Genomic DNA, 40975 nt, shown 5'->3' with positions numbered 1-40975 from the left:
GTTTCGGTGGTCATAGCGTTAGGGAAACGCCCGGTTACATTCCGAACCCGGAAGCTAAGCCTTTCAGCGCCGATGGTACTGCAGGGGGGACCCTGTGGGAGAGTAGGACACCGCCGAACAATCTTTCAGGGACCCGTGGTCCAGCGTTCACGCTGGACCACGGGTCCTTTTTGTTTTTCATGCACCGGAGCGCGACCGATCGTCGGCTGCGCGAGAATGACTTGTGGTACCCCCAAGACAGGAGTCACACCGATGACCGCCAACTCACCCGACGACCGCCCGGATCGCGAACCGCGACGCAGGGACGGTGGTGACAGGGGCGGCTTCCGCGGCGGTCGTGACGACCGCGACCGTGGTCCGCGTCGCGACGGAGACCGCGGCGGTTTCCGTGGCCCGCGTCGTGAGGACGACCGTGGCGGGTACCGCGGCCCCCGCGACCGTGACCGTGACGACCGGCCGCAGCGCGACGACCGCGCCGCCTACGGCCGTCGTGACGACCGCCCCTCCGGTGGCGGCTTCCGCCGCGACGACCGGGACCAGGACCGAAACCGTGGTCCGCGTCGCGACGACGACCGCGGCGGTTTCCGTGGCCCGCGCGACCGTGACGACCGCGGTGGTCGCCCCGGTGGCGGTGGCGGCTACGGACGCCGCGACGACGACCGCGGCGGCTACCGGGGTTCGCGTGACCGTGACGACCGGCCGCAGCGTGACGACCGTGGTGGCTTCGGCCGTCGTGACGACCGTCCCGCCGGTGGCGGCTTCCGCCGTGACGACCGAGGCGGGCGCCCCGGTGGCGGCTACGGCAGCCGGCGCGAAGACCGCCCGTCCGGTGGCGGCTACGGCCGGGACGACCGGGACCGGCGTGACGACCGTGACCGTGGTCCGCGTCGCGACGACGACCGCGGCGGTTTCCGCGGCCCGCGTCGTGAGGACGACCGTGGTGGGTACCGCGGCCCCCGTGACCGCGACGACCGCGGCGGCTACCGCGCCCCCCGGCGTGAGGACGACCGGGGCGGGTACCGTCCCGCCCCCCGGCGCGACGACGACCGCGGTGGCTACGGCGGCCGTCGTGACGACCGCCCGTCGGGCGGTGGCTTCCGCCGTGACGACCGCGACCGCGACCGTGACCGGCGTGACGACCGTGACCGCGGCCCGCGTCGCGAGGACGACCGCGGCGGTTTCCGCGGCCCGCGTCGCGAGGACGACCGCGGTGGGTACCGGGGTCCCCGGCGCGACGACGACCGTGGTGGCTACGGCCGCCGCGAGGACCGCCCCTCCGGTGGCGGCTTCCGCCGTGACGACCGCGACCGTGACCGCGACCGGGACCGGCGCGATGACCGTGACCGCGGCTTCCGCCGTGACGACCGCCCCTCCGGCGGCGGTTACGGGCGCCGCGACGACCGTGACCGTGACCGCGGCCCCCGCCGCGACGACGACCGCGGCGGCTACCGTGGCCGTGGCCGGGACGACCGCCAGGGCGGCGGTGGGTACGGCCGGCGCGACGACCGTCGTGACGACCGGCGGGACCGCTCCGACCGGGAGCCCGTCAAGCGGCTGCCGATCCCGGACGACGTCACCGGCGACGAGATCGACAAGGACGTGCGCCAGGAGCTCCAGAGCCTGCCCAAGGGCCTCGCTGAGGACGTCGCGCGGAATCTCGTCATGGTCGCCAACCTGATCGACGAGGACCCCGAGCGCGCGTACGAGTACTCCCGTGTCGCCCTCCGGCTGGCGTCCCGCGTCGCCGCCGTGCGCGAGGCCGCCGGATTCGCCGCGTACGCCACGCAGAAGTACTCCGAGGCCCTGGCCGAGTTCCGGGCCGCGCGGCGGATGACCGGGAGCGTCGAGCTGTGGCCCGTGATGGCCGACTGCGAGCGCGGTCTCGGCCGTCCGGAGAAGGCACTGGCGATGGCTGGTGAGCCCGAGGTGCAGAAGCTGGACAAGGCCGGCCAGGTCGAGATGCGGCTCGTCGCCGCCGGTGCGCGCCGGGACATGGACCAGCTCGACGCCGCCATCGTCACCCTGCAGAGCCCCGAGCTGGCCTCGAACTCCGTGCAGCCCTGGACGGCCCGACTGCGGTACGCCTACGCCGACGCCCTCCTCGCCGCGGGCCGTGAGGACGAGGCGCGTGAGTGGTTCGCCAAGGCGCTGGAGGCGGACAAGGACGGTACGACCGACGCGTCCGACCGGCTCGCCGAGATGGACGGCGTCGAGTTCGTGGACGTGATGGGCGACGAGCACGAGCACGCGGCGGAGGATGAGGACGCGGACGAGTACGCGACCGAGCCCTCGGCTCCCGCCCCGGCGAGCACCGTCGAACAGCCCGCCGGTGAGCAGCCCGCCGTCGAGCAGGCCCCCGCCGAGGAACCCGACGCGGAGCAGGAGCCCGACGCGGACCGCAAGGCCGCGGAGTAGCACCAGCCGGCACGCGCAGAGCGGCACGCGCAGAGCGGCACGCGCAGACCGGCACGCGCAGAGCGGCACACACGCAGAGGGCGGGACCCCGGTACTGAGGTCCCGCCCTCTGCGTGTCCGAGCCCACCGCCCCCGACCGGGGCCGTGGGCCCCTCAGCCCAGCGTCAGGCTCCGCAGCACCAGCCCCGTCGCCGGCTTCGGCCCGAACGACGTCGACTTGCGCGGCATCGTGACCCCCGCCCGGGCCAGGTCGCGGACGACGTCCTCGCGGACCGGGTGCATCAGCACCGCCGTGCCGTCGCCGCGTTCCGCCTTGGCCACGGCCGAGGGGGCGTCGTGGATGTACGCGATGTCCGCCGGGCCGTCCGGGATGCGCCACACCTGGTCCAGCAGTGTCGCGTGCAGGACCGTCGCGTCCAGGGAGCGCCAGGCGTCCGGCGGCCCCGAGGGGACCGTGCGGGCGAGGAGGCCCGGGTCGGGCCGGTCCACCAGGTGGAAGCGGCCGTCGCCGGTGAGCAGGAAGGCGTTCCCCTCGGCCGCCGCGTGCCCGAGGGCGGTGAGGGCACCGGGCAGGGGCGTGCCCTCGTCGAGGGTGCGGACGCGCCAGGAGCCGGCCAGGGCGCCGAGGGCGGCGGGCACCGGGAGGCGGTGCAGGACCCGGTGGATGGCCCGGACCTGGAGCGGGTGGCGGACGGTGTCGATGAGGAGGACCAGGCCCAGGTTCCAGGGGCCCGGGTCGCCGTCGGTGTGCTCCGCGCGCAGGCGGAGGTAGGTCGCCCAGCGGTGGTGGCCGTCGGCGATCAGGGCCTGGTGGCGGCTGAGTTCCTGCTGGACGCGGGCGATGCCGGCCCGGTCGGTGACCGCCCAGAGGCGGTGCTCGAAGCCGTCCTCCGTGGTGGTGGCGAGGAGCGGGGGCCGCTCCGTGGCCTCGTCGATCGCCGCCGCCGCGGCCGAACGGCCCTCGTCGCCGCGGTAGGTGAGGAGCAGGGGCTCCAGGTTGGCGGCGGTGCTGCGCATCAGGGCGGCCCGGTCGGCGACCACGTCCGCCATCACGTCCTCGTGCGGCAGGACGATGCCCTCGGACGGTTCGGAGAGGGCGAGCGCCCCGATGATGCCCCGCTGGAGCAGTTCGCCCCGGCGCTGCTCGTATACGTACAGGGCGGGTTCCGGGTCGGCGGCGAGGACGCCCTCGGCGATCCAGCGGGCCAGGGTCTCGGCCGCCTGGTGGTTGCGTTCCGCGGCGGAGCCGGCCTGCGGCAGGATGAGCCGGACGATGTTGTGCGGGTCGGCCGACTCCAGGTGGTGCAGCCCGTCCGGCCGGACGACGACGTCGTACGGGGGCGAGGTCACCGCGGCAAGGCTGCCCACCCGCTCGTGGACGTAGCGCAGTCCGCGGAACGGGAAGAGGTGCAGGCCGCCGTTGGCCGCAGGACCTTCGTTGTTCATCAGGGCATCGTATGCGGGGCGGGCGATGCGGGATGATCGGGGGGAGCGGTCCCGGCCAGGGTCCGCAGCGGACGAAGGAGCGGTTAACCGATGAGTCAGCAGGGCATCCACCGGCCGGCCGGCAGCGCCACCGCGCTGCACCAGGCGTACGACACCGCCCTGCTGGACCTCGACGGAGTGGTGTACGCGGGCGGCGCGGCCATCGCGCACGCCGTGGCGTCCCTGGAGACCGCCCGCGCCCAGGGCATGCACCTCGCCTATGTGACCAACAACGCCCTGCGCACCCCGGACACGGTGGCCGGGCATCTGACCGAACTGGGCATCCCCACCGGCGCGGACGACGTGATCACCTCGGCGCAGGCGGTGGCCCGGCTGATCGCCGAGCAGGTGCCCGCCGGATCGCGGATTCTCGTGATCGGCGGTGAGGGGCTGCGGGTGGCGCTGCGCGAACGCGGTCTGGAGCCGGTGGAGTCGGCGGAGGACCGCCCGGCGGCCGTGGTGCAGGGGTACGGCGGTCCCGATCTGGCCTGGGGCCGCTTCGCCGAGGCGAGCTACGCCGTCGCGCGCGGAGTGCCCTGGTACGCCTCCAACACGGACCTGACGATCCCCGGGGCGCGCGGCATCGCGCCGGGCAACGGGGCTGCCGTGGAGGTGGTGCGCATCGCTACCGGGGCCGAGCCGCAGGTCGCCGGGAAGCCGCTGCCGCCGATGCACCGCGAGACGATCCTGCGCACCGGCGCCGAGCGCCCGCTGGTCGTCGGCGACCGGCTGGACACGGACATCGAGGGGGCGTTCAACGGGGGAGTGGACTCCCTGCTGGTGCTCACCGGGGTGACGGACGCGGCACAGCTGCTGGCGGCCGAGCCGCGCCACCGGCCCACCTATGTCGACGCCGACCTGCGCGGGCTGCTGACCCCGCAGCCCGAGGTGGCCGCCGACGGCGGGGTGTTCCGCTGCGGCGGCTGGAGCGCATCGGCACAGGGGGACGCGCTGGTGCTGGACGGGGACGGCGGGGCCCTGGACGGTCTGCGCGCGCTGTGCGGGGCGGCCTGGACGCGTGCCGGGGACGGCGCGTGCGGTCTCGACGCGGGGAAGGCGCTGGCCCGGCTGGGTCTCTGAACGGACGCCCGGCCCCCGGTGGAGTGGCCGCACGAACCCCGGGGGGTGCGGTCCCGGCATCCGGGATGCGGTCCCGGCCCCCGGATGGAGCGGCCGTCCGGCCCCGGGGTACGGTCCCGGCCCCCCGGGGGAGATCGGGAACCCGGAATTCAGCAGCCGGGCAGGCCAGGCTAACCTAACCGCGTGTTGGTCGAGAGCCCCCCCGAAGAGAGCGCGGTGCCCCCCGCCGCGGCCGCCACGGCGAAGCGGCGCGCCCTGCGGGCCGCCGGGCTCGTGCTGTCCGTCGTCGTCCTGGTACTGATCTGCGTCGCGAGTATCGCCGTCGGCGCCAAGTCTGTCCCGGTCTCCGAGGTGTGGGACGGTCTGTTCCACAACACCGGGACGGGCAACGACGTGATCATCCGGGACGTCCGGGTGCCGCGCACCCTGCTCGGGCTGGTGGTCGGCGCTGCTCTCGGCCTGTCCGGCGCGGTGATGCAGGCCCTCACCCGCAACCCGCTCGCCGAGCCGGGCCTGCTGGGGGTCAACGCGGGAGCCGCGGCCGCCGTCGTCTCCGCGATCAGCTTCCTCGGCGTCACCTCCCTGACCGGCTACATCTGGTTCGCCTTCGCCGGAGCGGCGGCCGTCTCCGCCGCCGTCTACGTCCTCGGCGGCAGCCGCAGCGCCACCCCGGTGCGCCTCGCGCTGGCGGGCACCGCCGCGACCGCCGCCCTGTACGGCTACATCAACGCGGTGCAGCTGCTGGACTCGGCGGCGCTGGAACGGCTGCGGTTCTGGACCGTGGGCTCGCTTGCCTCGGCCGACATGGACACCACCGTGAAGATCCTGCCCTTCGTCGGCACCGGTCTGCTGCTGGCGCTGCTGCTGGCGCGGCCGCTGAACGCGATGGAGATGGGCGACGACACCGCCCGGGCGCTGGGCGCGCACCTGAACCGCACCCGGGCCCTGTCCATGCTCGCCGTGACCCTGCTGTGCGGGGCGGCCACGGCGGCCTGCGGGCCGATCATCTTCGTCGGGCTGATGATCCCGCACGTGGTCCGCGCGATCACCGGCCCGGACATGCGCTGGATCCTGCCGTACTCGGCGGTCCTCGCCCCGGTGCTGCTGCTCGGCGCGGACGTCATCGGACGGGTGATCACCCGGCCCTCCGAACTCCAGGTCGGCATCGTCACCGCGCTCGTCGGCGGGCCGGTCTTCATCCACCTCGTCCGCCGCAAGAGGATGGCCCAGCTGTGACGGCCCTGAAGACGCCGGACCGCGAGACGCCGGCCCCGAAGTCCCCCGCCGCGCCCGCGCGATCCACCGGGACGGTGAAGGCGCTGCGCACCCCGGGCGGGTTCTCCCTGCGCATGGACGCGCGGGCCGCGCTGGTCGTGCTGCTGCTCGCGGTCGCCGCTGTCGCCGCCGCCGTGCTGCTGATCGGCAGCGGCGACTTCCCGATGTCCTTCGGCGAGGTCGTGGCGACCCTCCTCGGCAACGGGACCGCGGCCCAGGAGTTCATCGTCCAGGACCTGCGGCTGCCGCGGGTGCTGGTCGCCGCGCTCGTCGGCGCCTCCCTCGCGCTGAGCGGCGCCGTCTTCCAGTCGCTCTCCCGCAATCCGCTGGGCAGCCCGGACGTGATCGGTTTCGGCCAGGGCGCCGCCGTCGGCGCGCTCATCGTGATCGTCCTCTTCGGCGGCAACTCCCTCGCCGTCTCCGGCGGCGCGGTGGCCGGCGGTCTGCTGACCGGCACCCTCGTCTATCTGCTGGCGTGGAAGCGGGGGGTGCACGGCTTCCGGCTCGTCCTCGTCGGCATCGGCATCGCCGCCATGCTCACGGCCGTCATCCACTACCTGATCACCAAGGCCGACCTGGTTGACGCGACCCGGGCCACGCTGTGGATGACCGGCTCCCTCGACGGCCGCGACTGGGCCCAGGTGTGGCCGCTGGTCGCGCTGTGCGCGGTCCTCGGGCCGGTGACGCTGGCCCACGGGCGTCCGCTGCGGATGCTGGAGATGGGCGACGACGCCGCGTACGCGCTGGGCGTGCCGGTGGAGCGGACCCGGATCGTGCTGATGGGCTCGGGCGTGCTGTTCATCGCGGTCGCCACCGCCGCGGCCGGGCCCATCGCCTTCGTCGCCCTCAGCGCGCCGCAGCTCGCGCGCCGGCTCACCCGGGCGCCCGGCCCGAACCTGGCCGCCGCCGCGGTGATGGGCGCCGCGCTGCTGCTGGTCGCGGACTGGATCGCCACCAACGTCTTCGCCGACCGGCAGCTCCCGGTCGGTGTCGTCACCGGTGTCCTCGGCGGCGTCTATCTGCTCTGGCTGCTCGTCACCGAACGGAAGGCGGGACGGCTGTGACCCCGCTGAACACCCCGCCCGCCCCGTCCCCCGCGCAGAACCCCCGGCACCCCAGGAGTACGACCAGCATGCAGCGCCTCACCGCGGAAGAGGTCACCCTCGCGTACGACCAGCGGGTCATCGCCGAGGACCTGTCGGTGCAGATACCGGACAACTCCTTCACCGTGATCGTCGGCCCCAACGCCTGCGGCAAGTCCACCCTGCTGCGCGCCCTGTCGCGGATGCTCAGGCCCTCGCAGGGGCGGGTGCTGCTGGACGGGCAGTCGATCCACTCCCAGCCCGCGAAGAAGGTCGCGCGGACCCTCGGGCTGCTGCCCCAGTCGTCCATCGCCCCGGACGGGATCACCGTCGCCGACCTGGTGGCCCGCGGCCGGTACCCGCACCAGGGGCTGCTGCGCCAGTGGTCGCCCGAGGACGAGCGGATCGTGCGGGAGTCGATGGCGGCGACGGGCGTCGAGCAGCTGGGCGACCGCTATGTGGACGAGCTCTCCGGCGGCCAGCGCCAGCGCGTGTGGATCGCGATGGCCCTCGCGCAGCAGACACCGCTGCTGCTGCTGGACGAGCCGACGACCTTCCTCGACATCCAGCACCAGCTGGAGGTCCTCGACCTCTGCGCCGAGCTGCACGAGGCGCAGGGCCGCACCCTGGTCGCCGTCCTCCACGACCTCAACCAGGCGGCCCGCTACGCCACCCACCTCATCGCGCTCCGCGACGGCCGGGTGGTCGCGGAGGGCGCGCCGGGCGAGGTGGTCACGGCGGAGCTGGTCGAACAGGTCTTCCAGGTGAGCAGCCGGGTCATCGAGGACCCGGAGTCGGGGACCCCACTGGTGGTGCCGTTCGCCCGGAAGCGCGGGGCGGCGAAGGCGTTCTGAGCCGGGCGCCCGGACCGTGCCGGGCCGCCGCTCGCCGGGTGGGGGCGCGGCCGCGTCGTCCGCGGCGCGGCTACAGCAGGGAGCGCAGCCGCAGCAGATCGCGGACGCCCGCCTCCAGGCGGACCCGGCCGGAGGCCCACGCCTTGGCGAAGTTCAGCTTCCCGTCGACCAGGGCCACCAGGTCGTCGCCGGTCATCGCCAGCCGGATCTGCGCCTTCTCGCGCGGCGGGCCCTCGTGCCGGCCGGACACCTCGATCCGGCCGTTCTGGAGGAGGCCGGTGAACGTGGTGTCCAGGTCGGTGACATGGCAGCTCAGGGAACGGTCCAGCGCGGTCGCGCCGCGTACGCCGTCGTCCGCCTTCGCCAGATTGTCCGAGAGTCTGTCGAGTGCGTCGCGGCACTCCTGCGTGGTGGCCATCGTGATCGACGGTACCGCAGGGCTTCGCGGTAGCGTCTGGGCATGACCGACGCGACATCCGGCCCCGTCCCCGGCCCCGTCCCCGGGCCTGTTCCCGGGCCCCCGAGCGGGCCTGTTCCCGGGCATCCCGGACCGGCCGCGGACCCGGCCCCCGGCGCCGGCCCCACCACGCCCGTTCCCGCCCCGGACGGCGCCGCGCCCGCTTCCGCCCCCGGACCGGACGCGCCGCCGGAGGCTTCCGCGACCGGTCCCGCTGCCGGACCGGGTGCGGCACCGGCAGCATCCGCCGCCGTGCGCCCGGCCGAGCCCGCGGCCGAGCCGACCGCACGCGCTGCCGGACACCCCGCCGAGCCGACCGCCCCCGCCGTCGCGCCGCCCGCGCCCGCTTCCGGACACGCCGCCGGACACCCCGCCGAGCCGACCGCCCCCGCTGCCCCCGCCCCCCTCGCCGTCCCCCGCACCCCCACCGGGAACGCCGGCGTGGACGCCCTGCTGGACCGGCTGGCCGATGCCGACCACCTCGCCGCCGACGGCCACACCGAGGTGTACGAGGATGTCCACCGGGGGCTGCGCGACGCGCTGACCGCGCTCGACGCGCCGTCCGGCCCGCAGCCCCCGCAGCCCGGCCCGCCGGGCCGCCCGTCCGGTCCGCCGCACCACCGGCCGGACCACCGCCAGTACGACCACAGGAGCTGAACCGACCGTGGCAGGAGTCGCCCGACGCCGTCTCGACGCCGAGCTGGTACGCCGGAAACTCGCGCGCTCGCGCGAGCACGCCGCCCAGCTGATCTCCGCGGGCCGGGTCACCGTCGGGGGCAACACCGCGGCCAAGTCCGCCACCCAGGTCGAGACGAGCGCCGCGATCGTCGTCGCCGACGACGACAGCGACCCCGACTACGTCTCCCGCGGCGGCCACAAGCTCGCCGGGGCCCTGGCCGCCTTCACCCCGCTCGGCCTCGCCGTCGAGGGGCGCCGGGCGCTGGACGCGGGCGCGTCCACCGGCGGCTTCACCGACGTCCTGCTGCGCGCGGGCGCCGCCCACGTGGTCGCCGTGGACGTCGGCTACGGCCAGCTCGCCTGGTCGCTGCAGAGCGATGAACGCGTGACGGTCAAGGACCGTACCAACGTGCGTGAACTGACGACGGACGCGATCGACGGAGTGCCGGTGGACCTGGTGGTGGGCGATCTGTCCTTCATCCCGCTCGGCCTCGTCCTGCCCGCCCTCGTCGGCTGCACCGCCCCCGGCGCCGACCTCGTCCTGATGGTCAAGCCGCAGTTCGAGGTCGGCAAGGACCGCCTCGGCAGCGGAGGCGTCGTGCGCAGTCCCGAGCTGCGCGCCGAGGCCGTGAAGGGCGTTGCCGCCCGGGCGGCGGAACTGGGACTCGGAGTGCGCGGCGTGACCGCCAGTCCGCTGCCCGGGCCGTCCGGCAACGTCGAGTACTTTCTGTGGCTTCGGGCCGGGGCGCCCGAACTCGATCCGGCGGACGTCGACCGCGCAGTGGCGGAGGGACCTCGTTGACCACGACAGAAGCAGCAACGACACCGGAACGCGCACCGGAGCGCACGGTCTTCCTGCTCGCGCACACCGGCCGCCCGGCCGCGATCCGCAGCGCCGAGCTGGTCGTGCAGGGCCTGCTCCGCAGCGGCCTGGGCGTGCGGGTACTGGAGGCGGAGGCGGCCGACCTGCCGCTCCCCGGCAGTGTGGAGACCGTCCCCGACGCCACCCCGAAGGTGCTCGACGGCTGCGAACTGCTCATCGTCCTCGGCGGCGACGGCACCCTGCTGCGCGGCGCCGAGTTCGCCCGCGCCTCCGGGGTGCCGATGCTCGGGGTGAACCTGGGGCGCGTCGGCTTCCTCGCCGAGGCGGAGCGCGACGACCTGGACAAGGTCGTCGACCGGGTCGTCAGCCGCGCCTACGAGGTCGAGGAGCGGATGACCCTCGACGTGGTCGTGCACAGCAACGGCGACATCGTGCACCGGGACTGGGCGCTCAACGAGGCCGCAGTTCAGAAGGTCTCGCCCGAGCGGATCCTGGAGGTCGTCCTGGAGATCGACGGCCGCCCGGTGACCGGCTTCGGCTGCGACGGCATCGTCTGCGCGACCCCGACCGGCTCGACCGCGTACGCCTTCTCCGCCGGCGGGCCCGTGGTGTGGCCCGAGGTGGAGGCGCTGCTGATGGTGCCGATCAGCGCCCACGCGCTGTTCGCCAAGCCGCTGGTGACCTCGCCCACCTCCACCCTGGCGGTGGAGGTGCAGCCGCACACCCCGCACGGTGTCCTCTGGTGCGACGGGCGGCGGACGGTGGAGCTGCCGTCGGGCGCGCGGGTCGTCGTCCGGCGCGGCGCGGTCCCGGTCCGTCTCGCCCGGCTGCACCACGCCTCCTTCACGGACCGGCTGGTCGCCAAGTTCGCGCTCCCGGTGTCGGGTTGGCGCGGCGCGCCGCACTGAGCACGACGCGCGGACGGACCCCGCGCCCGCCCCGGCGGGGTCCGGGCCGCTCGGGAGAGTGAACGCAGGGCCGGGGTCCGTCGCGTTCGGCCCGGGAAACCTCGTATGGTCATGGGCGTGCTTGAGGAGATGCGGATACGGTCGCTCGGAGTCATCGACGACGCGGTCGTCGAGCTGTCACCGGGATTCACCGCGGTGACCGGCGAGACGGGCGCGGGCAAGACGATGGTCGTCACGAGCCTCGGGCTGCTGCTCGGCGGGCGCGCGGACCCGGCGCTGGTGCGGATCGGCGCCAAGGCCGCGGTCGTCGAGGGGCGGGTACGGGTGCCCGCGGGCGGCCCGGCCGCGCTGCGCGCCGAGGAGGCCGGGGCCGAGCTGGACGAGGGCTCGCTGCTGATCAGCCGGACGGTGTCGGCCGAGGGGCGCTCCCGGGCCCATCTCGGCGGCCGGTCCGTTCCCGTCGGCATGCTGTCCGAACTGTCCGACGAACTCGTGGCGGTGCACGGGCAGACCGACCAGCAGGGCCTGCTGCGGCCCGCCCGCCAGCGCGAGGCCCTGGACCGGTACGCGGGGGAGGCCGTCGCCCGGCCGCTCGCCGCGTACACGACCGCGTACCGGCGTCTGCGGGCCGTCGCCGCCGAGCTGGAGGAGCTGACCACCCGGGCGCGGGAACGCGCCCAGGAGGCGGATCTGCTGCGCTTCGGGCTGGACGAGATCGCGGCGGTGGAACCGCGCGCGGGCGAGGACGTGGAACTGGCCGCCGAGGCGGAACGCCTCGGGCACGCGGAGGCCCTGGCGTCCGCCGCCGCCCTCGCCCACGCGGCCCTCGCGGGCAACCCGGAGGACCCGGAGGGCGTCGACGCGACCACCCTGGTCGCCGGGGCCGGCCGGGCCCTGGAGGCGGTCCGCGCCCACGACCCGGCCCTCGCGGCCCTCGCCGACCGGATGGGCGAGATCTCCATCCTGCTCGGCGATGTGGCGGGCGAACTCGCCGGATACGCGGACGATCTGGACGCCGACCCGCTGCGGCTGGCCGCCGTCGAGGAGCGCCGCGCCGCACTCACCCAGCTCACCCGCAAGTACGGCGAGGACGTCGCCGCGGTGCTCGCCTGGGCGGAGGACGGCACCGCCCGGCTCGGCGAGCTGGACGGGGACGACGACCGGATCGGCGAACTGACCGCCGAGCGGGACGCCCTGCGCACCGAACTCTCCGGTCTGGCCCAGGCGCTGACCGACGCACGGACCGAGGCCGCCGCCCGGTTCGCCGGGGCGGTCACCGAGGAACTGGCCTTGCTGGCGATGCCGCACGCGCGGGTGTCCTTCGCGATCCGCCAGACCGGGACGGCCGACGAGGCCGCGGGTATCGAGGTCGGCGGCCGGAACGTGACCTACGGGCCGCACGGCGCCGACGAGGTGGAACTCCTGCTCGCGCCCCACCCCGGGGCCCCGCCCCGGCCGATCGCCAAGGGCGCCTCCGGCGGTGAGCTGTCCCGGGTGATGCTCGCCGTGGAGGTCGTCTTCGCGGGCACCGACCCGGTGCCGACGTACCTCTTCGACGAGGTCGACGCGGGCGTCGGCGGCAAGGCCGCGGTCGAGATCGGGCGGCGGCTGGCGAAGCTGGCGCGCACCGCGCAGGTCGTGGTGGTGACCCATCTGCCGCAGGTGGCGGCCTTCGCGGACCGGCAGTTGCTGGTGGAGAAGACCAACGACGGCTCGGTGACCCGGTCCGGGGTCACGGTCCTGGAGGGCGAGGACCGGGTGCGCGAGCTGTCCCGGATGCTGGCCGGCCAGGAGGACTCCGAGACGGCCCGGGCGCACGCGGAGGAGCTGCTGGCGACGGCGCGCGGCGACGGCTGACCCACCCGGGAGGTTCCCGCCGCGCCTCCCGGACCGGCCACGGCCGACCCCGGAGTTCCCGTACACGGGCGGTTTCACCCTTGTGGGTGATACGCGGAGCCGAGTTGGGGCGCGGGACACGGGAAGGACGTCTCATCGGTGCCGGAACGTGCGTACGCACTGGCATCCTTGGGCGCGTGACACAGCTCCGTACGGTCCAGGTACTGGGCGGCGGCAGCGCGGGCAGCGGCGCCCACGTCAGGTCGCTCGCGTCCGGGCTGGCGGCCAGAGGGGTGCGGGTGACCGTCTGCGCCCCCGCCGAACTCGACCGCGAACACGACTTCATCGGCGCGGGGGCGCACTTCGTGCCCGTACCCCGGCGCAACGACCCCGCCGGGGTGGCCGCCCTGCGCAACGCCTGCATCGGCGCGGACCTCGTGCACGCGCACGGCCTGTACGCCGGCGTGCGCGCCGCGCTCGCCCTGTCGGCCGCGCCCGCGCACACCCCCTTCGTGACCACCTGGCACGCCCGCCGCCCTGCCGACGGGCCGCGCGGCGGGCTGGTGCGCCTGCTGGAGCGCCGGACGGCCCGCGCCGCGACCGTCGTCCTGGGCACCTGCACCGAACTCGTCGACCGGGCCCGCCGCCGTGGCGCCCGGGACGCCCGCCTCGCCCCCGTGACCGTGCCGGTGCGCCATGCGCCGGTGTGTCTCCAGGACGGCAAGGTCCGCGCCGAACTGGGCGCCGTGGAGAGGCCGTTGCTGGTCACCGTCGCCCCGCTCACCGGGGGGAAGGGGTACGGGCCGCTGCTGGACGCGGCACGTCACTGGCGCGGGCTCGACCCCCAGCCGCTGGTCGTGGTCGTCGGCGAGGGGCCCGAGCGGGCCGCCATCGGGCGGCGGATCGCGGCGGAGGACCTGCCCGTCCGGCTGCTCGGCGACCGGGACGACGTGCCCGTCCTGCTGGCCGCCGCCGACGTGGCCCTCCTCCCGTCCCGCTGGGAGGCCCGCCCCCTCGTCGCCCAGGAGGCCCTGCGCCTCGGGGTGCCGCTGGTGGCGACCGCCGTCGGCGGAGTGCCGGAACTGGTCGGCGAGGCTGCCGAGTTGGTGCCCTACGGGGATGTGCCGGCGCTCGCGGGTGCGGTGGAACGCCTGCTCGCGGACCCCGACCGCCGCTCCGACCTGGCCTCGGCCGGGCGCGTCCAGGCGGCCGGCTGGCCGACCGAGGACGACACCGTCGCCCATGTGCTGCGGGTCTACGACGAGCTCACGGGAGCCTGACCCGCGCTACGGGCGGGGCGTGTGGCGGCGGGCCCGCAGGGCCAGGGAGAGGGAGAGGACCGCCTCCGGGTCGTCCAGGTCCGTGCCCAGCAGATCGCCGATCCGGGCCAGGCGGTTGTAGAGGGTCTGCCGGTTGAGGTGCAGCTCGCGGGCGGTCTCCGCCTTGCGGCCCGCGTGCGCGAGATAGGTCTCCAGGGTCGGCAGCAGCGCCGGGCGGGAGGCCGCGTCGTGGGCGCGCAGCGGACCGATCGCCCGCTCCACGAAGGCCGCCAGGTCCGGGTGGTCCCGCAGCCGCCACAGCAGCAGGTCGATGTCCAGGCGGCGGGCGTCGTACCAGGGCCGGTCCGTCAGGCCCTCCGCCGCCGTCGCCGTCTCCACCGCGTGCCGCAGCCCCGCCGCGGTCGCCGCCCAGGCCCCCGCCACCCCGACCACCACGACCGGCGGATGCCCGCCCGGCCGGTCCAGGCCCGCCCGCTCCGCACCGGCGCGCAGGGCCGCCGCCACCTTGTCGGCGGTCGCGGCGCGCTCCGACTCGGCCCGCAGGGCGACCAGCACCGGCACCCGGCCCTCGACCGGCCGCACGCCCACCAGCACCGGCACGCCCACCGAGGACAGTTCCTCCCCGACGACCCGGGCCAGCAGCGCCCAGTTCCCCGACGGCGCCTGTTCCGGGGCCAGCCGCATCACCACGGGCAGCACCGGCCCGTCCCCCGGCTTGAAGCCGAGGACCCGGGCCTGCGCGGGCGCGTCCTCGGGGGAGATCCGGCCCTCCGCGAGATCGGTGAGGAAGTCGCCCCGCCCGCGTGCCGCGAGCTCCTCCTCCTGACGGGCCTGCATCAGCACCACCGCCAGGATCGCGGCGGCCCGCTCGGCCGCCATCCGGTGCACCGGCGACAGCGGCCCGGCCACCGCCAGGAGCACCAGCCGCGCGCGCACCGAACCGGCCCCTGGCCCGCCGCCCGGCACGTCCACCAGCACCGCCCCCGTCGGCGGGCCCGACTCCCGGGCGGCCCGCCCGCCGCGCAGCCCCTCCCAGACCTGGAGCGGGTCGGCGGGGGCGGACTCGGTGTCGGCGGCGTACAGCAGCTGGCCGTCGGGGGTCTCCAGGAACACCGGGTTGCTGGTGAAGTCGGAGAGGATGCGCAGCACCTGCGGAACCCCGCCGCCGCCCAGCAGGGCCCGGGTGCACTGGCGGTGGACCTCCTCCGCGCGGCGCAGCAGGGCGTAGTGGTGGTTGACGATCTCGGTGTGGACCTCCTCCGTCACGGAGACGAAGGGGACTTCGCGGTGGAGCTGCACCAGCGGCAGCCCGGCGGCCCGGGCGGTGTCCACGATGGTCGCCGGCAGCCGGGAGAACCGGGGGCCCAGCTCGACCACCAGGGCGGCGATGCCCCGGTCGGCGAGCTGCCGCACGAAGGCGCGCTGTTCGGCGGGCCGGGTGCCGAGCCCCAGCCCGGTCGTCAGCAGCAGTTCCCCGCCCTTGAGCAGGGAGGCGATGTTCGGGACCTCACCGGCGTGCACCCAGCGCACGGTCCGCTGCAGCCGGTCGGCGCCCGCGACGACCTCCGGGAGCCCGGCCCGCAGCCCCGGCAGTTCAAGGGCCCGCTGCACGGTGATCCCGCCCTGGTTGTCCATGCTCCCGGACGCTACCCGGGCTGGTGAACACGGCGCCACCGGCCCGGTCCGCGGACCGGGCCGGTGGCGCCGTGTTCACCAGCCCGGCTGCCTTCGGCTGTGGCCGCCCCGGGCCCGGCCGGGCACCCGCGACGGCGCCCGTGGCCCGGTGCGAGGACCGGTTCCCCGGCGACGCCGACGGCCCCGGCGCCCACCCGGCCCGGGGCCGGCGCCGGTCAGCCCCCGTACGCGCCGGAGGCGGTCAGCCGCAGGGCCGTGTCGATCAGGGGGACGTGGCTGAACGCCTGCGGGAAGTTGCCCACCTGCCGCTGGAGGCGCGGGTCCCACTCCTCCGCGAGCAGGCCCAGGTCGTTGCGGAGGTTCAGCAGCTTCTCGAAGAGCTTGCGGGCCTCGTCCACCCGGCCGATCATCGCCAGGTCGTCCGCCATCCAGAACGAGCAGGCCAGGAACGCCCCCTCGTCGCCGGGCAAGCCGTCGACGCCCGCGTCCGAGCCCTCGGTCGGGTAGCGCAGGATGAAGCCGTCCTCGGTGGACAGCTCCCGCTGGATCGCCTCGATGGTGCCGATGACCCGCTTGTCGTCCGGCGGCAGGAAGCCCATCTGCGGGATGAGCAGCAGGGAGGCGTCCAGCTCCTTGGAGCCGTAGGACTGGGTGAAGGTGTTCCGCTCCCGGTCGTAGCCCTTCTCGCAGACGTCCCGGTGGATGTCCTCGCGCAGCTCGCGCCAGCGCTCCAGCGGCCCGTCGGCGTCCCCGGACTCGATGAGCTTGATGGTGCGGTCGACGGCGACCCAGGCCATCACCTTGGAGTGGACGAAGTGCCGGCGCGGGCCGCGGACCTCCCAGATGCCCTCGTCGGGCTGGTCCCAGTTATTCTCCAGGTACTGGATCAGCTTGAGCTGGAGAAGGGAGGCGTAGTCGTTGCGGTTCAGCCCGGTCATGTGCGCCAGGTGCAGGGCCTCGGTGACCTCGCCGTAGACGTCGAGCTGGAGCTGGTGGGCGGCGCCGTTGCCGACGCGGACCGGGCGGGAGTTCTCGTAACCGGGAAGCCAGTCCAACTCGGCTTCTCCCAGCTCCCGTTCACCGGCGATGCCGTACATGATCTGGAGGTTCTCCGGGTCGCCCGCGACCGCCCGGAGCAGCCACTCGCGCCAGGCGCGGGCCTCCTCGCGGTAGCCGGTGCGCAGCAGCGAGGAGAGGGTGATCGCCGCGTCCCGCAGCCAGGTGTAGCGGTAGTCCCAGTTCCGGACGCCGCCGATCTCCTCGGGCAGCGAGGTGGTGGGCGCGGCGACGATCCCGCCGGTCGGCGCGTAGGTCAGCGCCTTCAGCGTGATCAGGGAGCGGACCACCGCCTCCCGGTAGGGGCCGTGGTACGTGCAGTGGTCGACCCACTCGCGCCAGAAGTCCGTCGTGGCCTCCAGCGACACCTCGGGCTCGGGCAGCGCGGGCTGGTCGCGGTGGGAGGGCTGCCAGCTGATGGTGAACGCGATCCGCTCGCCCGGGGAGACGGTGAAGTCGGAGTAGGTGGTGAGGTCCTTGCCGTAGGTGTCGGCCTCGGTGTCCAGCCACACCGAGTCGGGACCGGCCACCGCCACCGTGCGGTTGCCGACCTTGTGCACCCACGGCGTGATCCGGCCGTAACTGAACCGCATCCTCAGCTCGGAGCGCATCGGCACGCGGCCGCTGACGCCCTCCACGATCCGGATGAGCTGAGGGGCCCCGTCGCGAGGGGGCATGAAATCGGTCACTCTCACCGTGCCGCGCGGTGTGTCGTACTCCGATTCGAGGATCAGGGAGTCGCCCCGGTAGTGCCGGCGGTCGGCCGGGGGCGGCGCGGAGTCCGCGCCGAACGCCGGGCCGAGCCGCCAGAAGCCGTGCTCCTCGGTGCCGAGGAGACCGGCGAAGATGGCATGCGAGTCGAAGCGGGGCAGGCACAGCCAGTCCACCGTGCCGTCCCGGCAGACCAGTGCTGCGGTCTGCATGTCTCCGATGAGTGCGTAGTCCTCGATGCGCCCGGCCACGTGCATCTCCAGTCGAACGGCCACGTCCGCCCCGCGGGGCGCGTACTGCGGTCTGCGGTTACTGCGGTCAAGGGTCGTTGACGAGCCGCGGCGGCCCGGAGCACCGTCGTGGCGGTGTCGCCACTCGACTGGTGTGGGGCCGTCCGCCCGGTCGGCGGGCTGATGACGCCGCCTGTCCGGTGCTGCTCGGCAGCGAGTGTCCGAGCAGGATACGACGCGCACAGGGGGTCCGCGCAGGTGTCCTGGCAACGTTATTGCGCCGAACGGGTGAGCGGCAGGTGGGGTGCGCCGAGCGGTTGTCCCGCCGTCCGGCCGCGGCGTGTCCCGGACCGTGTACGGCCGGATCGGCTGGAAGCGACGGTGCGCCGTCGCTGATACCCTGGTACCCCGTGGACCGGTGGCCGTCCCGAGTCGGACTCGCCGCCGAAACCGCAGCGACGGCGACCCCGCCACCAGGCCGGACGCCGGACGCACCCCACCACGCGACCACGGGAGCCCCCTCTTGGCGATGCCGCCCAACACCATGACGACCAAGCACATCTTCGTCACCGGGGGTGTCGCCTCCTCCCTCGGCAAGGGCCTCACGGCCTCCAGCCTCGGCGCGCTCCTCAAGGCACGGGGCCTGCGGGTCACGATGCAGAAGCTCGACCCGTACCTGAACGTCGACCCGGGCACGATGAACCCCTTCCAGCACGGTGAGGTGTTCGTCACCAACGACGGCGCCGAGACCGACCTGGACATCGGCCACTACGAGCGCTTCCTCGACGTCGACCTCGACGGCTCCGCCAACGTCACCACCGGCCAGGTCTACTCGCAGGTCATCGCAAAGGAACGGCGCGGCGAGTACCTGGGCGACACCGTGCAGGTCATCCCGCACATCACCAACGAGATCAAGTCGCGCATCCGCCGCATGGCCACCGACGACGTCGACGTGGTCATCACCGAGGTCGGCGGCACGGTCGGCGACATCGAGTCGCTGCCGTTCCTGGAGACCGTCCGCCAGGTCCGCCACGAGGTGGGCCGGGACAACGTGTTCGTGGTGCACATCTCCCTGCTGCCCTACATCGGCCCGTCCGGCGAGCTGAAGACCAAGCCGACCCAGCACTCGGTCGCCGCCCTGCGCAACATCGGTATCCAGCCGGACGCGATCGTGCTGCGCGCCGACCGGGACGTGCCGACCGCGATCAAGCGCAAGATCTCCCTGATGTGCGACGTCGACGAGGCCGCCGTGGTCGCCGCCATCGACGCCAAGTCGATCTACGACATCCCGAAGGTCCTGCACACCGAGGGCCTGGACGCCTACGTCGTGCGCAAGCTGGACCTGCCCTTCCGCGACGTGGACTGGACGACCTGGGACGACCTGCTGGACCGGGTGCACAACCCGGCGCACGAGGTCACTGTCGCCCTGGTCGGCAAGTACATCGACCTGCCCGACGCCTATCTGTCGGTGACCGAGGCCATGCGCGCGGGCGGTTTCGCCAACAAGGCCCGGGTGAAGGTCAAGTGGGTCACCTCGGACGACTGCAGGACCCAGGCCGGTGCCGAGAAGCAGCTCGGCGACGTGGACGCCATCGTGATTCCCGGCGGCTTCGGCGAGCGCGGGGTGGACGGCAAGGTCGGCGCGATCCGCTGGGCCCGTGAGCACAAGGTGCCGCTGCTCGGCCTCTGCCTGGGCCTCCAGTGCATCGTGATCGAGGCCGCCCGGAACCTGGCCGAGATCCCCGACGCCAACTCCACCGAGTTCGACGCGGCCACCGCGCACCCGGTGATCTCCACCATGGAGGAGCAGCTCGCCTATGTGGAGGGCGCGGGCGACCTGGGCGGCACCATGCGCCTGGGCCTCTACCCGGCCAAGCTCGCCGAGGGCTCGATCGTGCGCGAGGTCTACGACGACCAGCCGTACATCGAGGAGCGCCACCGCCACCGCTACGAGGTGAACAACGCCTACCGCGCGGAGCTGGAGAAGAAGGCGGGCATCCTCTTCTCGGGCACCTCCCCGGACAACAAGCTGGTGGAGTACGTCGAGTACCCGCGCGAGGTGCACCCCTACCTGGTCGCCACGCAGGCCCACCCGGAGCTGCGCTCCCGCCCGACGCGCCCGCACCCGCTCTTCGCGGGCCTGGTGAAGGCCGCCGTCGAGCGCCAGCAGGCGGGCGGCTGATCCGCAGGCGATACGGTTGACCGGGGTACGGGCCCACAGGGGCGCGTACCCCGGTTTCCGTTGGTGCACGGTGGAAGGACGCTTTCGATGACCCTCAAGGACACGCCCGAGGAGTGGCCGGTCACCTCGACCGCGACGCCGTTCCGGGGCAACAAGACGAGCGTCCGCACCGACAGCGTCGTCATGCCCGACGGGTCGGTCGTCACCCGCGACTACCAGGTCCACCCGGGCTCGGTCGCGGTGCTCGCCCTGGACGAGGAGGGCCGGGTGCTGGTCCTGCGCCAGTACCGGCATCCCGTCCGGCACAAGCTGTGGGAGATCCCGGCCGGGCTGCTCGACGTCCCCGGCGAGAACCCGCTGCACGCCGCCCAGCGCGAGCTGTACGAGGAGGCGCACGTCAAGGCCGAGGACTGGCGGGTGCTCACCGATGTGTACACCACCCCGGGCGGCTGCGACGAGGCCGTGCGGATCTTCCTGGCGCGTGACCTCTCCGAGGCGGAGGGGGAGCGGTTCACGGTCTCCGAGGAGGAGGCCGACATGGAACTGGCCCGGGTACCGCTGGAGGAGCTGGCGCGCGGGGTGCTCGCCGGTGAACTGCACAACACCTGCCTGGTGGTGGGCGTGCTGTCGGCGACGGCGGTCCTGAACGGCGAGGGTGTGGACGCGCTGCGGCCCGCCGACGCGCCGTGGCCGGCCCGCCCGTTCGAGGCGTAGGGCGCCCGCCCGGTCCGTCCGGTCCGCCGGGTGACGGGCCCTCAGACCTCCCGGTGTGACGATCAGTTGATCCGATCGGGGGGTCCGGGGTCCGTAGCCGTCCGTGCCGCCGGGAACGTCCCGGTCCGTGAACTAGGCTCGCAACGCCCGTGCGGAGCCCCGGCGGGCTCGGCTTGTGCGCGGACGGAGCGTGGCCCGTGACGGATCAGGCGCTGGACCCGGTCGGCCCCGACCGGACGGACGACGTCCGGTCCGGCCCGCGTGACCGCACGCCAGGCAGACGGCCCGGCTTCCTCGGCCGGCAGCGCGAACTCAAGTCCCTGCACGCCGACATCGAACGCGCCGGACTCGACACCCTCGCCGGCCGCAAGGCCCCCCGTGCCCGGGTCCTCCTCGTCGCCGGCCGCCCCGGCTCGGGACGCACCGCCCTCGCCGAGGAGTTCGCCCGCTCCGTCGCCGACCGCTACCCGGACGGGTTGCTGCGCGTCCGGCTGACCGAGCCCGGCGGCCGTCCCGTCCCCCTGGACGAGGCCGCCCGCGGGCTCCTCGACGACCTCGGGGCCGCCTCGCCGCCCGGCGCGGGGGAGGACGAACTCACCGAGGCGGTCCGCGAGGCCCTGGCGGTGCGCCGGGCGGTGCTGCTGGTGGACGACGCCCGGGACGCCGAGCAGGTGGACCTGCTGATCCCGGAGAACCCGGACGCCCTCGTCGTCGCCGTCGCCGAAGGGCCCCTCACCGGCATTCCGGGCGTCCGCCCCTGCACCCTGGGCGGGATGGACCCCAAGTCTTCCATCGAACTGCTCACCGCCTTCACCGGCGAGGTCCGCATCACCGTCGACCCGCAGGCCGCCGAAACAGTCGCCGAGGAGTGCGGCGGGCAGCCGGCCGCGCTGCTCCTGGTCGGCGGCTGGCTGGCCGCCCGGCCGGGCTCCTCCGTCGCCGACGCCGTCAAGCAGCTCCGGGCGCTCCCGGTCGACGGTGAGCACCCGCATGCGACGCGTCCCCTGGTCCGGGCGTTCCGCCTGGTCCACGAGGCCCTGCCGGCGCCGGCCGCCCGGATACTGCGGCTGCTCGCCCTCGCGCCCGCCGGCCGGGCCGACGCGCACACGGCCTCCGCTCTCGCGGGCTGCACGGTGTCCGCGGCGCGCGCCACCCTCGACGACCTGGCCACCGCCGGGCTGCTGCACCGGCGCGGCGAGTCGGGCTTCGAGGTCCCCGGCTGCCTCGCCGGGCACCTGCGCGCCCTGATGGAGGCCACCGACCGCCCCGCCGAGGTCCAGCTCGCCCGCGCCCGGATGCTGGAGCGGACCGTGCGCCGCCTCCAGGCCTGCCGGGCGATCACCGAGCCCGAGGGCAGCCCCGCGCGCCGGAAGCTGGCCGCGCTGCCGAGGGCCCTGCGCTTCGCGGGCGTCGACGAGGCCGCCGAGTGGCTGCGGGACGGCCGCCCGGCCCTGCTGGCCGCGGCCCGGCTCGCAGTCGACGACGGGGAGCTGGACACCCTGGCCCGCAGGCTGGTGTCCGCGCTGGTCAGGGCCCTGGCGGCGCACTGCGGCACGGAGGCCGCCGCCCCCGAGCTGTACGGGCTGCACCGCCTGGTGCTGGACGTCGCCGAGCGCCGGGGCCTGCACCGCGAGCGCGCCGCGGCCCTGCTCAACCTCGCCGACCTGGACGCCCGGACCGGCCGCACCAGGGAGGCCCTGGCCCGCTACCGGGCCGCCCTCGACGCCGGCCGGCTCGGCGGGGACGCCTACGCCACGGGCCGCGCGATGGAATCCGTCGGCGGCGCCTACCAGGAGCTGGAGGACTGGAACCGGGCCGCCGACTGGTACGGCCGCGCCCTGGCCCAGCGCCAGTCCCGCGGGGAGCACGCGGACGAGGCACGCCTCTACGGGCGGCTCGGCTCGGTGCACACCTACGCGGGCCGCTACGGCGAGGCGCTGCGCCACTGGCGGGCAGCCGTCGCCGGGTACCGCAGGCTCGGCGACGTCCCCGCCCGGGCACGGGCGCTCAGCGAGGCCGCGCGGGTGCAGGAGTACGCCGGCCGTCCCGAGGAGGCGCTGCGCACCTGCCGGGAGGCGGCCGAGTGGGCGCGGGAGGCCGGGGACACCCGCCTCCAGGCCGCTCTCCAGCTCAGGCTGGCCGACACCCTGGACCGGCTCGGGGACGTCTCCGCAGCGCAACTGCACCGCCACGCAGCGGAAAGGCTCCTTGGAGAGGAGGGTGCAGCCTACGAAATCCGCAGTGGTTCCGAAGAAGATTAATGCTTTGCAAGGCTAGACAGCGGGAAGTCCTTCATTAGACTGGTCGGGCCGCGTGTTCACGTGGTGTGTCCCGGTGCGCCCAGGTGCGTCTGGGTATCCATGGCATTGACCGCCTTTTCCCTCTGAGCCAAGGACCGTGATCGACGTGAAGGTCGGCATCCCCCGCGAGGTCAAGAACAACGAGTTCCGGGTGGCCATCACCCCCGCCGGCGTGCACGAGCTGGTGCGCCACGGCCACCAGGTCGTCATCGAGCAGTCCGCCGGCCTGGGCTCCTCGATCACGGACGAGGAGTTCGTCGCCGCAGGCGCGCAGATCCTGCCCACCGCCGACGAGGTCTGGGCCACCGCCGACCTGCTGCTCAAGGTGAAGGAGCCCATCGCCGAGGAGTACCACCGCCTCCGCAAGGACCAGACCCTCTTCACCTACCTGCACCTCGCGGCCTCCCGTGCGTGCACGGACGCCCTCCTGGAGTCCGGCACCACCGCCATCGCCTACGAGACGGTCGAGACCGCCGGCCGAGCCCTGCCGCTGCTCGCCCCGATGTCGGAGGTCGCGGGCCGGCTCGCCCCGCAGGTCGGCGCGTACCACCTGATGCGCTCGGCCGGCGGCCGCGGCGTCCTGCCCGGCGGCGTCCCCGGCACCCACGCGGGCCGTGCCGTGGTCATCGGCGGCGGCGTCTCCGGCTGGAACGCCACGCAGATCGCGGTCGGCATGGGCTTCCACGTCACCCTGCTCGACAAGGACATCAACAAGCTGCGCGAGGCCGACCGGATCTTCGGCACCAAGGTGCAGACGATCGTCTCCAACGCCTACGAGCTGGAGCGGGCCGTCGTCGAGGCCGACCTCGTCATCGGCGCGGTGCTCATCCCCGGCGCCAAGGCCCCGAAGCTGGTCACCAACGAGCTGGTCGCCAGGATGAAGCCCGGAAGTGTCCTTGTCGACATCGCCATCGACCAGGGCGGCTGCTTCGAGGACTCCCGTCCGACCACCCACGCGGAGCCGACCTTCGCGGTGCACGACTCGGTCTTCTACTGCGTCGCCAACATGCCCGGCGCGGTCCCGAACACCTCCACCTACGCGCTCACCAACGCCACGCTGCCGTACATCGTGTCGCTGGCGAACAACGGCTGGGTCGAGGCGCTGCGCCGTGACCCCGCGCTGGCCAAGGGCCTCAACACCCATGACGGCAAGGTCGTCTACCAGGAGGTCGCGGAGGCGCACGGCCTGGAGAGCGTGGAGCTGCACACCCTGCTGGTCTGAGTTCGCGGCGCCGGGGTCAACCCGCGCCGTCAACCTCTCGTGTCCGGCCGGACCTTGGGAAGCAAGGTCCGGCCGGACACGTGCGTCCGGACCCCACGCGGGCGATCAACTCGTCTCGAACGTAACCCTTTAACCGTTTCGCCCACCCCCGAAACCGGCGCATTGAGGTACGTGAAAAGGGGCGTGCGCCCTTGACAGAGGGGAGTTCGATTACCGACACATCGGGCCGGGTCCGGCGGATTGTGTTGCTGCGGACCGGTGGCACGCCATAGAGTCGCCAATCGTCGGCATGGTGCCACGCTGACCTATCGATAAGTTTCCTGGTCACATCCAAGGAGGTAAGACGACTTGTGAATGAGTCGACATTTACTCCCGGGGGTGGACGGCCAGGAGCGGTCGGGACGGGCTCGGACCCGTCGGCCGGACCCGATGCCGTCGGCTCCGTCGCCCTCCGCTCGCCGGCGACGCACCAGCAGCCGACGCACCAGACGACACCCCACACGATGAAGACGATGGACGGCCCATACGTGAACGCCACGGCCGGCAACGAGAGTGGCCGAGAGTCCACCCACTTCGCCGCCTACGAGGAAGTCCCCGAGGGGCACTTCTACGACCCCGACGCCGAGTACGAGCCCGACCCCGAGTACGCGGCCACCCTCGCGCCCGACGCCGCGCGCCAGCGCCGCGAGCGGATCGGCCCCACCGGCCGGCCCCTGCCGTACTTCCCGATCCCGGGCCCGCTGACCGACCACGGCCCCGCGAAGATCATCGCGATGTGCAACCAGAAGGGCGGCGTCGGCAAGACCACGTCGACCATCAACCTGGGCGCGGCGCTCGCCGAGTACGGCCGCCGGGTGCTCCTCGTCGACTTCGACCCGCAGGGCGCGCTCTCCGTGGGCCTCGGCGTCAACCCTATGGAGCTCGACCTCACCGTCTACAACCTGCTCATGGAGCGGGGCATGTCGGCGGACGAGGTGCTGCTCAAGACGGCCGTGCCCAACATGGACCTGCTGCCGAGCAACATCGACCTCTCCGCCGCCGAGGTGCAGTTGGTCAGCGAGGTCGCGCGCGAGTCCACGCTCCAGCGCGCGCTGAAGCCGCTGATGTCCGACTACGACTACATCGTGATCGACTGTCAGCCCTCCCTCGGCCTGCTCACGGTCAACGCGCTGACCGCCGCGCACAAGGTGATCGTCCCGCTGGAGTGCGAGTTCTTCGCGCTGCGCGGGGTGGCGCTGCTGACCGAGACCATCGAGAAGGTGCAGGAGCGGCTCAACCCCGACCTGGAGCTCGACGGCATCCTCGCCACGATGTACGACTCCCGCACGGTGCACAGCCGCGAGGTGCTGGCGCGGGTCGTCGAGGCGTTCGACGACCACGTCTACCACACGGTCATCGGCCGGACCGTGCGCTTCCCGGAGACCACGGTCGCCGGTGAGCCCATCACCACCTACGCGTCCAACTCCGTGGGCGCGGCCGCCTACCGCCAGCTCGCCAGGGAGGTGCTCGCCCGGTGTCACGCCGAGTGAGTCTGCCCGGGGCCGACGAGCTGTTCCGTACGACCGGGGGCACGGCGCTGCAGGCGTCCACTCCGCGCAAGCCGGCGAACGGTGAGCCACGGGTGCCCGCGCCGGCCGGCGAGAGCGCGCCCGCGACGGAGGGCGCGGCTCCCGAGGAGCCGCAGGAGCACTCCACCGCGGACGCGGAGACCGTCGGCGAGCAGCGCAGCCGCGGCGCCGACGCGGCGGGCGGCGGTACGCCCCGTGCCCGGCGGGCTCCGGCCGCGGCGACGGGCGCGGCGCCGGGCGCGGCCGCCGTCCCGGAGGCGGGTGCGCCCCGTCGGCGCGGGCGCGGGGTCAACCGGCGGCCCAGCGGGCGCGAACGGCACGACGAGAAGATCACCGTCTATGTGTCGGCCGAGGAACTGATGGACCTCGAACACGCCCGCCTGGTGCTGCGCGGCGAGCACGGCCTCGCCGTCGACCGCGGCCGGATCGTCCGCGAGGCGGTCGCCGTCGTCCTCGCCGATCTGGAGCAGCGCGGCGACGCGAGCATCCTGGTCCGGCGGCTGCGCGGCCGCTGACCCGGCCGGACGCGATAGCCTGCGCCCTCGCCCACCCGCGCCGCCCCCTGGACCACCATGCCCCCGCCCGACGAAACGTCCCGCCCCCCGTCCCGCCGCGCCCTGGGCCGCGGCCCGGGCACCACGCGCCCCCCGTCGGCCCCGGGGAGCCCAGCCGCCCCGCCGGAGACGGGTGAGCTGCCGGACCCGGCCGCCGCGGGTGAATTGTCGGACCCGGCTGCCGGGGGTGATTCTTCGGGACCTCCGGCCGGGGGAGCACCCGCCGCCGTCCCGGAGGCGGGTGCGCCGCGTGAGCGTTCGAGCCCGGCTGTTCCGGGTGAGCTCTCGGGGCCCGATGCCGCGGGTGGCTTGCTGGACCCGGCGGCCGCGCGTGAGTCTTCGGACCCGGCTGCCGGGGGTGAGGCCGCCGTCCCGGAGGCGGGTGCGCCTCGGAGTGACGTCCCCGAGCAGCACGCGCCGGGGTTCGGCACCGGGGCGGTCCGCAGCGGCCCGGCGGCGGAGCCTGCCGGTGAGCCGCCCGCGCCGCCCGCGCCGCCCGCGCCGCCCGGCGCGGTGCCCGCGCGGGCGGGCGACCCCGGCACTCCCGGGGAGGCGGGCGCGCCCGGGGCGGCGGGGGACGCCGAAACCGCCGGGGACGGGCGGTTCACCGTGCGGCTGGCGAACTTCGAGGGGCCGTTCGATCTGCTGTTGCAGCTCATCTCGAAGCACCGGCTGGACGTGACCGAGGTCGCGTTGTCCAGGGTGACCGACGAGTTCATGGCGCACATCCGGGCCATGGGGCCGGACTGGGACCTCGACCAGACGACCGAGTTCCTCGTCGTCGCCGCGACCCTGCTCGACCTCAAGGCCGCCCGGCTGCTGCCTGCCGCCGAGGTCGAGGACGAGGCCGACCTCGCGCTGCTCGAAGCGCGGGACCTGCTCTTCGCCCGGCTGCTCCAGTACCGCGCGTACAAGCAGATCGCGCAGGTCTTCGAGGGCCGGCTCGACGACGAGGCCCGTCGCTTCCCGCGGACCGTCGGGCTGGAGCCGCACCACGCCGAGCTGCTGCCCGACGTCGTCATCAGCATCGGCCCCGAGGGCTTCGCCCGGCTCGCGGTCAAGGCCATGCAGCCCAAGCCGAAGCCCCAGGTGTACGTGGACCACATCCACGCGCCCCTGGTCAGCGTCCGGGAGCAGGCCGAGGTAGTCGTCGGGCTGCTCCGGGAGCGCGGCAGCGCGACCTTCCGGGAGCTGACCGAGGGTGTGGACGACACCCTCACCGTCGTCGCCCGCTTCCTCGCGCTGCTGGAGCTCTACCGGGAGAAGGCGCTCGTGCTGGAGCAGCCGGAGGCACTGGGCGAACTGACCGTGACCTGGGCCGGGGGATCCGGCGAGGACGTCACCGTCACGGACGAGTTCGATCGGATCGTGGAGCAGGACGAGCAGGACGAGCAGAAGGAGATGGCGTGAGCGCACCGGTGGGCGAGGACAGGCAGCCGGCGCTCAAGCCCGCGCTGGAGGCCGTGCTCATGGTCGTCGACGAGCCCGCGACCGAGGAGCACCTCGCCAAGGTGCTGGAGCGCCCCCGCCGGGCCGTCGCGGACGCGCTGCGGGAGCTGGCCGACGAGTACACCGTCCAGGGCCGCGGCTTCGAGCTGCGGCTCGTCGCGGGCGGCTGGCGCTTCTACAGCCGACCCGAGCACGCCGCCGCCGTCGAGCGTTTCGTGCTCGACGGGCAGCACGCCCGGCTCACCCAGGCCGCCCTGGAGACCCTCGCCGTGGTCGCGTACCGCCAGCCGGTGAGCCGGTCGCGGGTCTCGGCGGTGCGCGGGGTGAACTGCGACGGGGTGATGCGCACCCTCCTCCAGCGGGGTCTGGTCGAGGAGGCGGGCACGGAACCCGAAACAGGTGCGATCCTGTACAGGACGACGAACTACTTCCTGGAGCGGATGGGCCTGCGCGGCCTGGACGAACTGCCGGAACTCGCGCCCTTCCTCCCCGAGGCGGACGCGATCGAGGCGGAGACGCAGGAGGGGCTCCCGTCGTTCGACCCGGACGCACCGGATGCGCCGGGCCGTGAGGACGCAGACGACTGATGGAACTTTGATGCGAAGCAGCAGCGGCAGGAACAGCAGCGGAAACAACGGCGGGAGCCGTGGTGGCAACAGCGGCGGCCGCGGCAGCAGCGGCGGCGGGCGCGGCAACTACCGCGGCGCCGGCAACAGCCGTGACGACCGGCAGGGCGGTGGCGGAGGCCGTCCGCGCAAGCCGCGCCCCGAGGAGCGGCGCTACGACGTGGGCGGCACGGAGGAGCCCCGCAAGGGCCGCGGCGGCGCGGCCCGTGGCGGCGCCAAGGGCGGCCCCCGCCAGTCCCCGCAGCGCGGCGGGGGCCGTACCACCCCGGCCCGCTCGCGCGAGTACGACGCCCGTGCCGAGGAGCGCAACCGCGAGCGGTACGCGAACAAGCCCGTGACCGGGACCCCGAAGACCTCCGGGGAGGAGGGCGAGCGCCTGCAGAAGGTCCTCGCCCGGGCGGGTATGGGCTCCCGGCGCGCCTGCGAGGAGCTGATCGACGCGGGCCGCGTCGAGGTCAACGGCGAGATCGTGATCGAGCAGGGCGTGCGCGTCGACCCGGAGAAGGACGAGATCAAGGTCGACGGCCTCACCGTCGCGACCCAGTCGTACCTGTTCTTCGCGCTGAACAAGCCGGCCGGTGTCGTCTCCACCATGGAGGACCCGGACGGGCGCCAGTGCCTGGGCGACTACGTCACCAACCGTGAGACGCGGCTCTTCCACGTCGGCCGGCTGGACACGGAGACCGAGGGCATCATCCTGCTCACCAACCACGGCGAGCTGGCACACCGCCTGACCCACCCCAAGTACGGCGTGAAGAAGACCTACCTCGCCGCGATCCAGGGCCCGCTGCCGCGTGAGGTCGGCAAGCGGCTCAAGGACGGCATCCAGCTGGAGGACGGCTACGCCCGTGCCGACCACTTCCGGGTCGTGGAGCAGACCGGCAAGAACTACCTGGTCGAGGTGGTCCTGCACGAGGGGCGCAAGCACATCGTGCGCCGGATGCTCGCCGAGGCGGGCTTCCCGGTGGAGAAGCTGGTGCGCACCGCCTTCGGGCCGATCACCCTGGGCGACCAGAAGTCCGGCTGGCTGCGGCGCCTGACCAACACCGAGGTCGGCATGCTGATGAAGGAAGTCGGCCTGTAGGGCGCCCCCTGCCGGCACGGTCCCGAGGAGCCCGCGACCCCCGTGGTCGCGGGCTCCTCCGCGTCCGGGCGCGGAACCCATCGCCGGAACCCCTTGTCCGGAACCCCTTGTCCGGAAACCCCTTGTGGGGACGGCCGTCCTGCCTTTATGGTCACTCTGACCATTAAGGAGTCGCCGTGAGTCTCGGGGAGATGCTCCAGCCCTTGCAGCAACCGCTGTTCACCCTGCTCGGCACGCCCGTGAGCCGGGTCGAGGTCCTGGGCTTCGGCAGCGGCGCGCTCTGCGTCTGGCTCGTCGCCCGCCAGCACATCGCGAACTGGCCGATCGGGATCGCCAACAACCTCTTCTTCATCCTGCTGTTCTCCGGCGCGGGCCTGTACGCCGACGCCGGACTCCAGATCGTCTTCATCGCCCTCGCCGCGTACGGCTGGTGGACCTGGGCCCACGGGGGTGGACCAGGGACCGGCGGCACGCTGCCCGTGCGGCGCACCACCCGCACCGAGTGGCTGTGGCTGCTCGCGGCGGGGGCGGTGGGGACCGCGGCCGTCACCGTCCTGCTGGACCGCGCCACCGACTCGACCGTGCCCTTCTGGGACGCGCTGACCACCGCGCTCTCCCTGATGGCGACCTACGGGCAGTGCCGCAAGCGGCTGGAGTCCTGGTGGCTGTGGATCGCGGCGGACGTGGTCTACATCCCGCTCTACGCCCACAAGGACCTCTATCCGACCTCGCTGCTCTACGCGGGCTTCCTGACGCTGTGCGTCGTCGGACTGCGCGCCTGGCGGCGGGACCTCGCCGCGGGGGCCGCCGGCGCCCGCCCGGCCGTGGAGGCCGCCGTATGAGCCGGCCGGAGGCTGAGCCGGAGCCGGGGCCCGCCCCGGGCGCGCCCGCGGCGCGGCCGGCTCACGGGCTGGTGCTGGGCAAGTTCTATCCGCCGCACGCGGGCCACCACCACCTCGTCCGCGCCGCCGCCGAGCGGTGCGAGCGCCTCACCGTGCTGGTGTGCGCCGCCTCCGTGGAGAGCGTCCCCCTCGCCGACCGGGTCGCGTGGCTGCGCGAGGTCCACCCGGACGTGCGGGTGGTCGGCGCGGTGGACGACCACCCCGTGGACCTGTACGACGAAGACATATGGGCCGCCCACATGGAGGTCTTCACCACAGCGGTGCCCGAACAGGTGGATGCCGTCTATACGTCGGAGGAGTACGGGGACGAACTCGCCCGCCGGCTGGGCGCGGTGCATGTGTGCGTCGACCCCGACCGGAGCGCGTACCCGGTGTCCGGTACGGCCGTACGCGCGGACCCGGCCGGCCGCTGGGACTTCCTCGCCCCGCCGGTCCGGGCCGGGCTGGCCCGCAGGGTCGTCGTCCTCGGCGCCGAGTCCACCGGGACGACCACGCTCGCCCTCGCCCTCGCCGGGCACTACCGGGCGCGCGGCGGAGTATGGGCACGGACCGGGTACGTCGCCGAATACGGCAGGGAGTACAGCGAACGCAAGCTCGCGGAGCTGCGGGCCGAGCGGCCCGGCGCGGACTGGTCCGAGGTCGCCTTCGCCTCCGAGGAGTTCCCGGTGATCGCCAAGGAGCAGGCCGCCCGCGAGGAAGCCGCCGCCCGGGCCGGCTCCCCGGTCCTGATCTGCGACACGGACGCCTTCGCGACCACGGTCTGGCACGAGCGGTACCTGGGCGGCCCCTACCCGGCCGGCCTCGAGCCCCGGACCCAGCACCTGTGGATCCTCACGGACCACGAGGGGGTCGCCTTCGAGGACGACGGTCTGCGGGACGGCGAGCAGCTGCGGCCCTGGATGACCGAGCGCTTCCGGGCCGGACTGGCCCGCACCGGGAGGCCGTTCATCGAGGTCACCGGCCCGCCCGAGGCGCGGCTCGCCGCCGCGGTCGCCGCGGTGGACGCGCTGCTGGCGGACGGCCTCCGGTTCGCCGACCCGCTCCCGGAGCGGCGCCGGTGACCGGCGGGAGGCCCGGCCCGGGCGGACCCGGTTCCGGCGCGGGTGGTGGCCCCGGCGGCGGCCCCGGCGCCGCCGGTGGGCCGGGCGGCGGCCCCGGCCCGGCCGGTGGTCCGGGTGGCAGGCCCGGCGGGCCCCTGGGGCGGCGGCCCGAGGGGTACGACCCGGCCGCGTTCCCCCCGTTCGCCGTGACCGTCGACCTCGCCGTGTTCACCGTGCGCGGCGGACGCCTCCAGGTGCTCCTGGTCGAGCGCGGCCAGGAGCCGTACCGGGGGAGGTGGGCGCTGCCCGGCGGCTTCCTGCTGCCGGACGAGTCCGCCGAGAGCGCCGCCCGCCGCGAACTGGCCGAGGAGACCGGGCTGTCCGCGACCGCCGGCGGGTCCGCCGCCGGTCCGCACCTGGAGCAGCTGGGGACCTACAGCGAGCCCGACCGCGACCCGAGGATGCGCGTCGTCTCCGTCGCGTTCACCGCCCTCGTCCCGGACCTGCCCGAACCGCGCGGCGGCGGGGACGCGGCCCGCGCCCGCTGGACCCCACTGGAGAACGCGGGACCGCTCGCCTTCGACCACGACCGCGTCCTCGCCGACGCGCACGAACGCATCGGCGCCAAGCTGGAGTACACCTGCCTGGCCACCGCGTTCTGCCCGCCCGAGTTCACCCTCGGCGAGCTCCAGCAGGTCTACGAGACGGTCTGGGGCGTCGAGCTGGACCGGCCCAACTTCCGGCGCAAGGTCCTCGCCACGCCCGGCTTCGTCGAGCCCGTCGAGGGCGGGTCACGCCGTACCGGCGGCCGGGGCAAGCCCGCCGCGCTCCACCGGGCGGGCACGGCCCGCTCCCTGCACCCACCGCTGCTGCGACCCGAAGGACGGCGCCCATGACCACCATCCCGCACCCCGACCGGCCCGGCCCGCCCACTCCGCCCGCCCCGCCCACCGGCAAGCGGGCCGCGACCGGGGCCCTGTTCGGCCTGGCCCTCGGCGACGCACTCGGCTTCCCCACCGAGTTCAATGACGTGCCCTCGATCCTCGCGAAGTCCGGCCCCTGGCGCTCGATGGACCTCCCGAGGCCCGCGATCGTCACCGACGACACCCAGATGACCCTGGCGCTCGGGCGCGGCCTGCGCACCGCGATGTCCGGCGGCCCGCTCACCGCCGCCCGGCTCGCCGCGCCCGTGCGCGAGGAGTTCGTCGACTGGTACCACTCCCCGGAGAACAACCGCGCCCCCGGCCGCACCTGCCTGGTCGCCTGCGAGCTGCTCGACGGCGACCGGCCGTGGCAGGACGCGAGCCAGATCGGCTCCAAGGGCTGCGGCGCCAACATGCGCGTCGCCCCGATCGGCCTCGCCCCCGGCCTGGACGCCGGCCGGCGCGCCGGAGCCGCCCAGTTGCAGTCCGCGCTCACCCACGGCCACCCCACCGCCCTCGCCGCGAGCGATCTCACCGCCCACGCCGTCCACCTCCTCGCCCGGGGCGCCGAACCCACCGGCCTGGTCGGTCTGCTCCGCTCCTACGCCCTGGAGAACCGCACCCGCTACCACGAGGACTGGCTCGGCGACCTGTGGACCCGCTCCACCGCCGACGCCACCCCGGAGGCGTTCATCGCCCGCGGCTGGGACGACTGCCTGGCCGTCCTGGAGCGCCTCGCCGCCGCGGCGGCCGCCCCCGAACCGGAACTCGACCCCTGCCTCGCCACCGGCGACGGCTGGATCGCGGAAGAGGCCCTCGCCACCGGCCTCCTCTGTTTCCTGATGTTCCCCACCGACCCCCTCACCGCCCTCCGCCGCGCGGCCTGCACCCGCGGCGACTCCGACTCCCTCGCCTGCCTCGCCGGCGCCTTCGCCGGCGCCCACCTCGGCGCCACCGCCTGGCCCACCGAATGGACCGACCGCATCGAATACCGCACCGGCCTGCGGGAACTGGCGACGGCCTGGGACGTGCCAACGCCCTGACAAGCGTCCGCCGCCGCGGACGCCGACTTTGGCCGCGCTCGCCGGGCAGCCCTGCCCGCCGGTCGTCGCAGGTGTCCGGTCCCCTGTCCTGCCCGCAACCGAACTCGTCGGCCTCACGGAAACCGCGGGACGCGGACGGCCCCGTGGCCCAGGGGGACACCGTGACGGACCCCGTCACGGACCCCGTCACGCACGCCGTCCGCGCGTTCGTCCGGCTGAGGCCCCCTCACCGGTCGGCGGGCGGGTCCCGGCGAAACGGGTCAGAACCGGACCGGCGACGGCCAGCAGCAGGACGTAGGCGGCCACCAGGGCGCCCAGCCGGTCCTGCCGGACCCCGGCCAGCCCGATCATGACGAGGGAGAACTCGCCACGTGCGACGAGCGCGGTGCCGGCCCGCAGCCGCCCCCGGAACCCCGCACCCTCCCGCCGTGCGGCGTACCAGCCGGCCGCCACCTTCGTCAGCGCCGTGACCACCGCCAGAACCAGGGCGGCGGGAAGCACCGGCAGCAGCGACTCCGGCCTGACCGACAGCCCGATGGAGAGGAAGAAGACGGCGGCGAACAGGTCCCGCAGCGGGCTCAGCACCTGCCGTGCCCGGTCGGCCGCCTCACCGGTGAGTGAGAGCCCCACGATGAAGGCGCCGACCGCGGCGGAGATGTGAACCGCCTCGGCGAGCGCCGCGACGATCAGCGTCACGCCGAGCACCCGCAGCAGCAGCTGCTCGGCGTCCGGATGCAGATGCAACAGCAGTCGCCCGAGATGGTGCCCCCACCAGTACGAGACGGCGAGCGCGGCCAGGACCGCTCCGAGGGCCAGCAGGATGCCCAGGAGTGCCTGCTGCCAGGTGCCGCCCGCGGCGACGACCGCGAGCAGCGGGAGGAAGGCGGCCATCGCGAAGTCCTCCAGCACCAGTACGGACAGCACGGCCGGGGTCTCCCGGTTGCCCAGCCGCCTCAGGTCACTCAGAAGACGGGCGACGATGCCGGAGGAGGAGATGTAGGTCACGCCCGCCAGGGTCAGGATCCCGGGGGCGTCCAGGCCGAGCAGCCATCCCGCCACCGCTCCGGGCGTCGCGTTCAGCACGAGATCGACGACCCCGGACGGCAGATGGCGACGGAGGCTGGCGGTGAACTCGGGCACGGTGAACTCCAGGCCGAGCACCAGCAGCAGGAGGACCACCCCGATGCCCGCTCCGGTCTCCACGAAAGGGCCGGCGGCAGGAACCGGGGCGATACCTCCCTCGCCCAGCGCCAGTCCCGCCAGGAGATAGAGCGGGATGGGCGAAAGCGCGAAGCGCCGCGCCAGCGCCCCGAGCAGACTCAGCGCCGCGAGGATGATCCCCAGCTCCAGCAGCAGGGCGACCGACACGTTCACCGGTCGGCCTGGATGATCTGTTCCAGCTGGCCGATCCCGTCACGGGTGCCGATCACCACCAGCACGTCCCCCATGCGCAGCACCCGCCCCGGCCCCGGGGAGAGGAGTACCTCTTCGCCGCGTACGATCGCGACGATCGACGTGCCGGTCCGCGTCCGGGCTCTGGTCTCCCCCAGCGGACGGTCCACGAAGGCCCCGCCCTCGCGTACCTCGACCTGCCCGGCACTCAGGCCCGGCACCTCCTTGGTGAGGTCCGCGAACCGCTCCGCGATGCGCGGGGCCCCCAGAATCTCGGCGAGCGTGTCGGCCTCCTCGCGGTTCAGCCGGAATGCCACCCGTGGCTCGTCCGAGTCCGCACTCTCGTAGTCCATCAGCTCCAGATCGCCGGAGCGCAGAGCGACGACACTCAACCGGACCCCCTCGTGGGTGGCGAAGTCGTAGCGCATCCCCACCCCGGGCAGCAGTACTTCGTTGACGTCCATGCCGCCCATCATCACGTCGCCCCCGGGCCCGCACGCCCCTCTGCTAAGAGGGCATACGGGGGTTTCGTCGCCGGTGGCCGGGACGCCGCGGTGGCCGGGCAGGAAGCCCCCGGTGCCGACGACGGGTCCGTCCGGCGGAGCGGGTTCCGGGGCGGCCGGGAGCCCCGCCACCCGCACGGGTACGGGAGTGGCCGCGCGGCCCGGACCGGCGGCCCGCGGGTCAGGCCCGCAGCACCGTGCCGCCCGCGACGGTGATCGGCTCCGCCGGCAGCGGCCGGGTCGCGGGGCCCGTCAGAACGGCGCCGTCCGCGACGGCGAAGCGACTGCCGTGGCAGGGGCAGACGATCGCGCCGTCGGTCACCGAGCCCACCAGGCACTGCTGGTGGGTGCAGACCGCCGAGAACCCCTCGAACCGGCCCTCCTCGGGCTGGGTCACCACGATCCGCTGCTCCCTGAGGATCACGCCCCCGCCGACCGGGACCTCGGCCGTGCTCGTCAGCTGCTCGCCCCCGGCGCCCCCGGTCGGCGTCCCCGTCTCCGTGGGGTCACCCGCTGTGGGGTCCCCGGCCGTGGGAGAAGGGCCGTCGTCCCCGCCTCCGCCGCCGCACCCGGCCACCAGTACCGCCGCCCCGGCCGCCGCCAGGACGGACCTCCGGCAGGTCTCCGCCATCTCGTCGCTCCGCTCGTTCGGTCCCACGCGCCGCCCGTCGTCCGGCGCCCGCGCCCCGGCATCCTGGCGCGCCGCGGGCCCGGGGCGGTGGCACCGCGCCCCGGCGGGTACCCGCTGTCCGTCCCCCGGCCGAGCGCGGGCGGGAGACCGGCTGAGAACTAAAGGTGTTTGCCTATGAGGTGTAGGTAAATGCATACTCAGGGAAGGAATGGGAAGGAGTGCGGGCATGGCGCGCGCAGGGCTGACCCCGGAACGGCTCACCCGGGCCGGGGCCGAACTCGCCGACGAGGTCGGCTTCGACCAGGTGACCGTCTCGGCGCTCGCCCGGCGGTTCGACGTCAAGGCCGCGAGCCTCTACTCGCACGTCCGCAGCTCCGACGACCTCCGGACCCGGATCGCCCTGCTCGCCCTGGAGGAACTGGCCGACCGGGCCGCCGAGGCGCTGGCGGGCCGGGCCGGCAAGGACGCCCTGGCCGCCTTCGCCGACGCCTACCGCGACTACGCCCGCGCCCACCCCGGCCGCTGGGCGGCCACCCGGTACCCGCTGGCCGCGGAGACGGCCGCGGCGAGCGCGGGCGTCCGCCACGCGCAGATGACGCGGGCGATCCTGCGCGGCTACGACCTCCCGGAGTCGGAGGGCACCCACGCCGTCCGCCTCCTCGGCAGCGTCTTCCACGGCTTCGTCGGCCTGGAGGCGAGCGGCGGCTTCGGCCACAGCGCCCCGGACGCGCAGCAGAGCTGGGAACGGTCGATCGACGCCCTCGACGCAACTCTGCGGAACTGGCCCGCGCCGCCGCCCTGACCCCGGCGACCCCGCGCCCCTTCCCCGCGCGCCCTGTACGCGGGCGCCGCCCGCCCCCGACCTCTCAAGGACCACAGGCACCTCATGGACACGCCCGGAACCCGCCCCGCCGACCCCGGCTGGACCACCACCGACCCCGGCCCGACCACCGACCCCGGATGGATCACCACCCCCGTCACCGCCGAGCTCCTGCGCGGTGCCCTGGACCTGGAGCGCACCGCGTACGGCGTACTTCCCCACCGGCTGCCCGCGCGCGCCCGTGCCCAGTGCGACGACCCGCAGCTCGCCATGGTCGAGTCCCAGCCCTCCGGCGTACGCCTCGCCCTGCGTACCCGGGCCACCGCCGTCGAGCTGGAGACCCTGCCCACCAAGCGCCTCTACACCGGGGCACCGCCCCGTCCGGACGGCGTCTACGAGCTGCTGGTCGACGGGGAGCCCGCCGGGCGGGGGAGCGTGGCCGGCGGGAACACGATCGTCATCGACATGTCGACCTGGACAACCGAGCACCGGGCCGGCACCCCGGGCACCGTCCGGTTCACCGGCCTGCCGGACCGGGAGAAGGACGTCGAGATCTGGCTGCCGCACAACGAGACCACCGAGCTCGTCGCCCTGCGCACCGACGCCCCCGTCGCACCCGTCCCGGACCGGGGCCGCCGGGTCTGGCTGCACCACGGCAGCTCCATCAGCCACGGCTCCGAGGCGGCCGGGCCCACCTCCATCTGGCCGGTGCTCGCCGCCTCCCGCGGGGACGTCGAGCTGATCAACCTCGGCTTCAGCGGCAGCGCGCTGCTCGACCCGTTCACGGCCCGCGCGATCCGGGACACCCCGGCCGACCTGATCAGCGTCAAGATCGGCATCAACCTGGTCAACCTGGACCTGATGCGGCTGCGGGCGTTCGGCCCGGCGGTGCACGGCTTCCTGGACACGATCCGCGACGGCCACCCGGACGTGCCGCTGCTCGTGGTGTCGCCGATCCTCTGCCCGATCCACGAGGACACCCCGGGCCCGGGCGCCCCCGACCTCGACGGGCTTGCGACCGGCTCCATCCGCTTCCTGGCCACCGGCGACCCGGCGGAACGCGCGGCCGGGAAGCTCACCCTCGGCGTCATCCGGGACGAGCTGGCCCGGATCGTCGCGCAGCGCTCGGCCGAGGACCCGGCCCTGCGCTACCTCGACGGGCGCGAGCTGTACGGCCCGGACGACTACGCGGAGCTGCCCCTGCCCGACGAACTGCACCCGGACGCGGCCGCCCACCGCCGCATGGGGGAGCGCTTCGCGGACGCGGCCTTCGGGGCCGGCGGCCCCTTCGCCTGAACGGGCCGCGCCGACCGCGCCGGGCCAGGGCCGCGCCGGACCGGCCCCACGTCGGCCCACCCGGACCTGCCCGGTCCGGCCGCTGGACGCGCGGGCCCCTCCGTCCCCGCCCTGACTACGCTGAACGCAGCACACACCCCAGCGCTCCACCCGCACCCTGCCTCCCCCTGCCTCCGCCCCCGCGAGGGCCCGCACCCCGCCCCAAGGACACGACCCCGTGAGAACCGCGCTCGTCATCGGTACCGGACTGATCGGCACCTCCGCCGCCCTCGCCCTCGCGGGCCGCGGCGTGCACGTCCACCTCGTCGACCACGACGCCGCGCAGGCCCGTACCGCGGCCGCCCTCGGGGCGGGCACCGACGAGGCGCCCGAGGGCCGCGTGGACCTCGCCCTGGTCGCCGTGCCGCCCGCGCACGTCGCCGCCACCCTCGCCGCGGCGATGGCGTCGGACCTCGCCCGCGGCTACCTCGACGTCGCCAGCGTCAAGGGCGGCCCGCGCCGCGAGCTGGAGGCGCTCGGGGTGGACCTGACCTCGTACATCGGCACCCACCCCATGTCGGGCAAGGAGCGCTCCGGCCCGCTCGCGGCGACCGCCGACCTCTTCGAGGGCCGCCCCTGGGTGCTCACCCCGACCCGGGACACCGACACCGAGGTCCTCAACCTCGCCCTGGAACTCGTGGCGCTCTGCCGGGCCGTCCCCGTCGTCATGGACGCCGACGCCCACGACCGGGCCGTCGCCCTGGTCTCGCACACCCCGCAGCTCGTCTCCTCGATGGTCGCCGCCCGGCTGGAGGAGGCCGACGACACCGCCGTCCGGCTCTGCGGGCAGGGCATCCGGGACGTGACCCGGATCGCGGCCTCGGACCCCACGATGTGGGTCGACATCCTCTCCGCGAACCCCGGGCCCGTCGCCGACGTCCTCGCCGGGCTCGCCACCGACCTCGACGAGACCGTGCGCTCCCTGCGCGCCCTCCAGGCGGCGGACGAGACCGAGCGGCTCGGCGGCGCACGGGGCATCGAGGGCGTCCTGCGGCGCGGCAACGCCGGCCGGGCCCGTGTACCCGGCAAGCACGGCGCGGCGCCCACCGCGTACGAGACGGTCGCCGTCCTCATCAGCGACCAGCCGGGCGAGCTGGCGCGCATCTTCGCGGACGCCGGCCGGGTCGGCGTGAACATCGAGGACGTCCGGATCGAGCACGCGACCGGGCAGCAGACGGGCGTGGTGCAGCTCATGGTCGAGCCGGCCGCGGCCCCCGTCCTCGCCGCCTCCCTGCGCGAGCGGGGCTGGTCGCTGCGGCAGTAGCCGGGCGCGGCCGGCGGCTCGGCCGGACGGGTGACGGCACCCCGGGGCCGCCGTGCGGTCCCGGGGGTGCCTCCGGGTGCAAGAAGCGCCTCCGGCACTCGGTAACCTTGTGCTGGGTGCACCGGCGGTTCCGTCCGCCCTTCCCCGCACCCCCGGCGGAAGAACCCCGCGGCACATCCGCGGAAACACCCCGCAGACCCGAGTCCCGCAGACCTGAAAGGTGTCCGACACCGTGGAATCCGTGATCGTCGCCATCGACGGCCCCTCCGGCACGGGCAAGTCGAGCACCTCGAAGGCCGTGGCAGCCGCGCTGGGCCTGAGCTACCTGGACACCGGCGCCCAGTACCGCGCGATCACCTGGTGGATGATCAGCAACGGGGTCGACGTCTCCGACCCGGCCGCGATCGCGACCGCCGCCGGCAAGCCGGTGATCGAGTCCGGTACCGACCCGGCCGCCCCGTCGATCACCGTCGACGGGCAGGACGCCTCCGGCCCGATCCGCACCCAGGAGGTCACCTCCAAGGTCAGCGCGGTCAGCGCGGTCCCCGAGGTCCGGTCGGTCATCACCGGGCTCCAGCGCTCCATCGCCGCCGCCGCGGAGAAGGGCATCGTGGTGGAGGGCCGGGACATCGGCACCACCGTCCTGCCCGACGCCGACCTGAAGATCTTCCTCACCGCCTCCCCGGAGGCCCGCGCGGCCCGCCGCAGCGGCGAGATCAAGGGCTCCGACGTGTCCGCCACCCGCGAGGCCCTGATCAAACGGGACGCGGCGGACTCCAGCCGCAAGACCTCCCCGCTGGCCAAGGCCGGCGACGCCGTCGAGGTGGACACCACCGACCTCACCCTCCAGCAGGTCATCGAGTGCGTGGTCACCCTGGTCGAGGAGAAGCGCGGCACCCTCGCGCAGGCCGCCGACGCGACCGCCGACGCCACCGCCGAGGCCGCCAGGTGACCGCACCCTCCGCGAGAGGCGCGGCGGTCGGACGGGGGATCGGCATCGGCCTGATGTACGGGCTGTGGAAGCCGCGGGTGCTCGGCGCCTGGCGCGTTCCCGCGTCCGGCCCGGTCATCCTCGCCGTCAACCACGCGCACAACATCGACGGCCCGATGCTCATGGGCACCGCGCCGCGTCCCGTGCACTTCCTGATCAAGAAGGAGGCGTTCGTCGGGCCGCTGGGTGCCTTCCTCACCGGGATCGGGCAGCTCCAGGTGGACCGGACGACCGTCGACCGCACCGCGATCACCGACGCCCTCGGGGTGCTGGAGAACGGCGGCGTCCTCGGGATCTTCCCGGAGGGCACCCGCGGCGAGGGCGACTTCGCCTCCCTGCGCGCCGGGCTGGCGTACTTCGCCGTCCGCAGCGGCGCGCCGATCGTCCCGGTCGCGGTGCTGGGAAGCACCGAGCGCCGCGGCCGGCTGATACGGCAGCTTCCGCCGCTGCGCAGCGGGGTCGACCTGGTCTTCGGCGACCCCTTCGCCGCGGGCGACGGCAGCGGACGGCGTACGCGCAAGGCCCTGGACGAGGCCACGGTGCGCATCCAGGAGCGCCTGACCGCCCACCTGGATAACGCGAAGCGCCTCACCGGGCGCTGAGCCAGACTTGAGGGGCCGCTTCTTC

At 74.5% G+C, this 40975-nt stretch carries 36 protein-coding genes and 1 rRNA gene; 30 read left to right on the top strand and 7 right to left on the bottom strand.

The window, feature by feature from the left end:
• Nucleotides 1-2 precede the first annotated feature (2 nt).
• The 3 genes from rrf to C593_RS32610 all read left to right on the top strand — a co-directional run bounded on the left by rrf (nt 3) and on the right by C593_RS32610 (nt 2415).
• Nucleotides 3-119, top strand: a 5S ribosomal RNA gene (gene rrf, locus C593_RS0120330).
• Between the two features lie 218 nt (nt 120-337).
• Nucleotides 338-1678: a hypothetical protein gene (locus C593_RS33405; RefSeq protein WP_199790068.1), complete on the top strand. Its 1341-nt coding sequence runs from the start codon at nt 338-340 to the stop codon at nt 1676-1678.
• Nucleotides 1600-2415 carry a tetratricopeptide repeat protein gene (locus tag C593_RS32610; protein ID WP_037746404.1) on the top strand — a complete coding sequence of 272 codons (816 nt, stop codon included), beginning with the start codon at nt 1600-1602 and terminating at the stop codon, nt 2413-2415. Before C593_RS33405 ends, C593_RS32610 begins: the two co-directional genes overlap by 79 nt.
• Nucleotides 2416-2568: 153 nt before the next feature.
• Here the strand turns inward: C593_RS32610 and C593_RS0120320 are convergent, their stop codons facing one another.
• A complete protein-coding gene (locus C593_RS0120320; RefSeq protein WP_018849148.1) occupies nt 2569-3861 on the bottom strand; it encodes a DUF1015 domain-containing protein in 1293 nt (430 codons plus the stop codon).
• Nucleotides 3862-3951: 90 nt separating this feature from the next.
• Between C593_RS0120320 and C593_RS0120315 the strand changes: the two genes are divergently transcribed.
• The 4 genes from C593_RS0120315 to C593_RS0120300 all read left to right on the top strand — a co-directional run bounded on the left by C593_RS0120315 (nt 3952) and on the right by C593_RS0120300 (nt 8191).
• Nucleotides 3952-4980, top strand: coding sequence for an HAD-IIA family hydrolase (locus tag C593_RS0120315; RefSeq protein WP_018849147.1), 1029 nt, complete (start codon nt 3952-3954; stop codon nt 4978-4980).
• Nucleotides 4981-5256: 276 nt separating this feature from the next.
• Nucleotides 5257-6216, top strand: coding sequence for an iron chelate uptake ABC transporter family permease subunit (locus C593_RS0120310; protein WP_026277888.1), 960 nt, complete (start codon nt 5257-5259; stop codon nt 6214-6216).
• 113 nt (nt 6217-6329) lie between these two features.
• Entirely contained in the window at nt 6330-7319 is a 990-nt protein-coding gene (locus C593_RS0120305) for an iron chelate uptake ABC transporter family permease subunit (RefSeq protein WP_078521690.1), read from the top strand.
• Between the two features lie 68 nt (nt 7320-7387).
• A complete protein-coding gene (locus C593_RS0120300) occupies nt 7388-8191 on the top strand; it encodes an ABC transporter ATP-binding protein (protein WP_018849144.1) in 804 nt (267 codons plus the stop codon).
• 70 nt (nt 8192-8261) lie between these two features.
• Here the strand turns inward: C593_RS0120300 and C593_RS0120295 are convergent, their stop codons facing one another.
• Nucleotides 8262-8609, bottom strand: coding sequence for an SCP2 sterol-binding domain-containing protein (locus tag C593_RS0120295; RefSeq protein ID WP_018849143.1), 348 nt, complete (start codon nt 8607-8609; stop codon nt 8262-8264).
• A gap of 291 nt (nt 8610-8900) precedes the next feature.
• Here C593_RS0120295 and C593_RS0120290 point away from each other — a divergent pair, with 291 nt between their 5' ends.
• From C593_RS0120290 to C593_RS0120270, 5 genes are all read left to right on the top strand, one after another.
• Complete coding sequence (locus C593_RS0120290; RefSeq protein WP_018849142.1) at nt 8901-9305, top strand: hypothetical protein; 405 nt, start codon at nt 8901-8903, stop codon at nt 9303-9305.
• Nucleotides 9306-9312: 7 nt separating this feature from the next.
• Nucleotides 9313-10128: a TlyA family RNA methyltransferase gene (locus C593_RS0120285; protein ID WP_018849141.1), complete on the top strand. Its 816-nt coding sequence runs from the start codon at nt 9313-9315 to the stop codon at nt 10126-10128.
• A complete protein-coding gene (locus C593_RS0120280; RefSeq protein WP_018849140.1) occupies nt 10125-11057 on the top strand; it encodes an NAD kinase in 933 nt (310 codons plus the stop codon). The genes C593_RS0120285 and C593_RS0120280 overlap by 4 nt, the downstream gene beginning before the upstream one ends.
• 111 nt (nt 11058-11168) lie before the next feature.
• Entirely contained in the window at nt 11169-12914 is a 1746-nt protein-coding gene (gene recN / locus C593_RS0120275; RefSeq protein ID WP_026277887.1) for a DNA repair protein RecN, read from the top strand.
• Nucleotides 12915-13090: 176 nt separating this feature from the next.
• A complete protein-coding gene (locus tag C593_RS0120270) occupies nt 13091-14173 on the top strand; it encodes a glycosyltransferase family 4 protein (protein WP_018849138.1) in 1083 nt (360 codons plus the stop codon).
• Nucleotides 14174-14179: 6 nt separating this feature from the next.
• Here C593_RS0120270 and C593_RS0120265 read toward each other — a convergent pair whose 3' ends face one another.
• Together C593_RS0120265 and C593_RS0120260 are read right to left on the bottom strand one after the other, a co-directional pair.
• Nucleotides 14180-15808 (bottom strand): PucR family transcriptional regulator, encoded by a 1629-nt coding sequence (locus C593_RS0120265; protein WP_018849137.1) that lies wholly within the window; start codon nt 15806-15808, stop codon nt 14180-14182.
• 215 nt (nt 15809-16023) lie between these two features.
• Nucleotides 16024-17826, bottom strand: a complete 1803-nt coding sequence (locus tag C593_RS0120260; RefSeq protein WP_018849136.1) for a glycoside hydrolase family 15 protein — start codon at nt 17824-17826, stop codon at nt 16024-16026.
• 508 nt (nt 17827-18334) lie between these two features.
• Between C593_RS0120260 and pyrG the strand changes: the two genes are divergently transcribed.
• The 13 genes from pyrG (at nt 18335) to C593_RS0120195 (ending at nt 33412) form a co-directional block, all read left to right on the top strand.
• The gene (pyrG, locus tag C593_RS0120255) at nt 18335-19987 is read left to right on the top strand and encodes a CTP synthase (protein WP_018849135.1); all 1653 of its coding nucleotides are present in this window, start codon (nt 18335-18337) and stop codon (nt 19985-19987) included.
• Between the two features lie 87 nt (nt 19988-20074).
• The gene (locus C593_RS0120250; RefSeq protein WP_018849134.1) at nt 20075-20701 is read left to right on the top strand and encodes an NUDIX hydrolase; all 627 of its coding nucleotides are present in this window, start codon (nt 20075-20077) and stop codon (nt 20699-20701) included.
• A 197-nt stretch (nt 20702-20898) separates the two neighbouring features.
• Complete coding sequence (locus C593_RS0120245; protein ID WP_018849133.1) at nt 20899-22962, top strand: tetratricopeptide repeat protein; 2064 nt, start codon at nt 20899-20901, stop codon at nt 22960-22962.
• A 145-nt stretch (nt 22963-23107) separates the two neighbouring features.
• Nucleotides 23108-24223 (top strand): alanine dehydrogenase, encoded by a 1116-nt coding sequence (ald, locus tag C593_RS0120240; protein WP_026277886.1) that lies wholly within the window; start codon nt 23108-23110, stop codon nt 24221-24223.
• 503 nt (nt 24224-24726) lie between these two features.
• Entirely contained in the window at nt 24727-25752 is a 1026-nt protein-coding gene (locus C593_RS0120235) for a ParA family protein (protein WP_018849131.1), read from the top strand.
• On the top strand, nt 25737-26306 hold the full coding sequence (locus tag C593_RS0120230) for a hypothetical protein (protein WP_199790066.1): 570 nt from the start codon (nt 25737-25739) through the stop codon (nt 26304-26306). The genes C593_RS0120235 and C593_RS0120230 overlap by 16 nt, the downstream gene beginning before the upstream one ends.
• Nucleotides 26307-26654: 348 nt before the next feature.
• Nucleotides 26655-27755, top strand: a complete 1101-nt coding sequence (locus tag C593_RS0120225; protein ID WP_018849129.1) for a segregation/condensation protein A — start codon at nt 26655-26657, stop codon at nt 27753-27755.
• A complete protein-coding gene (gene scpB, locus C593_RS0120220) occupies nt 27752-28381 on the top strand; it encodes an SMC-Scp complex subunit ScpB (protein ID WP_018849128.1) in 630 nt (209 codons plus the stop codon). The genes C593_RS0120225 and scpB overlap by 4 nt, the downstream gene beginning before the upstream one ends.
• Nucleotides 28382-28391: 10 nt before the next feature.
• Nucleotides 28392-29504, top strand: a complete 1113-nt coding sequence (locus tag C593_RS0120215) for a pseudouridine synthase (protein WP_018849127.1) — start codon at nt 28392-28394, stop codon at nt 29502-29504.
• 176 nt (nt 29505-29680) lie between these two features.
• The gene (gene pnuC / locus C593_RS0120210; protein WP_018849126.1) at nt 29681-30346 is read left to right on the top strand and encodes a nicotinamide riboside transporter PnuC; all 666 of its coding nucleotides are present in this window, start codon (nt 29681-29683) and stop codon (nt 30344-30346) included.
• On the top strand, nt 30343-31467 hold the full coding sequence (locus tag C593_RS0120205) for an AAA family ATPase (RefSeq protein ID WP_018849125.1): 1125 nt from the start codon (nt 30343-30345) through the stop codon (nt 31465-31467). The genes pnuC and C593_RS0120205 overlap by 4 nt, the downstream gene beginning before the upstream one ends.
• 134 nt (nt 31468-31601) lie before the next feature.
• Nucleotides 31602-32342 (top strand): NUDIX hydrolase, encoded by a 741-nt coding sequence (locus C593_RS0120200; RefSeq protein WP_026277883.1) that lies wholly within the window; start codon nt 31602-31604, stop codon nt 32340-32342.
• Nucleotides 32339-33412 carry an ADP-ribosylglycohydrolase family protein gene (locus C593_RS0120195; RefSeq protein ID WP_018849123.1) on the top strand — a complete coding sequence of 358 codons (1074 nt, stop codon included), beginning with the start codon at nt 32339-32341 and terminating at the stop codon, nt 33410-33412. Before C593_RS0120200 ends, C593_RS0120195 begins: the two co-directional genes overlap by 4 nt.
• Before the next feature lie 186 nt (nt 33413-33598).
• Here the strand turns inward: C593_RS0120195 and C593_RS0120190 are convergent, their stop codons facing one another.
• From C593_RS0120190 to C593_RS0120180, 3 genes are all read right to left on the bottom strand, one after another.
• Entirely contained in the window at nt 33599-34786 is a 1188-nt protein-coding gene (locus C593_RS0120190) for a cation:proton antiporter (RefSeq protein WP_018849122.1), read from the bottom strand.
• Nucleotides 34783-35268 (bottom strand): cation:proton antiporter regulatory subunit, encoded by a 486-nt coding sequence (locus C593_RS0120185; RefSeq protein WP_018849121.1) that lies wholly within the window; start codon nt 35266-35268, stop codon nt 34783-34785. Before C593_RS0120185 ends, C593_RS0120190 begins: the two co-directional genes overlap by 4 nt.
• A 220-nt stretch (nt 35269-35488) precedes the next feature.
• On the bottom strand, nt 35489-35938 hold the full coding sequence (locus C593_RS0120180) for a Rieske (2Fe-2S) protein (RefSeq protein ID WP_026277882.1): 450 nt from the start codon (nt 35936-35938) through the stop codon (nt 35489-35491).
• 226 nt (nt 35939-36164) lie between these two features.
• On the opposite strand from C593_RS0120180, the gene C593_RS0120175 reads away from it, so the two are divergent.
• The 5 genes from C593_RS0120175 to C593_RS0120155 all read left to right on the top strand — a co-directional run bounded on the left by C593_RS0120175 (nt 36165) and on the right by C593_RS0120155 (nt 40950).
• Entirely contained in the window at nt 36165-36740 is a 576-nt protein-coding gene (locus tag C593_RS0120175) for a TetR/AcrR family transcriptional regulator (RefSeq protein WP_018849119.1), read from the top strand.
• A gap of 84 nt (nt 36741-36824) precedes the next feature.
• Nucleotides 36825-38054, top strand: a complete 1230-nt coding sequence (locus C593_RS0120170) for a GDSL-type esterase/lipase family protein (RefSeq protein WP_018849118.1) — start codon at nt 36825-36827, stop codon at nt 38052-38054.
• A gap of 217 nt (nt 38055-38271) precedes the next feature.
• Nucleotides 38272-39357, top strand: a complete 1086-nt coding sequence (locus C593_RS0120165) for a prephenate dehydrogenase (protein WP_018849117.1) — start codon at nt 38272-38274, stop codon at nt 39355-39357.
• Nucleotides 39358-39577: 220 nt separating this feature from the next.
• Nucleotides 39578-40309, top strand: a complete 732-nt coding sequence (gene cmk, locus C593_RS0120160; protein ID WP_018849116.1) for a (d)CMP kinase — start codon at nt 39578-39580, stop codon at nt 40307-40309.
• Nucleotides 40310-40362: 53 nt separating this feature from the next.
• Complete coding sequence (locus tag C593_RS0120155) at nt 40363-40950, top strand: lysophospholipid acyltransferase family protein (protein ID WP_078521689.1); 588 nt, start codon at nt 40363-40365, stop codon at nt 40948-40950.
• The last annotated feature ends 25 nt before the right edge of the window (nt 40951-40975 follow it).

The sequence above is a fragment of the Streptomyces sp. CNT372 genome, from assembly GCF_000377145.1.
This window is presented reverse-complemented; position numbering and strand designations above follow the sequence as displayed.

Excerpts from the sequence above, each read along its gene's own strand:
- C593_RS0120175 (WP_018849119.1), top strand. The coding sequence starts at position 36,165 with ATGGCGCGCGCAGGGCTGACCCCGGAACGGCTCACCCGGGCCGGGGCC.
- C593_RS0120155 (WP_078521689.1), top strand. The coding sequence starts at position 40,363 with ATGTACGGGCTGTGGAAGCCGCGGGTGCTCGGCGCCTGGCGCGTTCCC.
- C593_RS0120170 (WP_018849118.1), top strand. The coding sequence starts at position 36,825 with ATGGACACGCCCGGAACCCGCCCCGCCGACCCCGGCTGGACCACCACC.
- C593_RS0120215 (WP_018849127.1), top strand. The coding sequence starts at position 28,392 with ATGCGAAGCAGCAGCGGCAGGAACAGCAGCGGAAACAACGGCGGGAGC.
- C593_RS0120300 (WP_018849144.1), top strand. The coding sequence starts at position 7,388 with ATGCAGCGCCTCACCGCGGAAGAGGTCACCCTCGCGTACGACCAGCGG.
- recN (WP_026277887.1), top strand. The coding sequence starts at position 11,169 with ATGGGCGTGCTTGAGGAGATGCGGATACGGTCGCTCGGAGTCATCGAC.
- C593_RS0120205 (WP_018849125.1), top strand. The coding sequence starts at position 30,343 with ATGAGCCGGCCGGAGGCTGAGCCGGAGCCGGGGCCCGCCCCGGGCGCG.
- C593_RS0120305 (WP_078521690.1), top strand. The coding sequence starts at position 6,330 with ATGGACGCGCGGGCCGCGCTGGTCGTGCTGCTGCTCGCGGTCGCCGCT.
- C593_RS0120185 (WP_018849121.1), bottom strand. The coding sequence starts at position 35,268 with ATGGACGTCAACGAAGTACTGCTGCCCGGGGTGGGGATGCGCTACGAC.
- pyrG (WP_018849135.1), top strand. The coding sequence starts at position 18,335 with ATGCCGCCCAACACCATGACGACCAAGCACATCTTCGTCACCGGGGGT.
- C593_RS0120235 (WP_018849131.1), top strand. The coding sequence starts at position 24,727 with ATGAAGACGATGGACGGCCCATACGTGAACGCCACGGCCGGCAACGAG.
- C593_RS0120320 (WP_018849148.1), bottom strand. The coding sequence starts at position 3,861 with ATGAACAACGAAGGTCCTGCGGCCAACGGCGGCCTGCACCTCTTCCCG.
- C593_RS0120295 (WP_018849143.1), bottom strand. The coding sequence starts at position 8,609 with ATGGCCACCACGCAGGAGTGCCGCGACGCACTCGACAGACTCTCGGAC.
- C593_RS0120315 (WP_018849147.1), top strand. The coding sequence starts at position 3,952 with ATGAGTCAGCAGGGCATCCACCGGCCGGCCGGCAGCGCCACCGCGCTG.
- C593_RS0120250 (WP_018849134.1), top strand. The coding sequence starts at position 20,075 with ATGACCCTCAAGGACACGCCCGAGGAGTGGCCGGTCACCTCGACCGCG.
- C593_RS0120180 (WP_026277882.1), bottom strand. The coding sequence starts at position 35,938 with ATGGCGGAGACCTGCCGGAGGTCCGTCCTGGCGGCGGCCGGGGCGGCG.
- C593_RS0120265 (WP_018849137.1), bottom strand. The coding sequence starts at position 15,808 with ATGGACAACCAGGGCGGGATCACCGTGCAGCGGGCCCTTGAACTGCCG.
- C593_RS0120195 (WP_018849123.1), top strand. The coding sequence starts at position 32,339 with ATGACCACCATCCCGCACCCCGACCGGCCCGGCCCGCCCACTCCGCCC.